Below are 55628 nucleotides of genomic sequence, written 5' to 3'. Positions count from 1 at the left end.
TCGCCGAGGCGGTCGGCGGCTCCGCGGCCTCCTCGCCGACCGAGCTGATCGGCGCCGCCAGCCACGACAAGACCGTGGCCCAGGCGTTCGCGGCGTTCGAGGTGGCCTGCTTCGACGCCCAGGGCAAGGCCACCGGCCGGCGCGTCGTGGATCTTCTCGGCGGCGCCGTCCGCGAACGCGTCGACTACAGCGCCTACCTCTTCTACAAGTGGGCCGAGCACCCCGGGGACTACGACGTCGACCCCTGGGGCGAGGCGCTGGACCCGGACGGCATCGTGAAGCAGGCGCGCCGCATGGTCGAGCGCTACGGCTTCGGCTCGCTGAAGCTCAAGGGCGGCGTCTTCCCGCCCGAGGAGGAGATCGAGGCCGTCAAGGCCCTGCGACAGGCCTTCCCCGGGCGTCCGGTGCGCATCGACCCGAACGCCAACTGGACCGTGGAGACCAGCCACCGCGTGGCCGCCGCGCTGGAGGGCGAGCTGGAGTACCTGGAGGACCCGACGCCGGGGATCCCCGGGATGGCCGAGGTCGCGGCGAAGACGTCGCTGCCGCTGGCCACCAACATGTGCGTCACCAGCTTCGCGGAGATCCCCGAGTCGATCCGGCTCGGCGCCGTGCAGGTCATCCTGTCCGACCACCACTTCTGGGGCGGCTTCCGCGCCACCCAGAACCTGGCGGCGCTGTGCCAGACCTTCGACCTCGGGCTGTCGATGCACTCGAACACCCACCTCGGCCTGAGCCTGGCCGCGATGACGCACATCGCGGCCGCCACGCCGAACCTGACCTACGCGCTGGACACGCACACGCCGTGGAAGTCCGAGGCCGAGGACGTCCTCGCCGGCGGCGGCCTGACCTTCACCGACGGCGCTGTGACGCTGCCCTCGGGCCCCGGGCTCGGCGTGGAACTGGACCGCGACGCCGTGGCGCGGCTGCACGAGCAGTACCTGACGTGCGGGATCCGGCGGCGCGATGATGTGGGATGGATGCAGCGGGTGCGGCCGGAGTGGACGGGGAAGCGGCCGCGGTTCTGACACGATCCGGCGCGGAGTTTCGGAGGAACGCAATGACTGCGGCGACATATGTGTACCCGTGGGACGTGGTGGGAGACGACGCGGCGGCCGAGACGATCGCCGGACTCGGCGTCGACCACGCGGTCGTCGCAGCGTTCTACCACGCGACCCGCGCCCTGACCCCGCGCCACGCGTGGCACCGCGTGGTCGTGGCCGAGCACAGCGCCTCGTACCTGCCGGTCGGCGACGCCTGGGAGCAGGTGCTGCCCGCGGCGCAGACCTGGGTCGACGCCGACGACGCCTTCGGGCGGACGGCCGCGGCCCTCGCGGCGGCGGGGGTGCCCACGCACGCGTGGGTCGTCGTCGACCACGTCGACGACTTCGACGCCCCGCACGTCGTGAACGCCTACGGCGACGTGTACACCTGGGCCCTGTGCCCGTCGCACGAAGCAAACCTCGAATACGCGGTCGGTCTGGCAGCCGTCATCGCGGCCCGCCCCGACATCTCCGGCGTGGAGTTCGAGGCGGCCGGCTGGTACGGCTTCGACCACCTGCACGAGCACGACAAGGTGGCGGGCATCCCGTTGTCCGACGAAGAGCTGTACCTGATGTCGCTCTGCTTCTGCGACGCCTGCCGCGACGAGTATCAGGCCTCTGGCATCCACGTCGGACAGCTCCGCGAGACCGTCATCGCGCGACTGGACGCGCGCTTCGCCGCCTCGGCCCCGCTCCCCGACCCGGCCCTGGCCGACGCCGACCTGGCCGGTGTGGTGCTAGGTACCCGCACGCGCGTCGCGAACCGCCTGCGCGGCGCGATGGTGCGCGAAGTGCGGACGCAGCGCGACCCGGACTTCCCGATCCTGTTCCACGCCAATCCCGACCCCCGCCGCTCGACCGCGTTCACCGGCCTGGACGTGGGGACGCTGCCGAAGGACACCGGGGTCGTGCTGAACTGCTGGAACGGCTCGACGGAGAGCGTGAACCGGGCCCTGGGGCACGACGCGCCGGTCAACGCGGGCCTACTCGGCGTGCGCGGCATGGGCTCCGACAGCGAAGGGCTCGCGGCGCAGGCCTCTGCGATGCGCGAGGCCGGCGCGAGCGGGATCCGCCTGTATCACGCCGGCATCGCCTCGAACGCGGACCTGGAGGCCATGCGGCGCGCGGTCGAGGCGTTTCGCGGGGCGGTGCGGTAGCCGCCTGGCGTGTCGCACGGCCGCTCGCACGACGCCCACCATCTGGCCCCGCACTCTCTGAGTCAGCGGCGGCGTGTCCTCACGCCCACCATTCCCAGGCGTGGAACAGGTCGAATAGCCCCGGGTCCCCGTCGAGTCGCAGGGAGTCCAGCGGGATGCGCTCGTACAGGAACAGGACCAGATCGCTGGCCGTGCCGTGGAGGGAGAGGGCGGCCGCGTCCGGGTCCTCGCCGGGAGCGGGCAGGCGGGTGGTCCGGGCACCGTCGCCGTCGAGCGTGTGCCGCCAGGAGCGGCCCTCGGTGGCGTGGAGGTCGAAGGCGGTGGGCTTGTGCGGCCAGGGGGTCGTCGTGAAGCAGGTGATGAACAGGTTCTCCTCGACTCCGTCGAGGGCCACCTCGGTCGGCAGCGGCTGCGGGGCGCCCACGGCGACCTGGGCGTCGTACGTGTGCACCGCGATCTCCTGGACCTGGTGCCGGGCGACGGAAGCGCAGGTGTCCGTCAGCTGGGTGGTGCCCCACCCGGTCCAGCGACTGTCGTCCGGGTCGGCCGCCCGCAGCGCGTCCAGCAACTCCTGCGTCGTCGCCTCCAGCCAGGCCAGCAGCTCCTCGCGCTCCCGGGGGGCCGGCACGCCGCGCTCGGCGACGGCCTCGGCCGGGGCGGCGTCGGCGGGTCCCGCCGCGATGGTGGCGGCCCGGAAACGACGCCCCTGGCCCAGGTGCTGCGCCAGCTCGAACAGCGTCCACTCGGGGCAGGTCGGCACCTGCACGTCGAGGCTGGGCGCCGAGGCGATCACGGCGCGGAAGGCGGTCGCACGCTCGTCGATCAGCCGCAGCAGATCGGGATACTCCAGAGTCTTATGCACAGCGGCAGTTCTATCATCTTGATCCACTTGCCCGGCAGGGGTTTTCCCAGCCGGTACGGCAGCCGACTCCGGCCCGGCCGGCCCAGGCGAGCCCACGCGGACCCGTTCACCAGACACGGCCCAGCGCCTACTCCGCCGGCAGCCCCACCAGCTTCAAGCTCAGCCGATACAACTCACCCCGCGCCCGCCTGTCATAAGCCTGCGCCAAAGCCTTCGCCTCCCGCTGCCGGTCGTAGAACCGCCCGCTGACCCCCGCCAGCTTCGGATCCGTCACCAACCGCGCCGTCGCCTCGACTCCGGTCTCCAGGCTGTCGATGCTGTGTCCGGCCTCCAGCAGGACCATCTTCGTCGGCATGTACGTCGCCGGGTGCAAGCTGTTGAACGTCACCTCCGACGCCGGCACCCGCTCGGCCATCTCCACCGCCGACGAGATCTGCGCCAGCTTGCTCTGGCAGTAGGCGCGGATGCCGCTGTAGCCGCGTTCCAGCATCACGTCGTCGAACTCGATGTCCTGCTGCCCGAGCGAGGCGACGTTCACCACCCGCGCCGGCGCCGAGGCGCGCAGCAGCGGCAGCAGTTCCTGGGTCAGCAGGAAGCCGGCCAGGTAGTTCACCGCGAAGCGCAGCTCGTAGCCGTCCTTGCTCTCGCGCCGGTCGCGGCCGTCGGGCTCCCCGCCGCCGATTCCGGCGTTGCTCACCAGGACGTCGAGGCGGTCGGTGGCGGCGCGCACCGCGGCGGCGAGGTCGCGTACCTGCGCCAGGTCCGCCAGGTCGGCGCGGAACGTCGCGGGGCGCGCGCCCCCGTGCTCGTCGCGGATCGCGTCCGCGGTCGCGTCGAGGCGGGCCTGGTCGCGGCCGTGCAGCAGCACGGTGTCGCCGCCGGCCGCCAGGCGGTGCGCCAGCGCGCGGCCGAGGCCGTCGGTGGCGCCGGTGATGAGGACTATGCGGGCATGAGTCATGGCACGGACTCCTAAACGGACGTCAATGAGGTGTGCGGGACCCAGTTTACCCCTTGTCGAGACGGCCCGTCTCGTTTAATGCCCGCCACCGCCGGTCCCAGGCGCGCCCCAGCGCCGGGTAGACGATCAGGTGCCGGAAGGGCTTGATGAACGCCATGTACGCGGCCCCGAATCGGCCGTTCGGCTTCACCAGCACCGCGAGCTGTCCGCGCCACCCGCCCCGGCCGTCGGGGACCCAGCCGATGTGCAGGACCCCGTGCATCGTGCCGTTGGCGATCTCCATCGCGCGCTCGTTGTCGCGCTCGTAGAGGAACGTGAACTCAGAGCCCTTACTCGGCAGCGGCGGCGGAGCGTCCCGGAGCTCCGCCGGCAGCCGGTCCCGCAGCGACGGCACCCGGGTCCCGAGCCCGCCGGCGCGCCGGTCCAGGCGCAGCACCGCGCCGATCTTGAACCGCAGCCAGAACAGCAGCCGCGTCGGCAGCGACGCCTCGTGCTCCAGCCCGGCGTCGAACACCGCCAGCAGCTTGGGGAAGTCGTCCGGGCCGCCGCCGGCGGCCGGCAGCTCCCAGACGTCCTCCAGCCGGAAGTCGTCCGTGATCTCGTGGACCAGCCACGGCTGAGCGGTGTACGCCGCCTCGGGGATTCGTCGCATTGCAGCCCCTCTCCGGCGAACCGGCCGAGCCTGAACCCGAATCAGGCCGGAGCCGTCTCAGCCCGGCGGCCTCAGAGCCCCTGCCACACCGGCTTCGACGCGTAGGTCGCCTTGTAGTAGTCCACCAGCTTCAGCTGCTGCGCGGCAGCCTCGTCCACGACCACGGTAGCGTGCGGGTGCAGCTGCAGCGCCGAGGCCGGCACCATGCTCGACACCGGGCCCTCGACGGTCGCGGCGACCGCCTCGGCCTTGCCCGCGCCGGTGGCCAGCAGCACCAGGTGCCGGGCCTGCAGGATGGTGCCGATGCCCTGGGTGATGACGTGCCGGGGCACCTCGTCCAGGCCGTTGAAGAACCGGGCGTTGTCCACCCGGGTGCGCTCCGTCAGGGTCTTGATGCGGGTGCGCGAGGCGAGCGAGGAGACCGGCTCGTTGAAGCCGATGTGGCCGTCGGTGCCGATGCCTAGCAGCTGCAGGTCCACGCCGCCGGCGTCGGCGAGCTGCTGCTCGTACGCGGCGCAGGCGGCCGGCAGGTCCTCAGCGCTGCCGTCCGGGCCCAGGAACGCCGCGTCGCCGATGCCCAGCGGCGCCAGCACCTCGCGCTTGAGCACTTCGCGGTAGGACTCCGGGTGCCCGGCGGGCAGGCCCACGTACTCGTCGAGCTGGCACACCTTCAGGCGGCTGACGTCCACCTGCCCGGCGGCGGTCTTCGCGGCCAGCGCCTGGTACACCGGCAGCGGCGTGGAGCCGGTGGCGACGCCGAACAGCGCGTCGGGCTTGCGGGCGATCAGGTGCGCGACGGCCGAGGCGACGAGTTCGCCTTGAGCTGCGGCGTCCGCGACGATGACGACTTCCATGGCGACCCCTCGGCGATGGCTGGCATTGGGCGGTATCCGGTACGGCTGATGCATTGGTATAGACCAACTTACCGGAGCGGCGCGAGCGGTGCGCGGCCGGGATGTGACCAGCGTGCCAACCGCGTTCGACCGGCCGGTGCCGACGAATGCCGACGAAAGCCCCCTTTCGGCTGTCCGCCACCCCTGTTACGGTCGCGGCCATGGCAAACCGTTCCCACCTGTTCGCAGCGAACACGCTGCCCACCGAAGACGGACGCCCCGACCCGGTGGTGGGCATCTCCGAGCACAACTGGAGCATCCCGCTGGCCCACCTGCTGCTGGTCAGCTTCGACACCCGCGTGGTCCCCTCGATGATCTGGGGCCGGCGCACCGGGGTGGCCGGGGACTACGACCGCGGGGCGGCGCTGTTAATGGAGCTGCTGCGGGTGGTGGGGGAAGAGGTCGCGGAGGAGCAGGACTTCGAGTCGGTGGTCGCCACGACCAAGGCGCAGCTGGACAAGCAGCGCGCGAAGTACTTCCTGCTGGAGGCCGGCGAGATCCTGGACATGGACGACGAGCCGGCGGAGGCGGCCATCGACCGGCTGGTCGTGGAGCACATCCCCTCCCTCGCCGCCCAGGCCGAGGCCGCGATCGCCGGCGAGAACGCCGAGTGGCTGGCGGTCGCGCGGGGGCGGTGGCGGGAGCACTTCTACTCGTTCTACAACGACACGCTGTTCTACTCGTTCGAGTCGGAGTAGTCCTTCTTCCCCTTCCGATATCCGTGGTATCAGCCCTCGAAGTCCGCGCGGTTCTCGACGACCCACTCCCGCAGTGACCGTGCCGGATGCCCGGTGATCCGCTCGACGGTGTTGGTGATCGGCGCCGGACGGCCGACCGCGGCTGCCGCGCTGTCGAGGAGCGAGTCCAGGATTTCGGCGGCCAGCCAGGGTTCGCGGCGCGCGAGTGCGTCTTCGCGGGTGATTTCGCGGACCGGAATCGTGCGGCCCATGACGGCGCCGACGGTCGCGACGGCGTCGTCGAGTCGTATCGATTCCGGCCCGGTCAGGATCTGCATGCGTCCTCGGTGGGTGTCGTTCAGCAACAGGTCGACGGCTACTTCCGCGACGTCGTCCGGGTGAATGGGGACGCACTGCGCCGCCGGATACGGGAGCTCCACCGCTTCCCCGGCGCGGATGGCCGCTCCCCAGTCCCGCCGGGCATTCGTGGCGAGCCAGCCGGGGTAGAGGATCGTGTGATCGAGCCCTGACTCGTCCAGAGTCCGCTCGGCCGCGCGGTGGATCCGTCCGATCGGCCCACGGAACTCGACGGCTTCGTAGGACGCCGGCGAGGACAGGAAGACCACGTGACGTACGCCTGCCTCCCGCGCCGCGCTCAGAAACGCCGCCGCGCTGCCCCGGGTCGCGTAGAGGAAGACGGTGTCGACCCCCTTCACCGCGTCGTCGAAGCCGTCGGCGTCCGTCAGGTCGAGGTCGTCGCGCGCCGCTGCGCGAACCTGCTGCCCGGCGGCGTGCAGCCGGGCCACGATGCGACTGGCGATGTTCCCGCGCGCGCCGGTGACGAGGACGGTCATGGCTGGACTCCCCTGGATACGATGGGCAAATGCCCTGTACAACAAAACATCTTTGCTCTCAAAGATAAAAGGAGAACCGCTGCCGTGTCCACCGCCCCGAAGCCACCCGAGGCCCCCGAGACCTCCGAATTAGGCCTCGAAGAAGCCGTCCGCGACCTCCTCCTCCTGATGCCACGCCTGGTCGCCCGCGCCAAACGCATCCCCCCGCCCCCGGAACTCGCCGACCTCACCCTCGGCCCCCGCCACCTGTCGCTCCTGGTGTTCCTCCTCCTGGACGGCCCCATGACGGTCAACGACCTGGCGGCGCGCCTCCAACTGGCGCCGACGACCGCCAGCCTCCTGATCGCCGACCTCAGCCGCAAAGCCGTCCTGCGCCGCACCGAGGACGACACCGACCGCCGCCGCCGCATCATCAGCATCACCCCCGAAGCCCGCCCCGCCATCGAAACCTGGCTCGCCCCCGGCGCCGAAGCCTGGCGCCGCGCCCTGGCACCCCTGACCCCCGCCGAACGCCGCACCGTCGTCGACACCCTGCTGGCCTACGAGGCCGCCGTCGGCGAACTGCGGGACGCGTGACCGCTTGGCGCGCCCGCATCGGCGACCTGCTGCGCCACTGGCCGCTCCCCACGCCGCGAATCGGCGCCGACCTCACCGACCTCGGCGACCGAGCCCTGGTGTGGCGCATCGACACCCCGGCGGGTGCCCACGTCGCGAAGCTGACCTTCGACGGCCCCGAGCACGTCGAGCCCGGGCTGCGCATCGCAGCGTTCTTGGACGCTGCTGGCATCCCCCGGCGCTACTCGACGCCCTGGCCGAGAAGCCCCTTCCGGTCGGCACGCTCTATGGCGACCCGTCTCCGGAGATCCTCGTCACTTCGGTCGGCCCCGATGCCCATGACGCTCCCGCGCTCATCGACTGGGGCACCCCCAGCCGCGGCCCGCTGCTCTTCGACGTCGCCACCTGGCACCTGTTCGTCACGGACGCCTGCCCTCCCGCTGACCGCGACACCGTAGGCGAGCGCTTCCTTACCGCCTACCGCCGCCGCGCATCACTCACTGATGCCGACCTCGCGCTGTGGCCGCTCGTCGTCGATCTCCACCATGCGATCCAAGCCACCTGGCATCCGACCCCACCTCCGTGACCGCAAAACGAAATCGGGCCGCCCGGCGCCCTTGCCGACCCGACCCGATCCGCACGTCACAGCGAAGCCCCGCCGCCTCACCGCACCTCACGCACCGCGCTTCTCCTCGTCCGGATACCTTCACATCACAGTCAGAACGCCATCGTTATGCCGTAACCGTCATACATGCCATCCCGCATCAAGCCGCTTCGGCCGGTATCCGCTCCAGCCATCGGGCGTGCTGCAGCGTCGAGATCAGCGCGATTGTCGACTCCGCACCCTGATTCGGGTTCCGCCAGTCCAGTCCCAGGCCGTCGAAGCAGCCTCCGGTCGCATCGTCGATCATCGGGATCCCGCTGTCGTTCACGCCGAGGAACCAGTCGACCGACATCCGGACGCCGGTCAGCCACTTGCGGTCGCGCGTGGCGGTGTACGCCCGCGCGCACGCGTCGGCGTACGCCGCGGCCTCGATCGGCTGCTGGTGGTACGCCGGGCGCGGGTCGCCCAGGGACCAGCCGCCGGCCGGGGTCGGTGAGAGGTGTCCGTCGCGGGTCGACAGGGTGAGCAGCCACTCCAGCAGGCCCAGGCCGTCGCGCAGCAGGGTTTCGTCGCCGGTGTGCTGGCCCGCGGCGATGAGCGCCTCGGGCAGCGCCGGGTCTCCGTACTCCAGGCGCGGCTCGGGCCAGGGCCACGCGGGGTCCGGTGCCGGGCGGCCGATGGTGACGGCCGCGTCGGCGAGGACGCTCAGTGCCGCCGGGTGGCCCGGGTGGGCCTCGGCGACTTCGGCCGCGCCGAGGGCGGCGTAGGCCATCGCGTGGTTCAGGCGGCTCTGCGGCCCCAGGCCCGCGCGCAGTTTCGCGCCGTCGTCGAAGCGTTCCAGTGCCACCGCGCGGATCCACGGCGTGGGCCCGCGGTTGGCCGCCGTCCCGAGCGCCCACACCCCGCGCCCCCACCACTCGCCGGTCTCCGGCTCGTCGTGCCACACCCGGTCCAGGCCCATCCGGTTGTGGAAGCCGCGTTCGCGGTCCTGCGCGTGCAGCAGGAACGCCAGGTAGATCTCCGCGAGCCGGACCAGTTGGTCCGACGGATCGGGCTCGCGGCAGATCACGATCAGCCCCCGCGTCACGTCGTCCACGCAGTAGCCGTGCCAGCGCTTGGGGATCGGCCCCCGCGCGTGCTCGAACAGCCCGGTGTCGTCGCTCATCCGCACCAGATGGGCGAACGACGGCTCCGGGACCCCGCCGGTCAGCAGCCGTTGCAGCTCCTGCAGCTCCTGGTCGGACGGCCGGGTGTCGAGATGGTCGTCGATCGTCATCGGATCAGGCTCCTTCCTGCCGAATCGGTCTTTCTACCGAATCAGTGGCCTTACCCGATTTGCTCGGTCTTATGCTTCTCACCCCACGGGGTGAGAAGCCGCCCCCGCGATCTCCTCCCGCGGGATCTCGTGCCGGCCGGCGGCCGGAATTTAGCGTGGGCTCGTGCTCGAAGCCATCTCGCTGACGAAGTGCTACGGCCGCACCAAAGCCGTCGACCATCTGACCTTCTCCGTCCGCCCCGGAACCGTGACCGGCTTCCTCGGCCCGAACGGTGCCGGCAAGTCCACCACCATGCGCATGCTCATCGGCCTGGACGCCCCGACCGCGGGCCGTGCCACCGTCGACGGCCGCTCCTACGCCGACCACCCCGCGCCCCTGCACGAAGTCGGCGCGATGCTGGAGGCCCGCGCGATCCACCCGGGACGTTCGGCCCGCAACCACCTCCGCACCCTGGCCGCCACGCACGGCATCCCCGCCGCACGCGTCGACGAAGTGATCGACCTCGTCGGCCTGCCCTCGGCGGCGAACCGCCGAGCCGGCGGCTTCTCCCTCGGCATGGCCCAGCGCCTCGGCATCGCCGCCGCTCTCCTCGGCGACCCGGCCACGCTGATCCTCGACGAGCCGGTGAACGGCCTCGACCCCGAGGGCGTGCTGTGGATCAGGACCCTGCTGAAGGGGCTGGCCGCCGAGGGCCGCACCGTGTTCGTCTCCAGCCACCTGATGTCCGAGATGGCCCTCACCGCCGACCACCTCGTCGTCATCGGCCGGGGACGGCTGATCGCGGACTGCTCGGTCGCCGAGTTCATCAGGCGCTCGGCCAAGAACACGGTCCTGGTCCGCACCCCCGACGCCGCACGGCTGAGGGACCGCCTGGCCGGCGCCGGCGCCGACGTCACCGTCACCGTCACCATCGCCGACGACGAAAACAGAGATCTGATTGTCTCCGGCCTCACCAGCGAGCGGATCGGCCGCATCGCCGCCGAGCTCCAGATCACCCTGTATCAGCTCACTGACCACGTCGCGTCGTTGGAGGAAGCGTTCATGGAACAGACCAAGGACGCCACCGAATACCAGGCCGTCTCATGACCGTCGCGACCCCGTTCCGTGGCCGGATCACCCAAAGGCGAGTGCTGCACTCGGAATGGCTCAAAATCAGCACCATCCGCTCCACCTACATCACCGGCGCCCTGACCGTCGTCGTGATGATCGCCCTCGGGATCGTCACCTGCTGGGGCCAGTCCAATCACTACGCCTCGATGTCCCCAGACCTGAAAGCGCGCTGGGATCCGGCCGGCTGGAGCCAGATCGGCTTCACCTTCTCCCAGCTCTCGATCGGCGTCCTCGGCGTGCTGACGGTCACCGGCGAGTACTCGTCCGGGATGATCCGCGCCACGCTCGGCGCCGTGCCCAAACGCTGGCCGGTGCTGGAAGCGAAGGCGGTGGTCTTCGGCGTCGCGGCCCTCGTACTCAGCGTCGTCGCGAGCCTCGGCGCGTTCTACGCCGGGCAGGCGATGCTCGCCGGGAGGCACATCGGGACCACGTTGTCGTCGCCAGGCGTGGCGCGCGAGATCTTCGGCACCGCGCTCTACGTGACGCTCGCCGGCTTGTTCGGCCTGGCCCTCGGCGCCCTGGTGCGCTCGACACCCGGCGGGATCTCGTGCCTGACGGGCATCCTCACGATCCTGCCGCTCAGCGCCCGCGGCCTTCCCGACGACTGGTACAACGCCATCGCGCCGTACCTGCCGAGCAACGCCGGGACCGACATCACCCGGCTCTACCACACGCCGCATACGCTGTATCCGTGGCCTGGAACGGGATTGTTCGCGCTGTACGTCGCCGGCACGTTCGCCGTGGCCGCCGTGCTGCTTAAGAGGCGCGACGCGTGAAAGCGCCCCAAGACCGCCGTCGCACCGGCGCCATCACCGTGGCGCTGGTCGCGGCGGCGGCTCTGCTGCCGATCTTCATCACGCCGACGGTGTTCTCCGGCAATCCGTACCTGATCGTGTTCCAGATCGGGCTGGTGCTGCCGTTGCTGTGGTGGCGCCGCTCGCCGGTCGCCGTGTTCGCGGCCGTGTACGCGATGGTCTTCGTGCAGTACCTCGTGACGCCGCTGAACGTGCCGGGCGATGCGGCGCTGCTGGTCGCGCTGTATCTGGTGGCCGTGAACCGCGATCTGCGGACCGTGTCGGCCGCCGGCGGCATCGCGTCCGTCCTGGTCCTGCTCGACGGCCTCCGGGCCATCCCGCACCACGCCTCGGGCTGGGCCGTCGTCGAGGCCGCGGTCGGGATGGCCGGACTGGTGGTCGCGGCCGCGGCGATCGGCGCCTACGTGCGAAGCCGCCGCGCCTACCTGGAGGCCGTCGCCGACCGCGCCGCACGCTCCGAACGCGAGCGGATCGCGCGGGAGATGCACGACGTCGTCACGCACAGCCTGTCGGTGATGGTCACGCTGGCCGACGGCGCCAAGGCCGCGGCCGGCCCCGGCAAGGCCGCCGACGCCATGGGGATGGTGGCCACGACCGGACGGCAGGCCCTCGTCGACATGCGGCGCTTCCTGGAGGTCCTGCGCGACGACGAGCCCGACGCGGCGCGCCATCCGCAGCCCGGGATCGCGCAGCTCGAAGAGCTCGTCGGCACGGTCCGCGCGGCGGGCCTGCCGGTCCGGTTGGCGTTCGACGGCGACGCGGCGGGGCTTCCGACGGCGGTTCAGCTGACGGTCTACCGGGTGGTCCAGGAGTCGCTGACCAACACCCTGAAGCACGCCGGCGGCGGTGACGCACATGTGCGGGTGAGCGCGGGGGAGGACTACGTCGACGTAGAGGTCTGCGACGCCGGCGGCTTGAGCGCGAGCACGCCGGTGAACGGCGGGCGTGGCGTGGAGGGGATGCGGGAGCGGGTCGCGGCGTACGGCGGCCGGTTCGACGCGGGTCCGTGGGCCGGGGGAGGCTGGCGCGTCCGGGCTCGGCTACCGCTTGGTAATGAGGCGATGGCGTTCGTCGCGCGGGAGGCGTGGACATGAGCGACCAGCGCGCCGACCAGCGCACCGATCCCTCCGCGGGCAGCGCCCGAATCAGTGTCCTGCTGGTCGACGATCAGCCGCTGACCCGCGTCGGCTTCGGCCTGCTCCTCGGTGCCGAACCCGACCTGGACGTGGTCGGCGAGGCCGCCGACGGCCTCGAAGCCGTGCGCACGGCCCGCCGCCTGCGACCGCGCGTGGTTCTGATGGACGTGCGGATGCCCGTCATGGACGGCGTCGAGGCGACCGCCGCGATCGTCGCAGCCGCGCCGGAGTCTCGCGTGCTCATCCTCACCACGTTCGACCTCGACGAGTACGCCTTCGACGGCCTGCGCGCCGGAGCGTCCGGTTTCCTGCTCAAGAACGCGCTGCCCGCCGAACTGCTCGGCGCGATCCGCACGGTCGCCGCCGGGGACGCGGTCGTCGCACCGCGCGTCACGCGACGGCTGCTGGAGACGGTCGCGCACCGCCTGCCGAGTTCGACCACCGCCGGCACCGACGCCCGCCTCGACCGGCTCACGCCCCGCGAGCGCGACATCCTGATCGAGGTCGCGCTCGGAAAGTCGAACACTGAGATCGCCGCCGATCTCTTCCTCTCCGAGAACACGGTGAAGAGCCACTTCAAGCACGTCCTGGCCAAGCTCGGCCTGCGTGATCGAGTCCAGGCGGTGATCTTCGCCTACGAGGCCGGGCTCGTCTGAGCCTCCACCTGCCGCTGCCAGATACTGATGAACACGAACGCCAGCACCAGATGCGGCAGCTCCGCGACGGCTCCGAACTGGCTGTCGTGGAAGTTGAAGACCTCGGTGACGATCAGGTCCAGCAGGATCGCGGCCTTGGCGAGCCGGTAGGCCGTCAACCGTCGGCCCCTGATCCGCATGACCACGGCCGCGATGGTCAGCACCGCCGACGCGCCCCGAGTGAACGCGCTGGCCGTGATCGCCCCGGCGTCGGTGCTGTGCGGCTCGCCGCCCGCGGCCTGCGCGATGAAGATGATCGCGACGATGACCCGCGACAGGATCAGCAGCACGAAGACCACGGTCTCGGTCCACCGCAGGCCCGCGATCCACTCCGTCCAGCCGCGCACCCGCTCGACGGCCCGCGTGAGGCGCCCCGGATCCCGGTGCTGCGCCTGCGCCAGCAGCCGCAGGACGGCGTCACGGTCCTGGTCGGCGCAGCCGTCGAGCAGGCGCGTGGCGTGGTCCCGCTCGTCCGGAGTCAGGCCGCTGACCAAGCCGTTCGCCGCGATCTGGGCCGCGCCGGCCAGCCGTTCGGATGCGCCGGACGCGCCCGCAGCGCCCGAGGCATCGCCGGCCCCCGAAGCGGCCGTGTCCCGCCCCAGCAGCGCGGCCAGCACCAGCAACGCGGCGAAGACCAGGTAGATGATCGCGGCGGCGGGCCGGTAGAAGTAGTCGTTGGTGGTGGTCAGGTACTTGCCGACCTCGTCGACGAACAGCCCGATCCCCACCCCGCCGAGCAGCGCGGTCCACACCCGGGCCCGGTCGCCGGCCCACACCAGCGCGACGGTCAGGGCGGCGATCATCAGCAGCCCGCCCCACACCACGTGCCCGATGTGGATCCCGCCGCCCCCGATGCGCGGATACCCCGTCGCCGCCAGGTACGCGCGCGTGATCAGCACGGTCGCGATCCCGGCCAGCGTCATCATCCGCAGCCGCCACACCCCGTCCGCGAGTCGGAGGCGGCGGCGCGCCCGGCGCGGCCGGGCGGCGGTGGCGGTCGTGGTCATCGGTCGAGGCTATCGAAGCCGGCAACGCGAAAGCGGCCCCGCCGCGAAGCGGGGCCGCCTTCTTCAGCGCCGTTCGATCCGAAGGTCACTGGTCAGTGCCGGCTGTCGACCGGCACGTCCTCAGCTTCCCGCGGTGAAGGCCGCCAGCCCGTTCGGCGTGCCCAGACCGGTGGGGCCGTCGTAGCCGGGGCCCGCGGTGCAGAAGTAGCTCGGCGAGCAGCTGCCGTTGCTACCGGTGGTCACGTCGTTCAGGTTCGAGGTGTGGGCGTACGGGTACGACGCCGGGACGTCGTTCGCGCCCGGGGTGCCGGCCAGCGCGTAGACCGAGGCGATGATCGGCGAGGCCGCCGAGGTGCCGCCGTACACGGCCCAGCCGTTGCCGCCGTAGGTCTGGTAGACGGCGACGCCGGTGGCCGGGTCGGCGACCGCGGCGACGTCGGCCACCATGCGGTTGCTGCAGCCGGTGTCGGTCTGCCAGGTCGGCTTGGTCTCGTCCTGCGAGCAGCCCGAGCCCGCGCCCTCGCTGCTGCTGGTCTCCCACACCGACTCCGACCAGCCGCGGCTGGAGGAGTCCTTGGTCAGCGAGGTGCCGCCGACCGCGGTGACGTACGGGGAGGAGGCCGGGTACTCGGTGCCGGCGGCGTACGCGCCGTCACCGGAGGAAGCCGTGATGGCCACGCCGGGGTGGTTGAAGTAGCTCGAGTCGGACTGCGCCTCGGTGCCGTCCTCGTTGCCGCCGTAGCTGTTCGAGACGTACTTCGCGCCCTGGCTCACGGCCTGGTTCACCGCGGTGCCCAGGTCCGACATGCTCGCCGAGTTGGCCTCGACCAGCAGGATGTGGCAGCCCGGGCAGGTCGCCGAGACCATGTCCAGGTCCAGCGAGATCTCACCGGCCCAGCCGGTGTCGGCGGTGGGGTAGTTGGTGCTGCCGTCCTGCGCGATCTTGGAGAAGCAGCCGTTGGCGGTGCTGCACTCCGGCAGGCCGTAGGTGGAGCGGTAGGTCGCCAGGTCCGACTCGGCGTTCGGGTCGTCCTGGGCGTCGACGATCGCGACGGTCTGGCCCGACCCGCCGTTGGCCGGCAGGTTGTAGGCGCTGACCAGGTCGCTGGGGCCGTAGCCGGACGGCGTGTCGTTCGCCGCCATGGTGTGCGCCTTCTTGTCGGTGCGCTTCAGGGCGAAGCACGTGGCGTACCCGGGGGCGACGGCCTGGCTGCAGCTGTGGACCGTGGTCGGTCCCGAGGCCGCGGAGGTGGACGCCGAGGAGGACGCCGGAGCCGCCTGGGCGACAGCGGCGCCCATGGTTATCAGGCCGGCGACGCCCAGCAGGGCGGCGGCGGCACGCGGCACGGCGCGGCCCCGCTTCGTCCGAGAGAGGTGGAACACTCTTGCTCCTTATCGTGGGGGGAGAGAGGTGGCGGTGCGGATCAAGGCAGCGCTGAGCCGGATCTCGGCTCGCAATGCCTTGATCAGTGCTAGTACTATCGCCGACAGTAGCGATGCGTATAAAGGGCGACAGCGGCAAAGCTTTAGTAAAGGCTCGTATAGGGAAAACCCTTGCGGAACCCTGGATATCCGCAGATGGGGTCGCCTTTCGCCACGTCATGACAGGAACGGTGTGAACCTGCCGAACGTGTAAGGCCTCTGTTTTGTCCTACGCGGATTAGTAGTAGCGGGCCCGAGCGCATAACCGACGCCACCGGATACCCGACTGATGTCCCTACAAACGCCTCTATCGCGAAGTCGGGGAAAACGGCGTCTCGACCGCCGCCGCCACCGACAACGCGTCCCCGTCCTTGTCCGGCGGGCACCCGTGGATCACGGTCGCGACCGACACCAGGGCGAGCACCAACGGGATGATGATCAGCAGCGCGGATCCCAGCGCGCCCATGGCCAGACCGCGCCGGCCGAGCTTGCGGTGCGGGCTCAGCCGGGTCACCCGCGACGAGGCCGCCGGGCGCCGGTCGATCCCGACGCCGAGCGCGAAGCCCGGGGCGGTGCCGCCGCTGAGCACGGCGAGCGCGGAGACCAGCGCCGCGGTCCCGCTGCGCCGCACCGCGGCGTCGTCGGCGATGAACTCCACCAGCCGCCGCGTCTCCTGCTCCACCAGCGCCAGCAGCCGGATCCGGGGCGCGGTGCGGTGGATCGCGTGCGCGAACGCGACGGCGAAGTGGTGCCGGCCGGTCAGGTGCGCGCGCTCGTGCGCCAGCACCGCGCCGAGCTGGGACGGCGAGAGCCGGGTCAGCGCGCTGCTGGTGATCACGATCGTGCCGGGCCGCCCGGGCAGGCAGTAGCACCCCGGCTCGTCGTGCTCCAGCACCAGGACCCCGAGCTCGTCGTCGGCCCTGGCCAGGATCCGGAGAATCGCGATGTGCCTGCGCCGGGTCCGCCACGCGGAGAAGAACGTGGCGGTCATACAGAATCCGATCCGCAGCAGCAGGGCCGCCGCCGCGACCAGGCCGAACCAGCCCAGGAACGGCCCGACCGGCGAGTCGTCGTTGATCGGCAGCTGGTCCGCGCAGCGGTCGATCTGCGGGTCCACCCGCGAGAGCGTGTCGACCAGCGTCAGTCCGAGCGCCAGGCCCGCCGTCGCCGCCGCCGTCAGGAACGAGCAGGTCATCACCTGCAGCATCACCACCGACAGCCGCGGCAGCCGTTCCGAGGGCCAGGCCCGGGTCAGCAGGCGCGGGCCCAGCAGCGCCAGGAGCAGAGCGTAGGAACCCAGGATGAGTGCGGCGATCACGGAGTGACTTCCGCCGACGCCCAACCCCCGAGCCGTCTCATCCCCGAGTGCGTTCCTCTCCCCGGTCGCCCGGTGTGTGCGGCCACCGCTGACGAGAACTCGCGCGGCGCCGTCTGGGTGGAGAGTAGCGAACAGATCAGTGGGAGTGAACCATGCGTCCACCACCAGCGCGGATGCGCGCGCGGTGCCGAGGAGTGCCGACAGGGGTACGGAACGGATACGGCAAGGGGTACGGCTCAGCAGCTGGCGCGGTCGCGGGTCCAGACCAGCGCCCGGTTCCGCGCCTCCTGGTGCACGCGCTCCACCCGCAGCACGATGATCGAGTGGTCGCCGGCCGGATAGTCGTGCTGCGCGAAGCACTCCAGCCAGATCGGCGACCCCTCCAGGAAGATCGCGCCGTTCTCGTTCTGGTGCCACGCGATGTCGGCCAGCCGGCCGGCGCTGTCGCGCGAGGCGAGCTGCCGGGTTTTCGACGCGTGGCTCTCGCCGAGGACCGACACCCCCAGGTGCGCGGCCCGGGCCAGCACCGGCCAGGTCGAGGACGTGCGCTGGATCGCGACCGAGACCAGCGGCGGCTCGTGCGAGACCCCGACCGTGAACGAGGACACGACCATGGTGACCGGCGCGCCGTCCACGACGGCCCCGATCGCCGCCACCGTCGAGGGGATGTCGCCGAAGACGGCGCGGATGTCCTCGGCGTCGTCGATGAAGTCGATGAAGTCGTTCATGGCCGGATCCCTTTCGAAAGCTCAGGCCGACGGCTCGGCGGCCAGATGGTCGACGTGCCCCGCGCCGTGCCCCTCCACGGTCACCGCGGACTCCAGCGGCGAGGAGATCTGTGTCTTGCTGCGCGAGGCCCAGTCCCGGATCCCGGCGAGCACCATGAAGAAGAAGATGCCGTAGACGATCCCGGAGAAGTACAGGTGCGAGTGCACGGCCAGCGGCACGCCGACCAGGTCCACGGCCAGCCACGCGAACCAGAACTCGACGTAGCGCCGGGCCTGCGTGTACATCGCGATGACCGTCCCGGTGAAGATCCACGCGTCGCACAGCACCATCCACCACGGCGCGCCGGGGTAGAACGACCAGTTCATCGCCTTCAGGAAGGCGCCGAGCACCCCGGTCCCGACGACCATCGCCGCGATCAGCACCAGCCGCGTCTGCCACTCGGCCCAGCCGACCACGACCGTGCCCTCGTTCGCCTTGTTCCGGCGCCAGGTCGCCCAGCCCCACGTCGCCGCGACGATGATGATGATCTGCCGCCCGGCGTTCCCGGTGAGGTGCACGTTCAGGCTGGCGACCAGCAGGCAGATCGAGCCGAGGATCTGCACCGGCCAGGAGATGACCAGCCGGCGCAGCGCCAGGACCACGGTGAGCAGCGCGAAGATGTTGCCGATGAAGTCCGACCAGTAGACGGGGAGCCCGAAGAAGCTGAATTGGTGGTTGAGCCAATCGAACGCGTGCATGCGAATCTCCAGTGTCCGTGAGGGTAGGTACAGATCCCCGTTCCTATTGCGTTCCTTACGGCCGGTACGCGCGCATTTCGGTGGCAGCGCGGGCCCGGTGTTCTTCAGTCAACGTCGCCACGGTGGTCGCAACGTCCGTGCCGGCCGCGGCCACCAAAGCCGCGGTGGTCGGGAACCGCACCGTGTCGCGAATGCGGGAGGTCAACCAGACCACCACGCGTTCGCCATAGAGCTGGCCACAGAAGTCGTGGCAGTAGACCTCGATATGTACTTCTGTCCCGTCGGTGAACGTCGGGTTGGTGCCGACGCTCACCGTCACCGGGTGGAGCGAGTCGTCGCTCAGCCGAGCCATCAGGCCCGCGTAGATAGCGGGTTCCGGTACCGATTCCGGTGAATCGGGCGCCACGTTCGCGGTCGGGAACCCCAGCAGCCGTCCCCGCCCGGCACCGTGGACCACGGTGCCGACCACCTTGCCCAGCCACTCCCCGGCGCCGTGGACGGTCATGTCAGCTCACTGGGTCCCGTGCCGGTGCGCGGCCGCGGGGTGGTTCGCGGGCAGCGTCGGCTGCGCGGAACCGGTGAGCCTCTCGCGCAGCGACTCCCCGTCGCGGTATTCCGTCGCGACGACGCCGCGCCGACGCAGGATCGGCAGCACCGACTCGATGAAGTCGGTCGTCGAGGCCAGCTGCACGGTCGGGGACAGCAGGAACCCGTCCAGGTCCGCGCCGTCGGCCAACGTACAGATCCGGTCGGCGATCTCCTCGGCGGTGCCGACGATCGGCTTCGCGCCGACGCCGTGCGTGTGCCAGTCGCGCAGCACGTCCCCGACGGTCTTGTCGGCGAAGCGTGCCAGCTGCGTCTGGGAGATCTCGGTGCTCAGCTCCGCCATCGGGGTGTCGTGCGAGTACGAGGACAGGTCGATCCCGGTGAACATCGCGTAGCTGGCGACGGTGACCTCGGGCCGCTGCGCGTCCAGGATCCGCTGGTAGCGCCGCTCGGCGTCGGCCGTCGTGGCCCCGACCACACAGGCCAGCGCCGACATGACCTTCACGTCGTCGGCGGCCCGGCCGGCGTTCACCGCCTCGGCGCGGATCGCCGAGGTGTGCCCGGCCAGCTGCTCGACCGAGCCGTCGCCGATGAAGACGCACTCGCCGTGCCGGCCGGCCACGCGGCGGCCCGCCGGTGAGGCGCCGGCCTGGAACAGCACCGGCGTGCCCTGCGGCGAGTAGGCGGTGTTGCCATAGCCCTCGGAGCGGAAGTACTTGCCGGCGTGCTTGACCAGGTGCACGCGCTCGGGGTCGGCGAACCGGCCGTGCTTGTCCTTTTCCAGCGCGCCCGGCTCCCACGCGCCTTCCCAGTACTTGTAGACGACGTCCAGGAACTCCTCGGCCATCGCGTAGCGCTCGTCGTGCGCGACCATGTCCATGCCGAAGGCCTTGACCGCGGTGTCCGCCGTCCCGGTGGTCACGATGTTCCAGCCCAGCCGGCCCTGCGAGAGCTGGTCCAGGGTGGCCATCCGGCGCGCGAACGAGTACGGCGGCTCTACCAGCACCGAGCCGGTGATGACCAGCCCGAGGTCGGTGGTCGCGGACAGCAGCGCGGCCGCGACGATCGCCGGGTCCAGCCGCGGCAGGTCCAGGCTCTCCTCGGTGGCGATCGCCGGCCGGGTGCCGCGCACCTCCGACCAGCCCCACGCGTCGGCCAGGAACAGGAAGTCGAACTTCGCGTCCTCGCACAGCGCCGCGACCCGCTTCCAGTAGCCGAGGGTGTCGAACAGGTGCCGTTCGCTGTCCTCGTGCCGCCAGGTGGCGGTGCCTCCGGCGTTGGTCTGGGCGTTCTCGAACAGTCCGAGTTTGAGGGTCTTCATCGGATCTTCTCCTGCTGCTGTGCGAATAGGTCGACCTCGGCGGCGGTGGGCATCGCGCTCTGCGCGCCCACGCCGGTGACGGACAGGGCTGCGGCCAGGACGGCGCGTTCCGCCGCCGCGCGCAGGGGCAGGCCGCGGACGAGCGAGTCGGCCAGGGCGCCGCAGAAGGTGTCCCCGGCGCCGACGGTGTCCACGGCGGTCACGCGGGGAGCGGGGATATAGGCGGTTCCCTCCTGATCATGAACGATCGCACCATCGGCTCCCAATGTCACGACCAGTGCCGAAACCGGCAGCGGGTGGTCCGCCAGCAGTTTCGCGACCTCGCCGGACGTCGCCGGGACCGGCACGCCGAGCAGCGCGCACAGCTCGCCGAGGTTCGGGACGAGCACGTCGACGCGCTTGAGGACGTCGTCGTCGAAGGCGTGCGCCGGCGCCGGGTTCAGGATCACGGTCGCGCCCTGCGCCGCGGCCCGGATGACGGCCGCGCCGGTGACCTCCGGCGGGATCTCCCCTTGCGCCATCAGCACGTCGCCGGGGGCGGCCAGCACCTCGGGGAGGTCGGCGACGGTCAGCTCCCGGTTGGCGCCGCCGTCCAGGACGATGGTGTTCTCCCCGGCCGCGTCGACGGTGATCAGCGCCAGGCCGGTGCGGGTGCGCTCGGCGGTCGCGATCAGGGCGGTGTCGACGCCGTTCCGGGCCAGCGAGGCCAGGATGTCCGGCGCGTCGCCGCCGACCTTGGCCACCAACCGCACCGCGCTCCCCAGCCGGGCCGCGGCGACGGCCTGGTTCGCGCCCTTGCCGCCGATGCCCTCGCGGGAACCCACCGCGTGCACGGTCTCCCCGGGCCGCGGCAGGGCCCGCACCTGCAGGACCACATCGCGGTTCACGGAGCCGACCACTGTGACCGACGTCATCCTCACCTCCCGGGAGATCGATTTCCCATACCCTGCATGATGTTCGCCACACCGTCAAGTACCATCGACCCGGAACCTCGGCGCGGCACCCCGGACCGGGGATGCGGCACCTCGGACCGACAGACCCGGCAGCTCGGACGGGAGAAGAGGACGTGGCGGTGACGGCTCGCCTGGTCGATGTCGCCCAACTCGCGGGGGTCTCCCGCGCGACCGCGTCCCGGGTCATCGCCGGAACGCCGCGCAACGTCGCCCCCGAACTCGTGGAGCGGGTCGAGCGCGCGGCACGGGAGCTGGGCTACCGGACCAACCAGTCGGCGCGGGCGCTGCGCACCGGGACGACCGGGACGCTCGGCGTGGTCGTGCCCTCGCTGGCGAACCCCTACTTCGTGCAGCTCATCGAGGCTCTGTCACGGCGCGTGCGGGCCGACGGCGGGGTGCTCGTGGTCTCCGACGCGGCGAACACCCCGGAGATCGAGGCGCGCGAGATCGACACCCTGGTCAACGGCAAGGTCGACGGCCTGATCGTGGTGCCGGTGACCACCGCGGAATCCGGCGCGGCGATCAACGCGGCGGCGCGGATAAGGCCGATCGTGCAGTTCGACCGCTGGGCCGCCGACGCCGGAACGGTCGCCGTCACCATGGACAACCACGCCGCCATCAGCATGCTGATCGACCACCTCCAGGGCCTGGGCCGCGAGCGCATCGCCCTGGTCGCGGCCGAGCAGAGCTCGTCCTCCGGAGCCGAGCGCGCCCAGGCCTTCGCCGACCGGCTCGGCGAGTCCGGCCGCACCATCGCGCTGCCCTCGATCACCACCGACGCCGGCCGCAAAGCCGGCCGCCGCGTCCTCAAGCTCCGCGGCGGAGCCGACGCGCTGGACGCGGTGGTCTGCGCCGCCGACGTGCTGGCGATCGGCCTGGTGACCACGCTCAACCGCGCGGGCGTCGCAGTACCCGGAGAAGTGGCCGTGACAGCGTTCGACGACACCACGATCCTGGAGGTCCTCGACCCGCCGCTGACGTCGATCCGCCACCCGCTGGACGCGATGGCGGACCGCGCCGTCGCGCTGCTGCACGGCGACGCCGAGGAGCGTGCGGAGCGGGTTGAGCGGTTCGCGCCGGAGCTTGTGGTGCGGGCTTCGAGCGGGTCGGGGCGTTAGGGCTTCTGGCCTGCTGTCGGCAGGCGGCGTTGTCGGGTTTGCGAGCGAGTTCCGGTTGCGCGGCTATGGCCGGCCGGCGCCGGGCCGTCGCCGACCCGGCGCCGCAATTCGCTCAGCCGCACAGTTCCGCGTCGACCAGCCCGATGACAGCCCCCTGCGTAGCGTCGTTCCCGTCCCCGGTGTCCGACACCACCACCGCGCGCCGCGCGTCTGCGGTGACACCGTCCCAGGTCTGGTACCCGAACACGCCGCCGGGGTGGCCGTAGTACCCGCCGCCGCAGGACAGCGGGATCCAGCCCAGCCCGAGGCCGTAGCGCACCCCCGGACCGAGCGCCGGCGCGGGCACTGTGCTCTCCATCTCCGCCAGCCGCGCCGGGCTCAGCAGGCGGCCGGCGACCAGCGCCGTGTAGAACCTCGTGAGGTCGCCGGCGGTGCTGATCATCGAACCCGACGCGTCGGCGGCGCTCGGGTTGAACGCCGTCACGTCCAGCAGTGTCGTGCCGCCGAAGGCCGAGTAGCCGTCCGCGTGCGGGCCGAGGACGAACGGGAACGTGCCCGGCGTCGTCGTGTGGCGCAGGTCCAGCGGCCGGATGATGCGCGCGTTCACCTCGTCGGCCCACGAGTGCCCCGTCACCCGCGCGACGATCATCCCGGCCAGCACATAATCAGTGTCCGAATACGCGAACGCCGCGCCCGGGGCCGACACCGGCGCGTGCCGCATCGCCATCGCCACCAGCTCGTCGGGGCTGTACGTTCGGAACCTGTCCCGCTGGAACGCCGCGGCGTCGGTCATCTCGGCCAGGTCCAGCGTGTAGTCGTAGACGCCGCTGGTGTGGTTGAGCAGCTGACGGATCGTGATCTTGCTGCCGTCGTTGCCGTTCCCCGCGACCACGCCCGGCAGCCACCGCGCGACCGTGTCGTCCAGCGACAGCCGCCCTTCGTCGACGAGCTGGAGCACCACCGTGGCGACGAACGTCTTGGTGGCGCTGCCGATCCGGAACGCGCCGTCCGTCGCCACCGGCCGGCCGGTGCCGAGCGAGGCGGTGCCGGCGCTCGCGGCCTCCTGCCCGAGCGGTGTGGTGACCTGCGCCAGAACGCCCACCGCGCCGGCGGCGGCGACTGCGTCAGTCTGCTGTTGCAGCGGTGAGCCGGACGACTGGGCAGCGGCTGTGGCGGCGGCTGGCACAGCGGCCGTCAGGCCGAGTCCCAAGCTCGAAACGAGCACCAGCGTAGGCAGTGTCTTGACATGTAGGCCATGAAACACTTCTAGGATCCTCCCCGTGCATGGATCGTGACATGTCAATGATCTGCTGTCACATGCCCATCTGACCAGTGCAGCAAGAAGTGCAGCGCCTTCTCGGATTCCGACCCCGGCTCCGCGGTGAAAGCGATCAGCTTCTGGTCCGGATGCGTGTCCACCGAGAACTGCTGCACATCCAGTTCCATCGTCCCGGCGATCGGATGGTGGTACATCTTCACCAGCTGGCTCGGCCCGCGCACCTGATGCGTGGCCCACCATGTCCGGAAGTCCTGATCACGCACACTCAGCTCCCCGACCAGCGCGTTCAGCGCCGGATCGTCGGGCCGTCTCCCCGCCTCCATCCGCAGCGTCGCCACGCACTCCTTCGCCGCACGCTCCCAATCCCCGTACAGCGCCCGGAACGCCTCGTCGAGGAACGTCAGCCGGATCAGATTCCGCTGCCCCGGCGGCATCGCGCTGAAGTCGGCCAGCAGCCCCGCCCCGCCGCGGTTCCACGCCAGCACGTCGAACCGGTGGTTGACCACGATCGCCGGCACGTCCGTCATCGTGTCCAGCAGCCGCCGCAACCGCGGAGCCGGCTCGGACTGGCTCGGCCGCCGGGTCGGGGCGCTCTGCGTGACGTCGGCCACCGTGAACAGGTACTCGCGCTCGTCCGGCGCCAGCTTCAGCGCGTCGGCGAGCGCGTCGAGCACCGTGCGCGACACCCGCGTCGTGCGCCCCTGCTCCAGTCGCACGATGTAGTCGACGCTCACGTGCGCCAACATCGCCAGTTCCTCACGCCGCAGCCCCGGCACCCGGCGCAGGCGGCCGTCGTCGGGCATACCGGCCTCGACCGGGTCGACGGCGGCCCGCCGTGAGCGCAGGAAGTCGCCGAGCCCGGTGTCGCTGTGAGCGTGTTGTGCTGAGGCCATGCCCCTAGTCTCCATGCGTTTCGGCCAGCGTGCCTGGTACTGGCTTGCATAGGCGAGACCGTCCCTGGTTGCCCGCTTCCGATACGGCGAAAGTCGGTGATGCGGCCGACGGACTCCGAAAGCCACCGGGGTGACCGAACGGGAGCCCCGCACTCACCAAGACGGGAGCGGTACCCATGAGGACCGACGTCACGTTCACCAGCAACGGCCTGAAGATCGCGGGCCACCTCTACCTCCCGGACGGCACCGCCGCCGACGCCGACGGGAACGCCACCCCGGCCCCCGCCGTGGTCGTCGGCCACCCCGGCAGCGGCGTGAAGGAGCAGGCCGCCGGCCTGTACGCCAGCCGCCTCGCCGATGCCGGCTTCGTCGCCCTCGCCTTCGACGCCGCCTACCAGGGCGAGAGCGAAGGCGAACCGCGCGGCCTGGAGGACCCGGCACAGCGGGTCGAGGACCTGAAGTCCGCCGTGTCGTTCCTCACCACGCGCCCGGAAGCGGACTCGGACCGGATCGGCCTGCTCGGCATCTGCGCCTCCGGCGGCTACAGCCTCGCCGCCGCCGCGACCGACCACCGCATCCGCGCCGTGGCCACGGTCAGCGGCGTCGACATCGCCCGGCAGTTCAAGGTCGGCGCGGACGGGACCCAGGACCCGGCGATCTTCCAGGGCATGCTCGACGCCGTGGCGGCGGCCCGTACCGCGGAGGCGCGCGGCGAAGGCGTCCAGAGCTTCGGCCTCTTCCCGGCCACTGCCGAGGAAGCCCGCCTCGGCGGCCAGCACGTCTTCGAGGGCTGGGAGTACTACGCCACCCCGCGTGCCGGACACGAGCGCTCGGCCAAGACGCTGACCTGGTCCAGCGTCGACCGCATCGCCACCTTCGACGCGTTCGCGGCCGTCAGCCTGATCGCCCCGCGGCCGCTGCTGCTGATCGTCGGCCGGAACGCCGTGACGTCCTGGATGGGCGTCCAGGCCTTCCAGAACGCCGGCGGCCCGAAGGAAGTGCACTGGATCGACGGCGCGTCGCACGTCGACCTGTACGACAAGGACGAGTACGTCGCCCCGGCGATCGCCAAACTCGCCGAGTTCTACACGGCGAACCTCGCCGCCTGAGGCCGGTACCGACATGGCCCGGCCAGACTCTCCCACTGGCTACCGTAGAAGAAGACTGACGCGCCTCACACGACGCCGCGCAGCACGGCTTCCACCGCGTCGACCAAGGGATCGCCGACCGTCCGGGAGTGCCGCACCAGGCCGAGCGTGACGTCCGGCAGCACCGGAAGCAGCGCCGCGTCGTCGACCGTCGTCATCCCGGCCTCGATGTTCGCCGGCAACAGCGCCGCCGCTCCGAGCCCGGCCCGCACGGCCGCGTGCACGCCGGCCAGGCCTGTGCTCTCGAACGCCACGCGCCACGGACGTCCGGCGTCGTCCAGCGCGGCCAGTACCGGCGCCCGCCACCCGCACGGCTGCGAGAACAGCACGAGCGGCAACGGATCGGCGCGCACGTCGAGCCCCGCCCCGACCGCCCACGTGAGCGGCAGCCGCACCGACCAGCGCGGCGGCTCGGGCAGGTAGTCCGGATCGCACAACGCGATGTGGATCCGGCCCTGATCGAACGCCTCACGCATCGCCGGGCCCGGCGCGCTGAACACCTCCAGCGTCGCCTCGGGATGCAGCCGGCCGAAGTCGGCGAGGGCCTGGGGGAGGCGGCTCGCGGCCAGGTCCTCGATCAGCCCGACGCCGCAGTGTCCGGCGAGCGAGGTGCGGGTGGCGTGCAGCGCCTGCGCCGACAACGCGAGGATGCGCTCGGCGTAGGGCAGCAGCGATTCCCCGGCCGGGGTCAGGCTGACGCCGGTCGCCGCGCGGTGCAGCAACGGCTGCCCGGTCCGCCGCTCCAGCCTGCGCAGCTGCTGGCTGAGCGCCGGCTGCGTCTGGCCGAGGACCTGCGCGGCACGGCTGATGCTGCCGGCGCGGACCGCGGTGACGAACGCCCGAAGCAAGCCGGTCTCCAAGTCCTGGACCATAACAGCTACTTATACCAGGGGGTCGAAGTTCGCCAGTTCCTTTGAACCCTGCTGCCGCGTAGCGTCGCGATCATGCAGTACTTCCACGTCGACGTCTTCTCGTCGCAGCCCTACTCGGGCAACAGTCTCGCGGTGTTCCCGGACGCCGCTGATACTGCCGTTGCCGCGGATACCGGCGATGTCACCGACGATCTCACTGCCGAGCAGATGGCGCGGATCACCCGCGAGCTGCGGCACTTCGAATCGATCTTCCTGTTCCCCGACGGCGACGGAGACGACGCTCACCGCCGCCATGCTCGCGTCTTCGACCTCTTCGATGAACTCGACTTCGCCGGCCATCCGGTCCTCGGCGCGGCCTGTGTCCTGCACGAGCGCCATGGCGACGACTCCCCGCAGACCTGGACTTTCCGCCTCGCAGCGCGCACCGTGCAGGTCACCACGCGCCGACACGGACCGGGTCGCTTCTCAGCCGTGCTGGACCAAGGCCGAGCCGAGTTCTACAACGAGGTAGCAGGAACCGCCGCCGCTGCCTGGTTCGGGCTCGACGACAAGGACCTCGATCCCGAACTCCCACCACAAGTCGTGTCGACCGGCCTGCGCTACCTGATCCTTCCGGTGCGCGCCGGTGCGTTGGAACGTGCCCGAATCGCCATACCAGACCTCGAAAACCGCCTCGACGCCCTCGGCGCGCAGTTCGCCTACCTCCTCGACGTGGCCGCCATGGAGGGCAGGCACTGGAACAACGACGGACTCCTCGAAGACGTCGCCACCGGAAGCGCCGCCGGCTGCGTCGCTGCATACCTCCGCTGCCACGACCGCCTCGGCGACGGCGAAACAGCGACGCTCCACCAAGGCCGCTACCTCGGCCGTCCCAGCACGATCACCATCCGGGCCCACGGCACCGGCGTGGACGTCTCCTCCGTCGAGGTGGGCGGCGACGTCGTGGTCGTCGGCACCGGCACGCTCGATCGGATCCCGGCATGAGTACCGAACCGCTGGCAGGGCTGCAATTCTTCGACGCCGACGCGATCCGCGCGGCCGTCGGCTTCGAGGACCTGGTCGAACCGGTCGCGCGCGCCTTCGCCGACTACAGCCGGGGGCTCGGGGAGTCGCCGGTCTCCATGTTCGCCCCGGCCGGCAAGGAGGGCGATGTGCACGTCAAGTCGGCGTGGCTTCCCGATTCGCCGATCTTCGTCGTCAAGGTCGGGAGTTGGTTCGCCGAACGCGCTCGCCGTGAAGCGACCGGCGCGAGCGGCGTGATCATGGTCTTCGACGCCCGAACCGGCGATCCCGTGGCCTTACTCCGCGACGACCACCACCTGTCCGACGTGCGAACCGCAGCTGCCGGAGCCTTGGCTACCCGACTGCTGGCCCGCGAGTACAGTCATTCTGTCGGAGTGCTCGGCACCGGAATGCAGGCGTTCCTCCAGGTGCTGGCCGCAGCCGGCGAGCGTCCTGTCACCGACGTCCGGATCTGGGGACGTCGAACCGATCCCGCGAACCGCCTCGCGGCCGCACTCCGAGAACGCTTGGCAGGCGTGAACATCTCCGTGGTGCCCACGCCGCGCGACGCCTGCGTCGACACCGACATCCTGATCACCGCCACCGGCAGCACGCAGCCGCTGGTCGAGGCCGACTGGCTGGCGCCCGGCACGCATATCACCGCGATGGGCGCCGACGACGCGGGCAAAGTCGAACTCGCTCCCGCGTGCCTGGCTCGTGCCGACGTCGTCGCCGTGGACAGCCGCGAACTGACCGCTCTCTACGGCGACCTCGCCTACGCGCACGCCGCCGGAGTGCGGCCGAAGACCGCGCCGGTCGAGCTCGGCGAGCTCGTCGACAGCCGAACGCCAGGTCGCGCCACCGCCGGCCAGATCACCGTGGCGAAGCTGATCGGCCTGGGCGTGCAGGACCTCGCCGCGGCGAACGTTACGCTGGACCGCCTGAGGCGATGACACCGAGATCGCCGAGAGCGCCGGGAGACTCCGAGCGATGAGCGAACAGAGCGAGCGGACTCACAACTGGGCCGGCAACGTCGTGTTCAGTCCCGCGCGGACCCGTCATCCGGCCTCGCTCGACGAGCTCCAGCGGATCGTGGCCGGCGCGCGCTCGGTGCGGGTGCTCGGCACCGGGCACTCGTTCAACCGGATCGCCGACACCGACGGGGACCTGGTCGTGCTCGACCGCCTGGAGCCGCAGGTGCAGATCGACGCGGACGCCGGCACGGCGACCGTCTCGGCCGGCCTGCGGCTCGCGGACCTGGCGTCGCGGCTGCACGCCGCCGGCTACGCGCTGACCGCGCTGCCGTCCCTGCCGCACATCTCGCTCGCCGGGGCCTGCGCGACCGGGACCCACGGGTCCGGCGACGGGAATCAGGGCCTTGCGGCACTCGTGCGCGGGATGCGGTTCGTGACGCCGGGCGGCGACGTCGTGGAGCTCAAACGCGGCGAGTCGCCGGACTTCGACGGCGCGGTGGTCGGGCTCGGCGCGGTCGGGGCGGTGACGCAGCTGACGGTCGCCGTGGTGCCCACGTTCGACGTCGCGCAGTTCGTGCACGAAGGCGTGGCGCTGTCGGAGCTGATCGGCCGCTTCGAGGAGGTCTTCTCGGCCGGCTACAGCGTCAGCGCTTTCACCGACTGGCGCGGCGACGTCGCCGTCTGGGTGAAGCTGCGCGCGGAAGAGGCGCGCACGTCGCGGCCCGCCGCCGACTGGCTCGGCGGCCGCCCCGCCACGCACGCCGCGCACCCGATCCCCGGCATGTCCGCCGAGAACTGCACCGAGCAGCTCGGCGTACCAGGACCCTGGCACGAGCGGCTGCCGCACTTCCGCCCCGGCTTCACCCCGAGCAGCGGCGAAGAGCTGCAATCAGAGTTCTTCGTCCCCCGGCGGCACGCCGCCGATGCGCTGAGCGCGGTCCGCGAACTCGGCCCCCTCATCGCCCCGGTGGTGCAGATCTCCGAGGTGCGCACCGTCGCCGCCGACGACCTCTGGCTCAGCCCGGCCTACCACCGCGACAGCGTCACGATCCACTTCACCTGGATCGCCGACCGCGCCGCCGTGGAACCGGCCCTCGCCGCGGTGGAGCGCGCCCTGCTGCCGCTCGGCGCGCGGCCGCACTGGGGGAAGGTGTTCCTGAGCGGACCGAAGGCGGCGCTCGCCACCTACGAGAAGGCCGACGACTTCCGCGCACTGCTGGAGCGGCGCGATCCCGAGGGCAAGTTCCGCAACGCGTTCGTGCGGAACCTGTTCCCGGCCGGCTGATCGCGGCCGTCGCCGCGCCCTCCGGTGGCGCCCCGACCCCAAGGTGCCCACGATAGAAGTGGCAGTCCCCAAGGGGGCCTAGTCCTGGGAGGCGATCATGGCCACTGCCAAGGACATCATGCATCCCGGCGCCCAGTGGATCTACCGCGAGGAGACGCTGGACCGCGCCGCGCAGCTCATGCGGCAGCTCGACGTCGGCGCGCTGCCGGTCAGCGACCAGAACGAGCGGCTGTGCGGCATCATCACCGACCGCGACATCGTGGTGAAGTGCGTGGCGCTCGGCCACGACCCGGCGCAGGTCCGCTGCGCCGAGCTCTGCGAGGGCACGCCACGCTGGGTCGACGCCGGTGCCGACGTCGGCGAGGTGCTGCACGAGATGGAGAGCCGCCGCATCCGGCGCATGCCGGTGGTGGAGAACAAACGGCTGGTCGGCATGATCAGCGAGGCGGACCTGGCCGCGCACCTCAGCGAGCAGCAGCTCGCCGAGTTCGTGGAACGGATCTGCGCGGCGTAGTCCACCGAAACGCCGCAGTGCGGTGCGGTCAGCGGTGTGTCCCCGCGTTGCCCTCGGGGACACACCTTGGCACTCGACAGACCCGGGTCGTGCCTCGGCCGCGCTTCAGCCGTGCCTCAGCCCTTGCCCAGCCCGAACCGCTCCGCGAACGCCACCAACTCGGCGCACTGCTCGTCCGGCTCCCCGGTCGGCGCGGCGACCGAGATGCGGGTGACGCCCTCCGCCGCCAGCCGCTCGGCTGTCTCCGGAGACATTTCCAACGACCCCATGTGCGTGTACGCGATGGCCCCGGGATCGCGACCGGCCTTCTCCGCCGTCGAGAGTACCAGCTCCCACAACGCCTTCCGCTCATCGGGCATGAGCCCACCGCCCGGAAGCCAGCCGTCCCCGCGCAGTCCGGCACGCCGGGCCGCGGCCTCGCTCGACCCGCCGACGTGGATCGGCAGCCCGGACTCCGCCAACGGCTTTGGGTGGCTGTAGACGTGGTCCAGGTCGTAGAACTCGCCGTGGAACTGAGCCCCGGCCTCGTCCCGCGCCCACAACGCCCGCATCACGTCGATCGCCTCGTCTGCACGCCGCCCGCGCGTCCTGTAGTCGACCCCCACCGCCGCCGCCTCGCCGGGCAGCACCCCGACGCCGATCCCCAGCAACCGCATCCGGCCGCCGGACAGCACGTCGATGGTCGCCAGGCGCTTGGCCAGCGTCACGGGGTGGTGGTACGGCAGCAACAGCACCCCGGTGCCGAGCAACAACCGCTCGGTGTGTGCGGCGACGAACGTCAGCATGTCCAACGGATCCGGGAACGGCAGATCCGTCGGCAGCTCCCACTCGCCGATCTTGGCCTCCGGATAGAGCGCCACATGTTCGGGCACGTATATGGCTTCGAACCCGGACTCCTCGGCCTGACGGGCAACCGTCACCAGCCGTTCCGGATCGGCGCCGAAGAAGGGCGTGGCGTATCTGAGCGCGAAAGTCGGCATCTCGTTGGTCACACCGTCACCCTAAGCGCGGCGTCATTCGGCCGGGGGAGTCAGCCCGAGTGACCGGACCAGATCACAGATCTCGCTGCGATAGACCTTGCCGGGATCAGGGGTCTGATAACGCAGGTGGCCGTAGATCTCCAGCGAGACCAAGCCGTGCAGCCGCCCCCATACCCGCAACGCGAGCGCGACGGCGTCCGGCGGCAGCTCAGGGAACTGATCCCGGACCGTGGCGACCAGCGTCGGATCGAAATCAGACCACTGGTACGCCGCGTCCGCCTGCAGCCCCTCCGCGCTCGGCCACGCCCCGGCGACCAGCCCGGTCAGCCCCAGGCAGGCCCGGCGCTCGGCCTCGACCGCGGCCCCTTCCGCCGGCGCCTGGTAGCCGGGCACCGGGTCGCCGTAGACGAGCCGGAAGCCCGCCGGGTTGGTCAGCGCCCACTGCCGGAACGCCTCGGCCCAGGCCAGGATCCGGCCCGCCGCGTCCGCGGCCGGCCGGGCGTCGCGCGCGGCCTCGGCACCGTCCACGAACGCCGTGTACAGGTCCGCGATCAGCGTCGTGACCAGCTCGTCGCGGGTGGCGTAGTAGCCGTAGATCGCGTTGGCGGTCATGCCCATCTCGCGCGCGATGGCGCGCAGCGTGACGGCGTCGGGTCCGCCGGCGGCCATCAGGTCCAGCGCGATCGTCTTGATCTCCTGCGCGGTCTGGGCCCGGAGGCGGGCCCGCCGGCTCTGTGTCGGGGCATCCACTGGGGCTTCCACGGCTGACACTCTACAGCGTTGCGTTAGTGCTTGCCGTGATGTAACTATACGGCGTGTAGTAAACATACGCCGCTCAGAAAGGTGGGGATCGTGCGGCTCAGACTGGCACTGCTGGTGTCGACGCAGTTCGTCGTCGCCCTGGACTACAACATCGTTTACGTCGCGCTGCCCGACATCGGCACCGGACTCGGCTTCGGCGCGCAGTCGCTGCAGTGGGTCGTCAGCTCCTACGCGGTGGCCTTCGGCGGCCTGCTCATGCTCGGCGGCCGGCTCGTCGACCGCATCGGCCGGCGCGACATGTTCGTCGTCGGCCTGGCCCTGTTCGCGGCCGCGTGCCTGGCCGGCGGCCTGGCGACCGGCCCGGCGACGCTGCTGGCCGCGCGCGCCGTGCAGGGCGTCGGCGCCGCGATGCTCACGCCGGCGACGCTGTCCCTGGTCACCACCGGCTTCGCCGAAGGCCCGGAGCGCACGCGGGCGCTGTCGCTGTGGTCCGCCGCGGGCAGCGCGGGCTTGGCGGCGGGCGCGCTGCTCGGCGGCGTGCTCACGCAGGTCGGGGGCTGGCGCTGGGTGATGCTGGTGATGGTTCCGCCGGCGCTGGTCATCATGGTGGCCGCACCGCGCCTGCTCGCGAGGGACCGTGTCGATAGAAGGACCCTGACGGGCTTCGACCTGCCCGGCGCGCTAGTCGCCACCGTCGGCTCGATGCTGCTGGTGTTCGGGCTGGCCAGTGGGCCGCAGGCCGGGTGGGGTTCGGTGCGCGGCGCGGGGTCGATCGGGGTCGGTGTCGCGTTGCTCGGTGCGTTCGCGGTCATCGAGACAGGGGCACGCGATCCGCTCGTGCCGCCGCGGTTGTTGCGCACCAGGAGCCTGGCCGTGGCCATGGCGGCGATCCTGATATTCCAGAGCGCCTTGGGGGGCGCCTACTACGCCTTCACCACGTACCTGCAGGTCGGCCACGGCTACAGCGCGCTGGCGACCGGCCTGGCGTTCCTGCCGGTGACCGTCCTGTCGGTGGTCGCGGGCATGAGGTTCGGCCCGGCGCTGATCGGCCGGTGGGGAGCGCGCACGAGCTTGTTCGTCAGCATGCTGATCAACGGTGCGGGGATCGTGCTGCTGGCCGCCGGCATGGCGCCGGACGCCTCGTTCTGGACGCTGGTCCCAGGCATCGCGGTGTGGGGCGTCGGGGGCGGCATGACGTTCACGGCGATGTTCGTGACCGCGACGAGCGGGGTGCGGGCCGGGGAACAAGGCGTCGCCTCGGCGATGGCCACCACTGCCCAACAACTCGGCGGGGCCGCGGGGCTCGCGGTACTGGTCGCGATCGCCACCGCCGGGCTGCACAGCGTGGGAGGCCACGTGCCTCCGACGGAAGTCATCAACGGTCTGCGACAGGCCGGTTTCGCGGCGGGCGGCACGGCGATGCTCGGCGCGTTCCTGGCCTTCGCGCTCAAAGAACAGAGGAGATCACAGAATGAGCCAGACGATCGAGGACCTGATCCGGACGTACTTCGAGGCGTGGAGCGAGCGGGACGCGCGGCGGCGTGAGGCCGTCCTGGAACGCGTCTTCAGCCCGGACGCCGAGATCATCGACCCCGACTGGACGGCCACCGGGCACGCGGAGATCGTCAGCGCGGTCGGGGAGGCGCGGGAGAAGCTTGGCGAGCTCGACCTTTCGCTGGCCAAGGTGATCAGCGTCCACCACGATGTGGCGCTGTTCTCCTGGGAACTGACGCAGCCTGGCTCGCTGACCGTCCCCGTGGCCACCGGTTACGGAACAGTGATCGCGGCCGACGGTCACATACGCCGGGCGTACAACTTCTTCGGCTGATTTCGCTGCGTGACTTGCGGCATTCGGGCCACCGCGCACAACGGCGTCCCGAATGCCACAATCATCTGTCATGGACTCGATCGACGCGGCCGAGTTGGCCCTGAGCCTGCCCGAAGTCGACCCCACCCACCCGAGCCCGGCGCGCATCTACGACTTCTGGCTGGGCGGCTCGCAGAACTTCGAAGCCGACCGCGAAGCCGGCCGCCGCGCCGCCAGCTCGATGCCGTCCCTGCCGGCCTCCGCGCAGGCGAACCGCGTCTTCCTGCGCCACGTCGTGCAGAACCTGATCGCCGAACGCGGCATCACGCAGTTCCTCGACCTCGGCTCCGGCGTCCCCACCGTCGGCAACGTCCACGAAGTGGCGCAGGCCGTCGACCCGGACGCGACCGTCGTCTACATCGACATCGACCCGGTCGCCATCGCCCACGCCCGAGCCCTGCTCGCCGACAACCCCACCGCGCACGCCGCCCTGGCCGACCTCCGCGAACCCGACGTCGTCCTCGACCACCCCCTGGTCCGCGACACCATCGACTGGACGAAGCCGGTAGCGATCCTGCTGTTCTCCGTCCTGCACTTCATCCCCGACACCGAACCCACCACCGCCCGCCCCGACCAGATCGTCCACGCCTTCATGCACCCCTGCGCCCCCGGCAGCTACCTGACCATCTCCCACGGCGCCCCCGACGCCGCCGCCCCCCAGGGGCAGAAGGACGCAGCCCGCGACTACGCCAAGCGCACCGGCGTCCCCGTCGTCCCCCGCACCGCGAAGCAGATCACCCCCTGGCTGACCGGCCTGGAGATCCAGCCCCCGGGCGTCGCGGACATCCGCGTCTGGCTGCCGGAACTGGACGACACGCACAAGCCGATCGTGCCGTTCATCGGGGTGCTGGCTCGGAAGCCTTAGGCCTGCTGGCGGTGGTTGGCTGGCTGGTATCGCAAGTAAGGGCACTGCCGAAGTCGGACGTCAGGCATCGTCGCCTTGCGGTCCCATCGCTTCCGCCTCCCGCAGGTGGCTCTGCGCGCGATCGGTCATGCTCAGGCTCGCGTAGAGCTCAGAGAGGGTACGGTGCGCCCGGGCCTGCTCGGGCAAGGCGGCCGCTTCCTCGGCGATTTTCAGGGCCGCCTTGTACGCATCGACAGCGCGTCGGACATCGCCGCCGGCGGAGTGCGTGCTGCCTTCCGCCAGCCGGACCTGGAACAGCCGCAGCTGATCGTGCGTCTGCGCCGCGAGTTCGGCCGCGTTCCGCAACTCCTCGAACGCCGAATCGGGATGCCCGAGGCTGGTGTGCACCGTGGCCAGCAGGATGTGGCTCTCGATCTCGTTGCGATGGTCGCCGAGCTGCCGGAACTTCTGCAACGCGGCCTGCATGGAAGCCAGAGCCCGCTGGTGGTTCCCGGCGCGTTCGTAGACGGCAGCGATGTTGACGTCGAGCGAGGCGGTGTTGAGCGGGTCGCCCAGCGTCCCGGACAGGGTGCGGGCTTCCTGGAAGCAGGCCAGGGCTTGGCCGTTCTCATCGGCCCTTCGGTACATCTCGCCCAAATTGATGAGGACGTCGCAGATGACCGGCAGGTCGTTCTGTCGGCGCGCGATCTCCAAAGCGTGGCGGCCCCGCGCGATCGCCTCGTCCTGGTGCCCCTGCTGGAACGTGTTGACAGCCCACTGATCCTCGGCCACGGCCACCCGGCTGAGGTCGCCGAGGCTCCCGTACAAGGCAGCCGCCGTCCGGAAGGCGTCGATCGCCTGGCCGCGGTGTCCGGTGGCGTCGTGCGCACGCCCGATCTGGACGTGCGCGTCCGCCTGGCCGTAGCGGTCGTCGTCGGCCTTCCAGACGGCCAGTGCGGCGTGACCGCTCTGCAACGCGTCCTCATAACGGCAGGCCCGGAAGGAAAGCCCCGCGTGATCGGTCAGCAGGCGTGCCTTGACGGTGTCCGGTCGGTCGTCCGGAGAGTCGGTGTCCGGGGCGGCGAGCAGATTCTCGATGAGCTGCAGAGCCTGAGGCCAGTTCCCGCGCCGGTCCAGGTGCTGAGCCAGCACGTGGGGGAGCAGTCCGAGGTGTCTGCCGCGGCCGAGCCGCACCGACCAGGTGATGACCGCGGACAGGTTGGCGTCCTCGCTGTCGAGCCACCGCCGGGCCTGCTCGGGCGTGTCGAGATCCACACCTGCCACCGGCGCTGAGGCCACGGGATACCGGAGTTCACGGCGGCGCGGCTGCAGGGCGTGGTCCGCGCGCGCGGCGGCGGTTTGGTAGAAGGCGACGGCGCGGTCGACGCCCCGCTGGTTGTCAAGGTTCTGCTGTTCGTCGGCCTGCGCTAGGACATACTGTCTGAGCAGGTCGTGCAGCATGAATCGGTGAGCGCTGGTGTGCTCCAGGAGTCGGTGGTCCACCAAATTGTCGAGCCTGATGTCGGTGTCGGCCAGCGCCGCGCCGGACATGGCCGCGGCGGCGGGCAGGCCGATGTCCGGGCCGGGGTGGGCCGCGAGGTAGCGGAGCAGATCGCGCAGAGGGCTGCTCAGCGTTTGGTAGGACATGGCGAACGCGGTGTGGATCGGGCCGGTCAGCGGGTCATCGGCGAACGACTGCGAGGTCGTGGACAGCCGGTCGGCCAGGTCCCCGACGGTCCACAGCGGTCGGCTCCGCAGGTGCCCGGCGGCCACGGTGATGGCCAGCGCGAGTCCGCCGCAGCATCGGGTGAACCGGACGAGATCGTCGTCGTGGGGCAGGGTCCGGTCGGTGATGTGCGCCAGGAGTGCCGTCGCGGCGCTGTCGGGCAGCAGACCGAGGGTGAACTGGTGGCCGTGGGGCAGCCCGGTCAGGTGGCGGCGTGAGGTGATCAGGACGATCGTGCCCGCCGGGGGCGGAAGCAACAACTCGATCTGGGCCGCGTCCGAGACGTCGTCGAGCAGGAGCAGCAGACGGCGCCCGGCGGTGCGTTTTCGCCAGAGCGCTTGGAGCGCCACGAGCGAGTCGGCACGTCCCAGCTCGCGCCACGGTGTGCCGATCGCGTCGAGCAGTTGCGTCAGAGCCTGCTGCGGATCCAGGGGCGGCAGGTGTGGATCATGCGAGTGCATGTTGACCTGCAACGCACCGTCCGGGCATCGGGAGCGAAGCAGGTGCGCCGCCTGGAGCGCGACGGTCGTCTTGCCGACGCCGGCCAGCCCCTCGATGGCGACGACCGAACCGTGCTTGCCGGAACGCAGGTCCGCGGTGACGGCCGCGAGGAGTGTCGCAAGCTCTTCCTCGCGTCCTGCCACATACGGCGGATCCGGATTCAGCGTGTCCACGGTCTCCGGCGTGCTGCGGCGTTCGGGCACGGGGGTCTGGTGTTTGACGGGGCCGTTGAGCAGGCGTTGGTGAAGCGTGCGGAGTTCGGGGCGCGGGTCCGTTCCCGCCTCTTCACGAAGCCGGTCTCTGGTGTCGTGGAAGAGGGCCAGGGCGTCGTCGGTCCGTCCGGCACCGTCCAGGGCGATCATCAGGAGCTCGATGACGCGTTGGTCGATGCGGCTCCCGGAGGCCAGTTCGGTCAACTCCGCGACGGCCTCGTCGGCATCGCCGCCGGTCTGCAGATCCAGCTCCAGGCGTCTGAGCACCACCGTGCGCCGCTTGTCGGTGAGGATGCGCCGGATGGTCTCCACCCACATCCCACCCAAACCGGCGAACGGCTCGCCGCGCCACAGCTCCTCGGCCTGGCGCAACAAGGAGCGGGCCGAGCGCGGGTCGGCCCCGACGCGGGCCTGGGCCCGGGAGACCAGGAGGTCGAAGTGGTGCACGTCGACGTCGTCGGCCGGCACGTCGATGCGATAGCCGGCCTGGTTGCTGGCGATGACCTCGGTCAGCAGGCCGGTCTCGCGCAGCCGGCGGCGAAGTCGTGAAATATGGGCCTGTAATGTGGAACGGAACTGCTGGGGAGGATGCTCGTCCCAAAGTCGGTCGGCGAGCATCTGCGCGGACACGGCACGGCCGCGCTCCATCAGCAGGATCGCCAGCACGCCCTGTTCCTTGGGATTGCCCGCGGCCTGAAAACGTTCATCGTTTCGAAAACCAACGGGGCCGAGCACGGTGTACTGCATGGGTGCTCCCCTCACGCACTGCAGGACGTTGCTCAGTACCCATGGTTGCACCGGCCGTTATCAGGCTCTAGAGCTAATTAACGCCAAAAGGTGGCGAATCAGAAACCGGCGCCGCCAGGTCGAGGACGAGGCCACCAGAGGCCAACCCACTGTCAGGGTGCTTCCTCGTCGGGCCGCAGCCGTGGCGCATCGACTACATTCGTGGCCTGATTCAGTTCGACGGAGTACTCCAGCCGGCCGGCCCACGCGATGAGCGCGACGGGCTGCGGGAACTTCTCGGAGTCCTCCCACCGCTGGATCGAAGACCGGCTGACCCCGAGGAGCAAGGCCAGATCGCCTTGCGAAAGCCTGCGTTCTTTGCGTCTGAAGCACAGCGGCCGGGTCAGCCGTCGCATTTCGTGGAGTTCGAAGGATTCCCCGTTCTCCAGTATCACCGGCGAGAATTCCGAACTTATGAGCGGATCAACGATCGCCAGGCGGAAGCTGAGCGCATATGCCCAACTAATAAGATGTTTCAAGCTCGGCGAGTCGTAGCCCTTTTCCCAGTCGCGGAGGGTGCGGCTGGCGACGCCGAGCCACTCGCTGAGCGTCTGCTGCGCGAGCCCGGCGGTGTGCCTGGTGGTCAGTAGCTGTGATTGGATCTCGGTCAGTCGCTTTCGCGCGCCTGAACCGCCCCGCAGCTCCATACAACACCTCGCATGTCTCGGATGCCGGACATGCCCCTCGACCGATGGAGGACCGAGGGCTCTGTGCCCAGCCCGGGGTGACCGCAAACCAGAGCACTGAGTTGGTGCCCTACTTTCCACAGCTTGACACAGGTACCTGCCGCATCGTGCCGGTACGTCCTGATCGATACCGCCTCGGGCACCTGATCTGCGGCTTTGTATAAGCAAGCTTCTTTACCTGTTCTGTGCTGGGTCACGGCTTCAAACAGATTCGAACTTTGCCTTGGTGCACCCCCGATGAATCAATAGGATTGCTCCAAGCTCGGTGGCGGGGAACCGATGTGGCGGCCCGAATCATGCGTTGACAAGGAGAAATCCCCTCGTGAGCAACCTGTTCCACATCTGCGTCTTCATCAGCCATATGTGCGCCTTTTACGGAGGCTGATCTCCCAGACACCCGCACACCGAACCGGCCTGTCCCGTACTCTCGGGCAGGCCGGTTCAGCGCTGCTGGATCACTGCTTCCAGCGCCAACACACGGTGTATCCAAGATCGGGGAACTCCGAGGGGCGCCACCACGACGCGCCGTCGTGGCCGCAGAAGGCCGGGTCGTCGTAGGCGCTGGTGCGTCCGGATACGATCACGTTGGAGTTCGGGCAGGAGTCGACGTTGGTGAAGGTGTTGCCGTTCTTCACCAGGCACTCGTTCTGTTGGGCGTTGCCCAGGGCGTCGGGGTAGTTCATCTGTAGACAGAGCAATACGGACAGGCCCGAGTCGGAGTTGGGGTAGCTGTAGCTCTCGTTGCTTTGCGGCCAGGCGGGGCAGCGGCTCTTGTCGGTGGTCTGGGGGTAGCGGGCCACGACCTTGAAGTTGCCGGTCTGGCAGGCCTCTGCGTTCCAGGAGTTGCCGGGGCCGTTCAGGCCGTAGACGCACTGGCCGGGTGTGGCCCAGTAGGCGGTGCCGTTCGACTGGTAGCTCAGGCAGATGACGCGGTTGTCGGTTGGGGAGGAGACGGTTTGCGAGACTTGGCCGACTCCGTTGCAGGCGCTCATGTTCGTTGTGTTGTCGAAGGCGCCGACGATCTTGAAGGAGCCCGGGACGCAGGCGGCTGAGGACAGCTTCGCGCTCGATGCGGTGGACGGGTTGGCGTCGTAGACGCAGTCGCCGATCTGCAGGGTCTTGACGAGGTCCGGCGGGGGAGGCGGTGGCTGCGGGGTGTAGGCGCCGGTGGTGCCTGAACCCGTGACGCCGCCGCTGTCGGACGACGTCGTCGTCACCGGTGGCGGGACGTAGCCTGTGGTTCCGCCGACGACGCTCGTGCCGCCGCCGGTGGTGCCGCCGCCTGTCGTGCCGCCGGTCACGCTCGAACCGTCGGCCCCGGTGCCGCCGGTGGCGTCGGATCCGCCTGAAGCGTCGCCGCCGGATGTGGTCGAGGTGTACGCGCCGCCCGAGCCGGAGCCTCCGTTCGTGACGGCGGCACTCGAGTTGTGGTTGGCGTTCAGTGCGATCGCGAGGACGACTACCGCTGCGGTCACCAGCCCGCCGAACCGGGCGATCAGCTTTCCGGCCGGCTTGGGAGCCTTGTAGACCGGTGGCGTGCCAGGCGTGCCAGGTGTGCCCGGCGTTGGCGCCCCGGCCCTGGACCCGGCCCCCGATCCTGCAGCCCCCGCCCCGGAACCTGCCGCCGCTCCAGACCCCGCTCCAGCCCCCGCTCCCGACCCCGCGGCCGTCGGCGGCGCCGGCGTCGGCACCGGCGTCGGCGCGACAGCCGGAGCCGTCCGCGCCGCGGCCCGCAACTCCCCGATCCACTTCCCCGCCGTCGCAGGACGCTGACCCGCGTCCGCGGCCAGGCTCGACCGCGCCAGGTCCCCGAGACCGCCGCTCAGCGCCGTCAGCCGCGCCGTATCGGTCGTGGCCTGGTGCCCGGCCGCGACGCGGACGGCCACCAGCCCGAACTTGTACACGTCCGTCGCGCCGGTCGCCTTCTCCTCGCCCGCCGGCGCCTGCCAGTCGGGCGTTTCGACCTGTGGCAGGGTGCTGACACCGTGCAGGCGCATGGCGTCGCAGTCGATGAGGAAGAAGCCCGCCTGCTTTCCCGTGCAGAACAACAGGTTCCGCGGCGACATGTCGCCGACCGCGATGCCCATCCGGTGCAGCCTGTCCAGTGTCGTGGCCAGGTCGGCCAGCAGTTCGAGGCGGTCGCGCGGGCTGATGGTCAGCCCGATCCCGGCGATGTACGCCTCGTCGTTGAGCAGGAACTCCAGGTTCGTCAGCACCGTCTTCGGCGACGTCGTCCCCGCCAGGCTCCGCATGCTGAACCGGAACCGGTCCGGCACCGCGCGCATCAGGAACCCGCGGACCTGCCCCGCCTGCTCGACCACGGCGACCGGCCACGCGGTCTTGTCGCACAGCCAGCGCGCGTCGTCGGCGTCCAGGCCGCCGAGCAGATCCACCATGCCGCGCAGTGCGTCGGCGTCGAGCAGGGCCAGCGTGGCGGTGTTGTACTCCTTGTAGACGACCTCCCAGCCGCCGTTCGCCGCCTCGTTGATCTTCCGGTTCGCGACCGGGTAGACCGTGCCCTGGCCGCCGCGTCCGAGTTGGCCGCCGAGTTGGAGGTCGGAGTGCTCCACGGTGCGGGTGCCCGAGGTCACGGCGCGCCTCCCGGCGAGCGCGGCCAGACCGCGACCAGGGTCCGGTCGTCGTCGAAGGTTTCGCGCGAGAAGTCCAGGACGTGCGCCAGCCGCAGCGGCGTCGGTGGTACCGCGAGGTGCCGCGCGAACAGTGCGCCGACCAGGCCGTCCCCGTCGCCGAGCGGGTCCCCGAAGCCGTCGGTGCCGATGAGCAGCACCTCGCTGGGGGTCAGGTGCTCGGTGGTCTGCTCGACCGGGTCGGGGACGTGCGGCAGCGGCCGCACCGCGTTGGACACCAGGTCGGTGTCGGAACCCGTCTTCGTCCCCAACAGCGCGTGGTAGGAGCCCGTCGCGCGGTCCAGCAGCCAGGCGCCCGAGTCCCCGATCCGGAAGACCCGCACCCGCGGCCCGGTCGGCTCCTGCAGCACGATCCCGGCGACCAGCGTCGTGGCGTACCAGTCCGCGGCCACCGCAGAGCTCTGCGGATCGTTGCTGCCCAGCCGCCACGCGGAGAGCTGCCGCAGCCGCTCGGCGGCGTGGTGCGCGACGCTGTCGAGGTCCAGGGTCCCGCCCTGCGTGCCGCGCGCGTCCTGCGACAGCAGGTGCAGCATCCGCTCCATCGCGGCCCGGCACGCCTCCAGTGCGCCGAGCTGCGAGTCGGTCGCGCCCGAAACCCCGTCGGCGACCGCGAACACCACGGCGCCGGCCTCCTCGTGCACGGCGACCCGCGCCGCGTCCTGGCGCGGCTTGCGCGAGTAGCGGTGGCTGGCCCCGCGTACGGAGGCGGAGCGGACCGTGAAATCAGGGGTCGACCATCCGTCGCACTCGGTGTCCGGGAAGTCGAACGCGAACTGCTCCGGCGGTCGCGGCTCGAATTCGGGCCCTGCGATGTCGACCGTGATCCGGGGCCACGGCGCGGTGTCGTCCGGTACGGCCGTGCCCGCCGGCCTGGACATCATGGCGTGACCTCGTCCAGCACGATGGAGAACCCCTCGGGCTTGGTGACCACCAGCTGCGGGTGGTCCGAGTTCAGCGCCTGGCTGGACGCGATCAGGCTCGCGGTCAGCGCGTGGAAGAACTCTGAGATCGCCTTGCCGAGGTCGGCGCCGCGCTCGGCGATGAACCCGAACTCCGGTCGGGACGCCACCTCGGCGATGGTCCTGCGCTCGGCCGTCCCCATGCCGCAGGCGATGATGTTCGGCGCGGCCGGCATCTTCTGCCGGTCGGTGAGCTTGGCCAGCGACCGCTTCCAGCCGAAGTCGGTGGGCTGGCCGTCGCTGAGGAAGAACACCACCGGACGGTGCACCTTGTAGCCCTCGTCGCGCAGGAAGCGCACGTCGGTGGGGATGCGTCCGGCCAGGTCGGAGAACGCCGCGCCGTAGTTGGTGCTGCCGCGCACGCTCACCCGCGGCAGGTTCGTCTCGACCCGCATGTCGGCCACCGCCAGGTGCACCCGGACGTCGTCCGAGAACCCCAGCACCGCCAGCCGGAGCTTCGCCGCCAGCATCGGCGCGGCCCGCAGCTCCTCACACAGCGAGACCAGTCCGGCGGACAGGTCGTCCACGTAGGGACCCATCGACGCCGACTCGTCGACCAGCACGTAGGCCGGCAGCAGCACACCTCTTGCCTCGGACATCCGATCGCCTCCCATTCGCGATTTCCAGCGCTGCGCAGCAGGCTAGGCAAGCGCGCAGAGGACCGGTCCTGAGTGCGGGGCCCTAGCGTGGCGGCCATCAGAGTTCGTATGCGCTGCCGACTGGGAGGTGCGATGGACGGCTCACGCCCGAGGACGGGACCCGGGGCCCCGCGCCCGGATCTGCCGATCTGGGAACGGACGCCGCGCGCCGTGCCGCCGCAGTTGGGGGCGCCGCCGCCGATCGGGGCCGAGGGCAAGCCGAAGCGGCTGACGGCGATCGGGCTCGCGGCGGCGAATCAGGGCTCGACGGTGCGGCCTGCGGCGGTGCGGCCGGTGACGGCAGCGCCCCGGACGCCTTGGGGCGCCAGGCCGGTCGCCCCGGCGAACGGTCACGGCGCGGGCACTGCGGCCGTGGGCGCGCAGGGTGCCGGTGATCGAGCCGGTGTCGGGCTGTCGGCGGGGCCGGTCGGATCGCCGCGGGCCATTGCCATTGGCCGGCCGCTCGTCCGGCGGCGCCTGGTCGCCGTGGGTGTCGGTGCGGTGGTCGTGGTGCTGGCATTCGCAGCGACTGCGATGGCACTGCGGCCGGGAACACAAGTCCGTGCGCAGGCCCCGACCGCTTTGCCCGACAAGCCGTCGGTGTCGCGCCCGCCGCAGACGCCGAGTGCGCCGAGCGTGAGCACCGGCACCATCCAGCCCTCGCAGAACACTGATCAGACCCCGGTCACCCAAGCACTCGCGAACCTGTCCACCCAACCCCTGCTCCACTACACCGGCCTCGCGCCCGACGGCCGCTCCTCCTGGCAGCTGACGGTCACGTCCGGCGGCGAGGCGCAGGGCGTCATCGAGCTCGGCGGCGGGGAGCTCAGCGTCCTGGAGGTCGGCGGCCGGACCTACTTCAAGGCCGCCGACCCGGCGTCGGTCCGCCTGCTGGGGACGCTGCCATCGGGCACGCCGGCGGCCTCGGTGCGGGGGAGGTGGGTCACCGGCGACAGCGCCCTGGAGGCGCTGCTGCCGTCCGGTCTGGCTTCAGCGGGGAACCTGGCGGCCTCGCTGCAGTCCGCGCTGACGTCTCAGGACACTGCCTTCCCGCCGTCGACTACACAGAGCGCACAGAGCACGCCGGGTGCACAGGACGGACAGAGTGCACAGACCGATCCGGCGACGCCCGTGACCACCTCCGCAGGCGTGCTCTACATCTCGACCACGCAGCCCTACCGCGTGCTCCGTCTGGTCCCACCGAGCGCGCAGCTCGGGCAGCTCACGGAGATCGACTCCGCGTCGCAGACCTCTGTTACACCCTTCTTCACCAGTCTGATCGACCAGACCAGGACGCTCACCGACGCGCTCGACCTCGGCGTCGTCTTCCAATACGGCGAAGATCCGAAACTGTACTGCTCGGACAGTACATGCACCGTATCCGTCAACAGCGTCGTGGCTTCGGCGCCGACCGATGCGGTCGTCGTCGACGTGACGGCCAGGGTCACCGTCGGCCGACAACCGGCCGGCCAGTGCGAGATGACCGCCGAGCTTCCGGTCGGTCGCCCGAAGAACCTCTCGTGTCAGGACCCGGATGCGGCGGCGGTGGTCCAGTCGCTCGGGGGCGGCGGCGACCTGGGCTTCAGCGTGGGCCTTCAGTTCCAGGCCCGGGCCGAGACCCAGGCCGACGTCGACGCCCTGGTCGCGGCCGAGGCGAACGAGCAGAGCTGACCGGACGCCTACTTCTGGACCGGCGTGGTGCCGCTCATCGCGAACTGCGGCGAGCACGCCTGTCCGCTCTTCTGGTCCGCGTGCCAGACACAGATCTGCATCGAGTAGCCCTGGTCGGGCAGAAAGTTCGTCTTCTCAGCGTATTGAGAGGCGCTGAAGGTGTAGGCCAACCCGTCGCTGCGGATGATCTCGGCGACGCAGGACTGGGTCCACGAGGTGTTCAGCACTCCCGCGAGGTTGCCGGAGCCGTCGGAGTCCAGCCACGCCGAGCACGCCGCGTCACCGAACGCCACGTCAACGTCCGCCTCGGAATTCGGAACGCGCGCTGGGTCGTCGGCGCTGTTGATGCCCGGAATCGACGACGCGGTGGGCGTCGGCCCGGACTTCGGCGGCGGCGCGGAACTCGGCGTGCTGCCCGGCCCGGTGGTGCTGCCGACCGGCCGCCCCGGCGAGCTGGCGCCGCCCTTCGGCGACGAGCCCGGCGTGGAGCCGACCGCCGAGGTGGGCTGCGGACCCGGCCCGCCGGCCGCGTTCGACGAGGGCCCGCTCGGCTGCGTACCCGCGCCGGACGTGGTCGCTCCCGGAGTCGTCGGCCGGCCGGAGCCCGTGGCCGTGCCGGTGCCGCCGGTGCCGCCGGTACGCCCCGCGGACGGCGACAGCTCCCCGGCCACCGGCACGATGCCCGCCCCGGACGCCGCCGAAATCGGGTGCGACCCGGATTTCTGGTGCGAGGACAGCACCGCGAGCACTCCGGCCACCAGCGCGCACAGCGTCGCGATCGCCGCCAGCGGCACGAGATAACGCCGACGCGTCGCCGTCGCCGCCTTCTTCGTATCGGCCAGCGACCGCGTCGGACCGGCCTCCGGCTCGGCGGTGTCAATGTCCTGATCCGGCGGGACCACCGTGTCGATCACGCTCACCGGCGTCGCGGCGAAGTCCCGCCGCCGGGCTATCCGCTCCATCGCCTCCGACGGCCAGGACGTGCTCGTGGCGTCCGCGTGCTCCCGGGCAGCGGCGACCAGGTCGGCGGCCGTCGGCCGGGCCTGGGGGTCGGCGGCGAAACAGGGTTCGATGACGGCCGCCAGATCGGCGTCCAGCGCCCGGATCGGCCCGATGTCCAGGACCAGGCCGGGCAGCCGGGCCGAGGCCGCGTAGGTCAGCGTGGCGGCCAGCGAGTACACGTCGGCCGGCGCCGAGACCTCCCGGTCCCCGGATTCCTGCTCCGGGGCCGTGAACCCGCGCGTCCCGGAGCTCGCGCCGCTGCGCGTCAGCCGGGACTGGTCGTCGGCCAGCGCGATGCCGAAGTCGATGAGCTTCACGCCGTCGCGCACCAGCATGATGTTGGCCGGCTTCAGATCGCGGTGCACGATCCCGGCGTCGTGCACGACCTGGAGATGCGCGGCGGTCTCGGCCAGCAGCAGCCACAGTTCCCCGGCGGTCAGCGGGCCGAAGGAGCGGATCGCGTCGTCCACGGTGAGGCCCGGCACGTACTCGGTGGCGAACCACGGCTCCGGCGCGGTGTTGTCGCTGGCGAGCAGCGACGGCGCGACGCCGAAGGGCACCCGGTGCAGGATCGCGACCTCGCGGTTGAACCGCTCGCCGGAGACCAGGCGGGGCTTGACGCGCTTGACGGCGACGTACCGTCCGTCGCGGGTGCCGAGGTACACCTCACCCATGCCACCGGTGCCGAGCAGGCCGATGATGGTGAACTGGCCTATCTCGCGGGGGTCGCCCGGCCCGAGCGGTTCGGCGACTTCCTCATCCATCGGCGCGCCGTCCGCTGGGTGCACTCACGGTCGGTAGGTTATCGAGCACTCCGTGGCCGTGCAATTTGCTTTGATCATTAAGGACCGGTCCTCTGCGCACCCTCATACACTGACGGACAGCTGAACGGAGGCACCCTGACCATGCCGAACGCCCACTTCCCCCCGCGCATGCTGCCGCCCGGCAGCCCGTCCGAGAGCGTCCCGTCGGCGCCGCCCGGCACGATCTTCGTGCTCGGCCCCGAAGGCGGCTACGCGGTGCCGGCGCGCAGGTACACGCTGCTGTTCGGGCGCGACCGGGAGGACGTGCACGTCCCGGTCGGCGTCGACGACCCGACGGTCAGCCGCCGGCACGGCGTGTTCACCTGCACCGGCCCGGACGGCGGCTGGTGGCTGACGAATACCGGGCAGCTGCCGATCGAGCTGCCCAACGGCTCGCTGATGCTCAAGGGCCACCGGCGCGTCATCGAACCCGGATACACCCCGCTGGTCATCAACTCCTCGAAGCAGCGCTCCCACCTTGTTGAGGTTCGCCTGGTGGACGACGACGACCACCACCCCCGCTCCACGACGAAGGCGCCGACGGTCGACCCGGAGACGGTGTACGAGCTGTCGGCGCAGGAGCGGCTGGTCCTGACCGCGCTGGCCCGGCGCTACCTGGAGGGCCAGGAGACCTTCCCGCTCCCGCTGACCTGGGAGGACACCGCGCAGACGGCGAACGCCTCGCCGTACACCACCAAGGCCTGGAACTTCCGCACGGTCGCGAACACCGTCGAGGAGGTGCGCGAGCGCCTGCACCGCCGGGGCGTGCGCGGGCTGATGCGGGACGAGGTGGGGGAGCCGGTCGGGTCGACGCTGAGCGTGAACCTGATCCGGGAGCTGGTCAAGACGGTGACGCTGAGCGCGGAGGATTTGGAGCTGCTGGCTGACCAGACCGAGCAGGGTTGAGGAGGGCTGAGGAGGCGGGAGGGTTGAGGAGGGTCGGCACCGGACGGTCCCGACCGGGGTCAGCGCCGGACCGGCCCGTCCAGGCGCTGCGACGCCGAGGGGGCGAACGTCCCGTGCGTGCTGTGCAGCGCGTGCAACTCGTCGACCAGATCTTCGGCGTCCACACCGAGCACCAGGGCGATCTCCTCGACGACCATCCGCTCGAAGGCCCAGATGAGGCGCAGCTCGCCGCGCGAGGACGCGTACGGCGACGCGTAGAGCCGGCGCAGCAGCTCCACGAACTCGTCGTCCACGCTCGACACCAGCGCGGCCTCGTACTCCGCGAAGCGCTCCGTCCAGGCGCGCACGTCGTCGGCCGGCTCGGTGTCGCGCAGCCGCTCCAGCCACCGCTCGGCCTGCTCCCAGGACACCGGCATCCGCAGCAGCGCGTCGGCCTCGCCGAGCGGGATGCTCATCGTCGTGGCGTCGTTGTGCACCACGACGTAGTCGAGTCCGTCCCGCACCGTCCGCCCCTGGACGCGCACGACGCCGGATTCCGGACCCAACGCCATCGCGATGAGAGCACTGCCCTCGGCGAGGTCCAGGGCGACGTCGGTCATGGGCGGTCCTTTCGCGGTTGAGGATGCTCGACTCTAGGTGGCGGATCATGGCGGTGGCGCCGGTATTAGTACCCGCATTGCCATCGGTATGCGTACTCCGAAATCAGGCTGCTGTCGCAGCGGCGGCCTTGCGGCGTGTCGATCAAGACATTGGCAAGGCATGACGAGAGCATGGACGCATGCCATCCCATCGCATTCTCAAGGCCGCCGCAGCGGCCGCGGCCGTTTTCGTGAGTCTCCTCGGCGGACCGATCGCGCCGACGGCCTCCGCCTCTGCCGCTGTGCCCGCCTCGGCCGCGGCCAAGGGCTCCGGGTTCGTCGTCTCGCAGGCGCAGTTCGACAAGATGTTCCCAGGTCGGAACTCCTTCTATACCTACCAAGGGCTGACCGCCGCGCTCTCGGCGTACCCGGGCTTTGCGAACACCGGCGGCGAGAGCGTCAAGAAGCGGGAAGCCGCCGCGTTCCTGGCCAACGTCAGCCACGAGACCGGCGGCCTGAAGTACGTCGTGGAGCAGAACACCGCCAACTACCCGCACTACTGTGACCACGGCCAGCCTTACGGCTGCCCCGCGGGCCAGTCGGGCTACTACGGCCGCGGTCCGACACAGCTGAGCTGGAACTACAACTACAAGGCGGCGGGCGACGCCCTGCACATCGACCTGCTCCACGACCCCTACAAGGTCGAGAAGGATCCCACCGTGGCCTGGAAGACCGGCCTGTGGTTCTGGAACTCGCAGCCCGGGGCCGGGGCGCGGACCTCGCACGACTCCATGGTCCAGGGCAAGGGCTTCGGCGAGACCATCCGGAGCTTCAACGGCGAGCTCGAGTGCACCGGTAAGAACCCTGACGAGCGCAACGACCGCGTCAGTCTCTACAGGAAGTACGTCGCCATGCTCGGCACCGACGTCGGCCCGGGCAACATCTCCTGCTGAGGTCCGGCTGACTTCCGACAGATACAGATACAGATACGGATCCAGGCCCCGGCTCCAAATTCCGAGCGGGGGCCGCCGTCTCTGGGGGATCATGGAACGGTCTCCAGGGAGGATCACCGCATGACCATCGAGATCAAGTCCATCTCCGACGCCGGGTTCCCCGCGTGGTCCGACGCGGTCAGCGTCGGCTTCTTCCACTTCGACCAGCGCGGCAGCGACGGCGTGCGCCGGACCTTGTGGGAGCAGGAGCTCGGCCAGGGGCGGGTGCTCGGTGCGTTCGACGGCGAGCTGGTGGTCGGTACGCATGGCACGTTCCACACCGAGCTGACGGTGCCCGGCGGCGCGCCGCTCGGCGTGGGTGCCGTCACCGCGGTCACCGTGCAGCAGACGCACCGCCGCCGCGGCATCCTCAAAGAGCTGATGACGCGCGGCCTGCGGCAGTCGGCGGAGCGCGGCGAGGCCGCCTCGATCCTGATCCCCTCGGAGTGGCCGATCTACGGCCGGTTCGGCTACGGCCGCGCGACCGAGGAGGTCAGGACCCGCATCGACGCTCGCACGGCCGGCCTGCTGGCGCCGCTGCCCGGCACCGTGGAGTTGGTGAGCGCCGAGTGCTGGTGCGAGGAGATGCCCTCCGTCTACGACCGGATACGCGCGACGACTCCCGGCGCGATCGAGCGGTCGCCACAGTGGTGGCGCTACAGCGCCGGACTGCTCCAGGCGGAGGGCCAGCCTGTCGACAAGAGCACGTTGTTCGCGGTCTGCCGCGACGACGACGGCGTCGCCCGCGGCTACGCGAGCTACTCGGCCGAACGCGCGCCCGAGAACGTCGGCTTCACGAAGAACATGACACTCAACGCCTCGGTCCTGGCCGAGACCCCCGCGATCTGGGCCCGCCTGATGCAGTTCCTCTGGGAGCAGGACTGGATCGTCCGCGTCGAGGTGGACCTCCAGCCGAGCGATGACACCTGGCGCCTGTTCATGACCGACCCGCGCGCCGCCTGGCAGGCGGATCGCTACGACACGCTGTGGCTGCGCATCCTGGACGCCGAGGCGGCGCTGTCGGCGCGCACCTACGGCCATGAGGCCAGGCTCGTGCTGGCCGTCCACGACAAGGACGGCTACGCCGACGGCGTCTACGCCCTCGAAGCGGGCCCGGACGGCGCGACGGTGAGGCGCACGACGGAGAGCCCGGACCTGTCACTCCCGGTGCAGAGCCTCGGATCGCTGCTGTTGGGCGGCTACGCGCCGTCGTTGTTGGCGGCGGCGAACCTGGTGGCGGAGGAGACGCCGGGAGCGTTGGGGGTCGCCGACCGGATGTTCAAGACGGCCGGGCAGCCCTTCGCGCCGACGTGGTTCTGATGCGATTGGTCAGCTGGCGAATCGTGCGGCGGCTAGTCAGCCTCCAGCGCCTTTAACAGAGCCTTGATAGCCCCGGTGGCCGCCTCCCACTGCTCATCGCTCAGCTCCGGAAACCTGTCCGCCCTGTCGAGCCGTCCCACCACATCCGCCAGCAGCACGTCCGTTCCGCTGACCTTCAGCCCGGTGCGCGCCTCCCACGGTGCGTCCGGCGGCCCCGGCACCTGGCCGTACTCCACGTTCCGGCCGATCGCGTCCGACCGCAGTGCCCTGCGAACGTCGGCGGTCACCTGCGCCGGCTCGGCGTCGAGCCGCGCCGCCAGCAGCAGCCTGACCAGGTCCTGGTCGGTGCCGGAGGCGCGGACCGCGCCGTCGGTGTGGAAGCGGCAGCGCATGAGGCCGGACCGCCCGACCGGGACGCCGGTGAAGTCCGCGGGGCCGTGGAACGTGGCGCGGCCCTGCTGGCCGCCGGAGGTCAGGGCGAACATGATCTCGGTGCCGTAGGTGGGCTTCTCGCCGCCGAAGGTCGCGCCCGCGAAGGTCGTGGTCCCGTAGAACTGCGCGCCGGCGAAGTCGCCGCCGGCCAGGCGGCAGCCGCCGGCGTCGAAGTCGATCAGGGTGGCGCCGGAGAGCTGGAGGTGGATGTCCTCCCAGAGCGGACGGCCGGTGCCGGGGCGCGTGCGGTCGGTGAGCAGGCGTTGGGCGGTGCGGCGGGCGCGCAGCTCGGCGAACTGTGCGGGGGTGAGGTCGAAGACGTCGATCGTCACGTCGAACGCCAGCGGCGTGCGCAGGTACGCGCACACCGCGTCGGCTATCCGTTCCCTGAGATCCGCGTCGGCGTCGCCGAGCTCGCCGAGGATGTGCAGGCCAGCGAGCCGGACGTCGGGGTCGGGGTCGGCGAGGTGGCGGTGGTACGGCCGCAGCGACTCGTCGAGCACGACCAGCGCCGCGCCGTCGTCTTCGAGATCTGATGCCGTCGCCCAGCCGAGCGGCCAGTCCTGCCCTTCCGGCCACTCCTGTCCGCGTGCCCTGGCGTCCGCGGTGAGCCGGGCGCCGGTGAGGTCGACCGCGGGCTGGATCAGGTTCACGCGTCCGCCGAACTCGCAGCGCTGGAACGACACCGTGCTGCCGAAGCGCGCCTTCCAGAACCACGCCTCCATCGCGAACGTCGCGTCGGCGAACGACACGCCGTGGTTGAACCGCGTCCCGTCGCCGCCCTCCTCCCAGGACTGGTACTCGTCGACCAGCCTGGCCATCGGCCACCGCGGATCGTCCTCGTTGAGCTCGCCCCATGCCGGCGGCCGGCGGCTCTCGACCTCCTCCCAGGCCTCGTCGTCCTCGTTCAGCATCTCCTCGCCCCGGCCGAACCAGGCGATGCTCTGGAAGCGCACGCGCGAGAAGTCGGCGTCGGCCCGGAACCTGGTCCGCCCGAAGTCGGCCTCGCGATTGAACCGCGCGCCGGCGAAGGACGCGTCGCCTTCGAAGACCGACCGCTGGAACAGCGCCGTGTCGGCGAAGCGGGTCCGGGCGAAGATTGAGGTGCCGCGGAAGTGGGTGTCGGTGAAGCTGACGTCGCCGAGTCGGCAGCCGCCGAAGTCGACGTCCGGCAGGACCGCGGTGTCCAGCTCCAGGTCGAGGCAGTGTTCGCAGCCGGCCTCGCAGGCGGAGCCGGACGCCTCGGTATCAGGATGCTGGTGCGCCAGCACCGCCAGCAGCGCGACGGCCTGCTGCCCGGCCGCCGCCGGCCCCGCCGGCTCGCGCAGGTAGCGGCACACGGCGTCGGCGACGGGCTGCCGCTGCTCGGGATGCTCCCGGGCGAGGGCTTCGAGCTCCTGAAGGGCGGCGCGATGCGCGGCCACGTCCCCGTCGGCCAGTAGGCGAGTTGTCAGCCGGGCGTCCATGAACGCACGTTACGGATGGACGGCCGACGGCGGGGACAGTAGAAATACCGCCATCTCGGCTACGTGGTCGATGCTCGCGCGCGGACGAAGCCGGCGCGGACGGCGAGCGGTCCGGGCTCGACCATGATCAGCTCGTAGCCGAGGGAGCGGTAGACCTTCGCGTGCAGTTCCTCGAACCGCGCCGCGTCCTCCGGCGTGATGCGCCGGGCCGGGGTCGGCGTGAGGAAACCCTGGCCGACGACGAAGAACACGCCGCGTTCGTAGACGTGCTCGGCGCGGACGCGGTCGAGCTCGGCGGCCAGCACGGGGCCGACGGGGTGGCCGAGGAACTGGGCCAGCGCGTACGTGCAGACCGGGGAGCGGTCGAAGAAGACCGGCCCGTCGCCGCGGATGCAGTCGGCGGTGAGCTGGCGCCGGCGTTGCAGCGCGGCGATCGTCTCGGGGAAATCAGGCTGCTGCCACGGTTCGTCGACGCCCTGAGCCTGCGCCAACGCGATGACGTCGGTCGCGGCCTCCTCGACGACGCCGACCATGCCACCCACGCCACCCACGCTGCCCGCGCCGAGGGCTTCGGGCCCGTCGAGCTCAAGCTGCCGCAGGATCGCGGTCTTGCCCGACCCGGGCGCTCCGGTCAGGACGAAGCGGTTCACCGATCTCCTCAATCTCAGGTCTGATCTCAGGTCTCTGCGACGACCGGTGCCAGCGCCGCCGACAGCTCGCTGTACGTCACCGGCATCAGCGCCCGCCACGCCAGCGCGCCGTTGCGGTCGATGATGAGCGTGGAGGGCACCGAGCCCAGCGAGACGATGCCGGCGAGCTTGCTGAGCAGCGCCGAGTCGTCGCCGTCGACCAGGTTCGGGTAGGTGATCTGCTGCTGCTTGACGAAGGCCTGGCCCTGGCCGTCGTTGTCCCGGGCGTCGATGCCCACGAACTGCACGCCCTGGGATTTGAAGGCCTCGTAGGTGCGCTCCAGGTACGGGGCCTCGGCCTGGCAGCTGTCGCACCAGGAGGCCCAGATGTTCATGACGACGACCTTGCCCTTGTACGCGCTCAGGTCGAGCTTGGCGCCGTCGAGGGTGGTGCCGGAGAGCACGGGGAGGGGCTTGCGGTCCTTGGGGGCGAAGGCGCCGGTGGTGCCGAGGCCATCCGTGTTCTTGGAGCCCGAGCTGCCGCACGCGGCGAGCCCGAAGGTCAGCGCGATGGCCGCGATCACGGCGAGCGACCTGCGGGTTCGGCGGGTTCCGAGGTTCGGGCGCAACATGTGAAAAGTTTCTCATGCTCCGCACGGGCGTTCGGGGCCGGGTCGTACCCCGGCCCCGAACACGCCGCCACGCCGCCACGCCGCCACGCCGCCACGCCGCCACGCCGCCACGCCGCCACGCCGCCACGCCGCCACGCCGCCACGCCGCGGACCGGACCGGCTCCCGATCAGCGCGGCCCTCCGCCGACCGCTCCCGATCAGCGCAGCCCGATCGCCCACTCATAAACGGTGTCCGCGTCGCCGGCGGTGGCCGGGTCCCGAAGGAAGATCTGCCGTGGCCGCGAGTCCGCGTGCTCGTCGTGGTCGGCGAGCCAGCGCCGGAGCGATTCGAAGCCGAGGGTGGTCATCATGTTCGCCTTCGGCACGCTGATGAAGGCTTCGCGGCCGGCTTCCTCCGTGCTCGGCGTCATGTCGGGGTACCGGCTGGTGATCTCCTCGACGGCGGCGGCTTCGACCGGGCAGCAGAACTCGACGAGTCCGTCGCTGTCGTTGCTGATGTCGTTGTGGTAGCGCAGGAACGGCAGGCCCGCCTGGCCTTGCGGGCGCGGGATCGTGGGGCCGCCGAACAGGGCGAACAGGGGAGTGGCGAAGGCTCCGATCTGGTCGGCGGTGAGGGTTTCGGTGGTGCTGAGCAGGGTTCGGGCGGGGACGGTGCGGACGGACACCTCGTACATGGTCGTTTCCTTTCCGGTCAGCTGGTTGACGAGGAAGACGACCAGTTCCTGCTTGGCGTGGAAGCCCTGCCGCTGCTTGTCCCAGTACGCGACGAGCGCTTCGGCCAGCGCTTCCGGCGGCAGCTCGACGACCTGCCTGATGCGCGCCAGCGGCATGTCCAGCTGCCGCAGCTGCGCCACCCGCTGTGCCCGCCCGGCCTGGTCCGGCGAGTACCAGCGGTAGCCGGTGTCCGGGTCGATGTGCACCGGGCACAGGACTCGCAACTCGTCGTAGAGGCGCAGGGCCTTGGGCGACAGGCGGGTCAGGCGTGCGAACGCGCCGATCGTGAGAAGCTCCATGGTCGTCTCCCTCGTTCCGGGCGGTCCACCCGGTGATTCGACCATGAGGCTGTCCCCAAGGTGAAGGTCAAGCCGGCGGCTACCGCGCGATGCGGTAGTCGGTCAGCAGGAACCCGGCCGGCGTCGCCACGCTCTGGATCAGCTCCAGGCGGATCTCCGGCAGCCCGTCCAGCAGCCGGCGCCCCCGTCCCGCGATCACCGGCACGACCGCGAACCGCATCTCGTCGATCACCCCCGCCGTGAGCAGCGCCTGCGCGACCGAGATGCTGCCGTGGACCCCGATGTCGCCGCCGACAGAGTTCTTGAGGTCCTGCACGAACGGCACCAACTCCCCGTCGATCGCGGAGGCGTTGTCCCACTGGGCCGCCAGCGGTGTGGAGGTGGCGACGTACTTGGGGACCTTGTTGATGAACGTGGCGAACGGCTCGATGTCGCTGCCCGGCCAGAACCCGACCCACTCGTCATAGGTGCCACGGCCGAAGATGACGGCGTCCTGCGTGGCGATGATCTCGGTACCGCGGCCGTCGACCACGTCGTCCCACCCGGTCAGGAACGTGTCCGCGGCCTCGGCCACGCCGTCGGCGGACAGGAACTGGGTCAGAACCACCTTGCGCATCGGATTCTCCTCTGGTCGAGCACGTTGTCGTCCACTCAGACGGCTCGACCCGCCGAAACTCATCGGTGCCGCGGCGGGACGCCGACCGACGTCCCGCCGCGGCCAGGAGACCGAACCGCCTGGCTCAGCCGCCCAGGCTGAACACCTGCGCCGACGTGTTGTCGCAGTCGTAGATCTGCAGCAGATCCCCTGCCTTCTCACTGTTGTTCGGATCGTCCAGGCACCGCCCCGACTGCGGGTTCAGCAGCGACCCGTTCGCCTGCGTCACCCAGGTCTGCGAACCGCTCCCGTTGCAGTCGTACAGCTGCACCGCCGTCCCGTTCGCCGTCCCGCCGTAGTTCACGTCGAGGCACTTCCCGAACACGCGGATCGTCTGGTCGCCCGGCGTGGACCACCGCTGCGCGTCCGTCTGGTTGCACGTCCACAGCTGCACGCTGGTCGCGTACGACGGATCGGCGCCCGCCACGTCCACGCACAGTCCGCCAGGCCCGTTCACCGGCCCCGGCGGCAGCTTCCACACCTGCGCTGCGCCCGCGTTGCAGTCCTGCAGTTG

53 protein-coding genes (2 of these 53 running past the window's edge) are annotated in these 55628 nt (G+C 70.9%); 21 read left to right on the top strand and 32 right to left on the bottom strand.

What is annotated here, in order from left to right:
- Positions 1–1028, top strand: the 3' portion of a protein-coding gene (locus ABH920_RS38125) for a glucarate dehydratase family protein (protein WP_370354150.1). 247 nt of this gene lie to the left of the window's left edge; only the last 1028 of its 1275 coding nucleotides appear in the window; the start codon falls outside the window, past its left edge; the stop codon is at positions 1026–1028.
- Between the two features lie 32 nt (positions 1029–1060).
- Complete coding sequence (locus tag ABH920_RS38120) at positions 1061–2200, top strand: hypothetical protein (protein WP_370354149.1); 1140 nt, start codon at positions 1061–1063, stop codon at positions 2198–2200.
- Positions 2201–2279: 79 nt separating this feature from the next.
- Here ABH920_RS38120 and ABH920_RS38115 read toward each other — a convergent pair whose 3' ends face one another.
- The 4 genes from ABH920_RS38115 to nagB all read right to left on the bottom strand — a co-directional run bounded on the left by ABH920_RS38115 (position 2280) and on the right by nagB (position 5526).
- Positions 2280–3062, bottom strand: coding sequence for a maleylpyruvate isomerase family mycothiol-dependent enzyme (locus tag ABH920_RS38115; protein ID WP_370354148.1), 783 nt, complete (start codon positions 3060–3062; stop codon positions 2280–2282).
- A 127-nt stretch (positions 3063–3189) separates the two neighbouring features.
- Positions 3190–4020 carry an SDR family NAD(P)-dependent oxidoreductase gene (locus tag ABH920_RS38110; RefSeq protein WP_370354147.1) on the bottom strand — a complete coding sequence of 277 codons (831 nt, stop codon included), beginning with the start codon at positions 4018–4020 and terminating at the stop codon, positions 3190–3192.
- Between the two features lie 46 nt (positions 4021–4066).
- Positions 4067–4672 (bottom strand): DUF2867 domain-containing protein, encoded by a 606-nt coding sequence (locus ABH920_RS38105; protein WP_370354146.1) that lies wholly within the window; start codon positions 4670–4672, stop codon positions 4067–4069.
- Positions 4673–4743: 71 nt separating this feature from the next.
- Complete coding sequence (gene nagB / locus ABH920_RS38100; protein WP_370354145.1) at positions 4744–5526, bottom strand: glucosamine-6-phosphate deaminase; 783 nt, start codon at positions 5524–5526, stop codon at positions 4744–4746.
- Between the two features lie 200 nt (positions 5527–5726).
- Here nagB and ABH920_RS38095 point away from each other — a divergent pair, with 200 nt between their 5' ends.
- Positions 5727–6263 carry a hypothetical protein gene (locus ABH920_RS38095; RefSeq protein WP_370354144.1) on the top strand — a complete coding sequence of 179 codons (537 nt, stop codon included), beginning with the start codon at positions 5727–5729 and terminating at the stop codon, positions 6261–6263.
- A gap of 29 nt (positions 6264–6292) precedes the next feature.
- Here the strand turns inward: ABH920_RS38095 and ABH920_RS38090 are convergent, their stop codons facing one another.
- Positions 6293–7096 (bottom strand): NAD(P)H-binding protein, encoded by an 804-nt coding sequence (locus ABH920_RS38090; RefSeq protein WP_370354143.1) that lies wholly within the window; start codon positions 7094–7096, stop codon positions 6293–6295.
- 168 nt (positions 7097–7264) lie between these two features.
- Here ABH920_RS38090 and ABH920_RS38085 point away from each other — a divergent pair, with 168 nt between their 5' ends.
- Positions 7265–7672 carry a MarR family winged helix-turn-helix transcriptional regulator gene (locus ABH920_RS38085; RefSeq protein WP_370354174.1) on the top strand — a complete coding sequence of 136 codons (408 nt, stop codon included), beginning with the start codon at positions 7265–7267 and terminating at the stop codon, positions 7670–7672.
- 743 nt (positions 7673–8415) lie between these two features.
- Here ABH920_RS38085 and ABH920_RS38080 read toward each other — a convergent pair.
- Entirely contained in the window at positions 8416–9531 is a 1116-nt protein-coding gene (locus tag ABH920_RS38080) for a glycosyltransferase (protein ID WP_370354142.1), read from the bottom strand.
- Positions 9532–9694: 163 nt separating this feature from the next.
- Between ABH920_RS38080 and ABH920_RS38075 the strand changes: the two genes are divergently transcribed.
- The 4 genes from ABH920_RS38075 to ABH920_RS38060 are packed head-to-tail and all read left to right on the top strand — an operon-like array spanning position 9695 to position 13249.
- A complete protein-coding gene (locus ABH920_RS38075; RefSeq protein ID WP_370354141.1) occupies positions 9695–10618 on the top strand; it encodes an ABC transporter ATP-binding protein in 924 nt (307 codons plus the stop codon).
- Positions 10615–11418: an ABC transporter permease gene (locus ABH920_RS38070; RefSeq protein WP_370354140.1), complete on the top strand. Its 804-nt coding sequence runs from the start codon at positions 10615–10617 to the stop codon at positions 11416–11418. Before ABH920_RS38075 ends, ABH920_RS38070 begins: the two co-directional genes overlap by 4 nt.
- Entirely contained in the window at positions 11415–12551 is a 1137-nt protein-coding gene (locus ABH920_RS38065; protein WP_370354139.1) for a sensor histidine kinase, read from the top strand. The genes ABH920_RS38070 and ABH920_RS38065 overlap by 4 nt, the downstream gene beginning before the upstream one ends.
- Complete coding sequence (locus ABH920_RS38060; RefSeq protein WP_370354138.1) at positions 12548–13249, top strand: response regulator; 702 nt, start codon at positions 12548–12550, stop codon at positions 13247–13249. The genes ABH920_RS38065 and ABH920_RS38060 overlap by 4 nt, the downstream gene beginning before the upstream one ends.
- Here the strand turns inward: ABH920_RS38060 and ABH920_RS38055 are convergent.
- The 8 genes from ABH920_RS38055 to ABH920_RS38020 form a co-directional block, all read right to left on the bottom strand.
- The gene (locus ABH920_RS38055) at positions 13228–14295 is read right to left on the bottom strand and encodes a hypothetical protein (RefSeq protein WP_370354137.1); all 1068 of its coding nucleotides are present in this window, start codon (positions 14293–14295) and stop codon (positions 13228–13230) included. The two genes, ABH920_RS38060 and ABH920_RS38055, sit on opposite strands and share 22 nt — an antisense overlap.
- Positions 14296–14415: 120 nt before the next feature.
- On the bottom strand, positions 14416–15678 hold the full coding sequence (locus ABH920_RS38050) for a peptidase S8 (protein WP_370354136.1): 1263 nt from the start codon (positions 15676–15678) through the stop codon (positions 14416–14418).
- 346 nt (positions 15679–16024) lie between these two features.
- Positions 16025–17035, bottom strand: a complete 1011-nt coding sequence (locus ABH920_RS38045) for a M56 family metallopeptidase (protein WP_370354135.1) — start codon at positions 17033–17035, stop codon at positions 16025–16027.
- A 236-nt stretch (positions 17036–17271) separates the two neighbouring features.
- The gene (locus ABH920_RS38040; protein ID WP_370354134.1) at positions 17272–17763 is read right to left on the bottom strand and encodes a flavin reductase family protein; all 492 of its coding nucleotides are present in this window, start codon (positions 17761–17763) and stop codon (positions 17272–17274) included.
- 21 nt (positions 17764–17784) lie between these two features.
- Positions 17785–18501, bottom strand: a complete 717-nt coding sequence (locus ABH920_RS38035; RefSeq protein WP_370354133.1) for a nicotinamide riboside transporter PnuC — start codon at positions 18499–18501, stop codon at positions 17785–17787.
- 55 nt (positions 18502–18556) lie between these two features.
- The gene (locus tag ABH920_RS38030) at positions 18557–19006 is read right to left on the bottom strand and encodes a riboflavin kinase (RefSeq protein ID WP_370354132.1); all 450 of its coding nucleotides are present in this window, start codon (positions 19004–19006) and stop codon (positions 18557–18559) included.
- Between the two features lie 6 nt (positions 19007–19012).
- Positions 19013–20368 (bottom strand): NtaA/DmoA family FMN-dependent monooxygenase, encoded by a 1356-nt coding sequence (locus ABH920_RS38025; protein WP_370354131.1) that lies wholly within the window; start codon positions 20366–20368, stop codon positions 19013–19015.
- The gene (locus tag ABH920_RS38020) at positions 20365–21282 is read right to left on the bottom strand and encodes a ribokinase (protein WP_370354130.1); all 918 of its coding nucleotides are present in this window, start codon (positions 21280–21282) and stop codon (positions 20365–20367) included. The genes ABH920_RS38025 and ABH920_RS38020 overlap by 4 nt, the downstream gene beginning before the upstream one ends.
- Before the next feature lie 152 nt (positions 21283–21434).
- Between ABH920_RS38020 and ABH920_RS38015 the strand changes: the two genes are divergently transcribed.
- Positions 21435–22439 carry a LacI family DNA-binding transcriptional regulator gene (locus tag ABH920_RS38015; protein WP_370354129.1) on the top strand — a complete coding sequence of 335 codons (1005 nt, stop codon included), beginning with the start codon at positions 21435–21437 and terminating at the stop codon, positions 22437–22439.
- Between the two features lie 112 nt (positions 22440–22551).
- Here ABH920_RS38015 and ABH920_RS38010 read toward each other — a convergent pair whose 3' ends face one another.
- Together ABH920_RS38010 and ABH920_RS38005 are read right to left on the bottom strand one after the other, a co-directional pair.
- On the bottom strand, positions 22552–23664 hold the full coding sequence (locus ABH920_RS38010) for a serine hydrolase domain-containing protein (protein ID WP_370354128.1): 1113 nt from the start codon (positions 23662–23664) through the stop codon (positions 22552–22554).
- Positions 23665–23738: 74 nt separating this feature from the next.
- Entirely contained in the window at positions 23739–24611 is an 873-nt protein-coding gene (locus ABH920_RS38005; RefSeq protein ID WP_370354127.1) for a helix-turn-helix transcriptional regulator, read from the bottom strand.
- Between the two features lie 176 nt (positions 24612–24787).
- Here ABH920_RS38005 and ABH920_RS38000 point away from each other — a divergent pair, with 176 nt between their 5' ends.
- Positions 24788–25720: an alpha/beta hydrolase gene (locus tag ABH920_RS38000; RefSeq protein WP_370354126.1), complete on the top strand. Its 933-nt coding sequence runs from the start codon at positions 24788–24790 to the stop codon at positions 25718–25720.
- Positions 25721–25785: 65 nt separating this feature from the next.
- On the opposite strand, the gene ABH920_RS37995 is transcribed toward ABH920_RS38000, so the two are convergent.
- Positions 25786–26631: a LysR family transcriptional regulator gene (locus tag ABH920_RS37995; protein ID WP_370354125.1), complete on the bottom strand. Its 846-nt coding sequence runs from the start codon at positions 26629–26631 to the stop codon at positions 25786–25788.
- Between the two features lie 72 nt (positions 26632–26703).
- Here ABH920_RS37995 and ABH920_RS37990 point away from each other — a divergent pair, with 72 nt between their 5' ends.
- The 4 genes from ABH920_RS37990 (at position 26704) to ABH920_RS37975 (ending at position 30406) form a co-directional block, all read left to right on the top strand.
- The gene (locus tag ABH920_RS37990) at positions 26704–27615 is read left to right on the top strand and encodes a PhzF family phenazine biosynthesis protein (RefSeq protein WP_370354124.1); all 912 of its coding nucleotides are present in this window, start codon (positions 26704–26706) and stop codon (positions 27613–27615) included.
- A complete protein-coding gene (locus ABH920_RS37985; protein WP_370354123.1) occupies positions 27612–28586 on the top strand; it encodes an ornithine cyclodeaminase family protein in 975 nt (324 codons plus the stop codon). The genes ABH920_RS37990 and ABH920_RS37985 overlap by 4 nt, the downstream gene beginning before the upstream one ends.
- Positions 28587–28623: 37 nt before the next feature.
- Positions 28624–29892, top strand: coding sequence for an FAD-binding protein (locus ABH920_RS37980; protein ID WP_370354122.1), 1269 nt, complete (start codon positions 28624–28626; stop codon positions 29890–29892).
- Between the two features lie 97 nt (positions 29893–29989).
- Positions 29990–30406 (top strand): CBS domain-containing protein, encoded by a 417-nt coding sequence (locus ABH920_RS37975; protein WP_370354121.1) that lies wholly within the window; start codon positions 29990–29992, stop codon positions 30404–30406.
- Between the two features lie 116 nt (positions 30407–30522).
- Here ABH920_RS37975 and ABH920_RS37970 read toward each other — a convergent pair whose 3' ends face one another.
- Together ABH920_RS37970 and ABH920_RS37965 are read right to left on the bottom strand one after the other, a co-directional pair.
- Entirely contained in the window at positions 30523–31386 is an 864-nt protein-coding gene (locus tag ABH920_RS37970; RefSeq protein WP_370354173.1) for a TIGR03619 family F420-dependent LLM class oxidoreductase, read from the bottom strand.
- 33 nt (positions 31387–31419) lie between these two features.
- On the bottom strand, positions 31420–32148 hold the full coding sequence (locus ABH920_RS37965; RefSeq protein WP_370354120.1) for a TetR/AcrR family transcriptional regulator: 729 nt from the start codon (positions 32146–32148) through the stop codon (positions 31420–31422).
- 90 nt (positions 32149–32238) lie between these two features.
- Here ABH920_RS37965 and ABH920_RS37960 point away from each other — a divergent pair, with 90 nt between their 5' ends.
- From ABH920_RS37960 to ABH920_RS37950, 3 genes are all read left to right on the top strand, one after another.
- Positions 32239–33693 (top strand): MFS transporter, encoded by a 1455-nt coding sequence (locus ABH920_RS37960; RefSeq protein ID WP_370354119.1) that lies wholly within the window; start codon positions 32239–32241, stop codon positions 33691–33693.
- On the top strand, positions 33620–33976 hold the full coding sequence (locus ABH920_RS37955; protein ID WP_370354118.1) for a nuclear transport factor 2 family protein: 357 nt from the start codon (positions 33620–33622) through the stop codon (positions 33974–33976). The genes ABH920_RS37960 and ABH920_RS37955 overlap by 74 nt, the downstream gene beginning before the upstream one ends.
- 70 nt (positions 33977–34046) lie before the next feature.
- Complete coding sequence (locus ABH920_RS37950; RefSeq protein ID WP_370354117.1) at positions 34047–34880, top strand: SAM-dependent methyltransferase; 834 nt, start codon at positions 34047–34049, stop codon at positions 34878–34880.
- A gap of 60 nt (positions 34881–34940) precedes the next feature.
- On the opposite strand, the gene ABH920_RS37945 is transcribed toward ABH920_RS37950, so the two are convergent.
- The 5 genes from ABH920_RS37945 to ABH920_RS37925 all read right to left on the bottom strand — a co-directional run bounded on the left by ABH920_RS37945 (position 34941) and on the right by ABH920_RS37925 (position 42976).
- Positions 34941–38045: a BTAD domain-containing putative transcriptional regulator gene (locus ABH920_RS37945; RefSeq protein ID WP_370354116.1), complete on the bottom strand. Its 3105-nt coding sequence runs from the start codon at positions 38043–38045 to the stop codon at positions 34941–34943.
- Positions 38046–38197: 152 nt separating this feature from the next.
- Entirely contained in the window at positions 38198–38731 is a 534-nt protein-coding gene (locus ABH920_RS37940) for a helix-turn-helix domain-containing protein (protein WP_370354115.1), read from the bottom strand.
- A gap of 494 nt (positions 38732–39225) precedes the next feature.
- On the bottom strand, positions 39226–41361 hold the full coding sequence (locus tag ABH920_RS37935) for a hypothetical protein (RefSeq protein WP_370354114.1): 2136 nt from the start codon (positions 41359–41361) through the stop codon (positions 39226–39228).
- A complete protein-coding gene (locus ABH920_RS37930) occupies positions 41358–42299 on the bottom strand; it encodes a protein phosphatase 2C domain-containing protein (protein ID WP_370354113.1) in 942 nt (313 codons plus the stop codon). The genes ABH920_RS37935 and ABH920_RS37930 overlap by 4 nt, the downstream gene beginning before the upstream one ends.
- Positions 42296–42976, bottom strand: a complete 681-nt coding sequence (locus ABH920_RS37925; RefSeq protein WP_370354112.1) for a VWA domain-containing protein — start codon at positions 42974–42976, stop codon at positions 42296–42298. Before ABH920_RS37925 ends, ABH920_RS37930 begins: the two co-directional genes overlap by 4 nt.
- Positions 42977–43108: 132 nt before the next feature.
- Here ABH920_RS37925 and ABH920_RS37920 point away from each other — a divergent pair, with 132 nt between their 5' ends.
- Entirely contained in the window at positions 43109–44686 is a 1578-nt protein-coding gene (locus ABH920_RS37920; protein WP_370354111.1) for a hypothetical protein, read from the top strand.
- 8 nt (positions 44687–44694) lie between these two features.
- Here the strand turns inward: ABH920_RS37920 and ABH920_RS37915 are convergent, their stop codons facing one another.
- Positions 44695–46452, bottom strand: a complete 1758-nt coding sequence (locus tag ABH920_RS37915; RefSeq protein WP_370354110.1) for a protein kinase — start codon at positions 46450–46452, stop codon at positions 44695–44697.
- A 141-nt stretch (positions 46453–46593) separates the two neighbouring features.
- On the opposite strand from ABH920_RS37915, the gene ABH920_RS37910 reads away from it, so the two are divergent.
- Positions 46594–47397, top strand: a complete 804-nt coding sequence (locus tag ABH920_RS37910; protein ID WP_370354109.1) for an FHA domain-containing protein — start codon at positions 46594–46596, stop codon at positions 47395–47397.
- A 59-nt stretch (positions 47398–47456) separates the two neighbouring features.
- On the opposite strand, the gene ABH920_RS37905 is transcribed toward ABH920_RS37910, so the two are convergent.
- A complete protein-coding gene (locus ABH920_RS37905; RefSeq protein WP_370354108.1) occupies positions 47457–47996 on the bottom strand; it encodes a hypothetical protein in 540 nt (179 codons plus the stop codon).
- A 179-nt stretch (positions 47997–48175) separates the two neighbouring features.
- On the opposite strand from ABH920_RS37905, the gene ABH920_RS37900 reads away from it, so the two are divergent.
- Together ABH920_RS37900 and ABH920_RS37895 are read left to right on the top strand one after the other, a co-directional pair.
- Positions 48176–48928 (top strand): chitinase, encoded by a 753-nt coding sequence (locus ABH920_RS37900; RefSeq protein ID WP_370354107.1) that lies wholly within the window; start codon positions 48176–48178, stop codon positions 48926–48928.
- A 120-nt stretch (positions 48929–49048) separates the two neighbouring features.
- Complete coding sequence (locus tag ABH920_RS37895) at positions 49049–50287, top strand: GNAT family N-acetyltransferase (protein WP_370354106.1); 1239 nt, start codon at positions 49049–49051, stop codon at positions 50285–50287.
- Positions 50288–50319: 32 nt separating this feature from the next.
- Here ABH920_RS37895 and ABH920_RS37890 read toward each other — a convergent pair whose 3' ends face one another.
- The 6 genes from ABH920_RS37890 to ABH920_RS37865 all read right to left on the bottom strand — a co-directional run.
- Positions 50320–52185 carry a pentapeptide repeat-containing protein gene (locus ABH920_RS37890; protein WP_370354105.1) on the bottom strand — a complete coding sequence of 622 codons (1866 nt, stop codon included), beginning with the start codon at positions 52183–52185 and terminating at the stop codon, positions 50320–50322.
- A gap of 59 nt (positions 52186–52244) precedes the next feature.
- Entirely contained in the window at positions 52245–52835 is a 591-nt protein-coding gene (locus ABH920_RS37885; RefSeq protein ID WP_370354104.1) for an AAA family ATPase, read from the bottom strand.
- 26 nt (positions 52836–52861) lie between these two features.
- Positions 52862–53446 carry a TlpA family protein disulfide reductase gene (locus ABH920_RS37880; protein ID WP_370354103.1) on the bottom strand — a complete coding sequence of 195 codons (585 nt, stop codon included), beginning with the start codon at positions 53444–53446 and terminating at the stop codon, positions 52862–52864.
- A gap of 197 nt (positions 53447–53643) precedes the next feature.
- Positions 53644–54459, bottom strand: a complete 816-nt coding sequence (locus ABH920_RS37875; protein WP_370354102.1) for a MerR family transcriptional regulator — start codon at positions 54457–54459, stop codon at positions 53644–53646.
- 79 nt (positions 54460–54538) lie between these two features.
- Complete coding sequence (locus ABH920_RS37870) at positions 54539–55075, bottom strand: dihydrofolate reductase family protein (protein WP_370354101.1); 537 nt, start codon at positions 55073–55075, stop codon at positions 54539–54541.
- 124 nt (positions 55076–55199) lie between these two features.
- Positions 55200–55628 carry the end of a ricin-type beta-trefoil lectin domain protein gene (locus ABH920_RS37865; RefSeq protein ID WP_370354099.1) on the bottom strand. 3138 nt of this gene lie beyond the right edge of the window, so 429 of the gene's 3567 nt are visible here — the last part of the coding sequence; the start codon falls outside the window, past its right edge; its stop codon occupies positions 55200–55202.

The sequence above is a fragment of the Catenulispora sp. EB89 genome (genome assembly GCF_041261445.1).
GTDB lineage: Bacteria > Actinomycetota > Actinomycetes > Streptomycetales > Catenulisporaceae > Catenulispora.
This window is presented reverse-complemented; position numbering and strand designations above follow the sequence as displayed.

What these genes read in the sequence shown, in the direction of transcription:
- ABH920_RS37875 (WP_370354102.1), bottom strand. Translation starts at nt 54,459, where the DNA reads ATGGAGCTTCTCACGATCGGCGCGTTCGCACGCCTGACCCGCCTGTCG.
- ABH920_RS38055 (WP_370354137.1), bottom strand. Translation starts at nt 14,295, where the DNA reads ATGACCACGACCGCCACCGCCGCCCGGCCGCGCCGGGCGCGCCGCCGC.
- ABH920_RS37915 (WP_370354110.1), bottom strand. Translation starts at nt 46,452, where the DNA reads ATGGATGAGGAAGTCGCCGAACCGCTCGGGCCGGGCGACCCCCGCGAG.
- ABH920_RS37985 (WP_370354123.1), top strand. Translation starts at nt 27,612, where the DNA reads ATGAGTACCGAACCGCTGGCAGGGCTGCAATTCTTCGACGCCGACGCG.
- ABH920_RS37970 (WP_370354173.1), bottom strand. Translation starts at nt 31,386, where the DNA reads ATGCCGACTTTCGCGCTCAGATACGCCACGCCCTTCTTCGGCGCCGAT.
- ABH920_RS37890 (WP_370354105.1), bottom strand. Translation starts at nt 52,185, where the DNA reads ATGGACGCCCGGCTGACAACTCGCCTACTGGCCGACGGGGACGTGGCC.
- ABH920_RS38095 (WP_370354144.1), top strand. Translation starts at nt 5,727, where the DNA reads ATGGCAAACCGTTCCCACCTGTTCGCAGCGAACACGCTGCCCACCGAA.
- ABH920_RS38020 (WP_370354130.1), bottom strand. Translation starts at nt 21,282, where the DNA reads ATGACGTCGGTCACAGTGGTCGGCTCCGTGAACCGCGATGTGGTCCTG.
- ABH920_RS37980 (WP_370354122.1), top strand. Translation starts at nt 28,624, where the DNA reads ATGAGCGAACAGAGCGAGCGGACTCACAACTGGGCCGGCAACGTCGTG.
- ABH920_RS38030 (WP_370354132.1), bottom strand. Translation starts at nt 19,006, where the DNA reads ATGACCGTCCACGGCGCCGGGGAGTGGCTGGGCAAGGTGGTCGGCACC.
- ABH920_RS37975 (WP_370354121.1), top strand. Translation starts at nt 29,990, where the DNA reads ATGGCCACTGCCAAGGACATCATGCATCCCGGCGCCCAGTGGATCTAC.
- ABH920_RS38110 (WP_370354147.1), bottom strand. Translation starts at nt 4,020, where the DNA reads ATGACTCATGCCCGCATAGTCCTCATCACCGGCGCCACCGACGGCCTC.
- ABH920_RS38060 (WP_370354138.1), top strand. Translation starts at nt 12,548, where the DNA reads ATGAGCGACCAGCGCGCCGACCAGCGCACCGATCCCTCCGCGGGCAGC.
- ABH920_RS38120 (WP_370354149.1), top strand. Translation starts at nt 1,061, where the DNA reads ATGACTGCGGCGACATATGTGTACCCGTGGGACGTGGTGGGAGACGAC.
- ABH920_RS38085 (WP_370354174.1), top strand. Translation starts at nt 7,265, where the DNA reads ATGCCACGCCTGGTCGCCCGCGCCAAACGCATCCCCCCGCCCCCGGAA.
- ABH920_RS38070 (WP_370354140.1), top strand. Translation starts at nt 10,615, where the DNA reads ATGACCGTCGCGACCCCGTTCCGTGGCCGGATCACCCAAAGGCGAGTG.
- ABH920_RS37945 (WP_370354116.1), bottom strand. Translation starts at nt 38,045, where the DNA reads ATGCAGTACACCGTGCTCGGCCCCGTTGGTTTTCGAAACGATGAACGT.
- ABH920_RS38040 (WP_370354134.1), bottom strand. Translation starts at nt 17,763, where the DNA reads ATGAACGACTTCATCGACTTCATCGACGACGCCGAGGACATCCGCGCC.
- ABH920_RS37920 (WP_370354111.1), top strand. Translation starts at nt 43,109, where the DNA reads ATGGACGGCTCACGCCCGAGGACGGGACCCGGGGCCCCGCGCCCGGAT.
- ABH920_RS37905 (WP_370354108.1), bottom strand. Translation starts at nt 47,996, where the DNA reads ATGACCGACGTCGCCCTGGACCTCGCCGAGGGCAGTGCTCTCATCGCG.
- ABH920_RS37895 (WP_370354106.1), top strand. Translation starts at nt 49,049, where the DNA reads ATGACCATCGAGATCAAGTCCATCTCCGACGCCGGGTTCCCCGCGTGG.
- ABH920_RS38105 (WP_370354146.1), bottom strand. Translation starts at nt 4,672, where the DNA reads ATGCGACGAATCCCCGAGGCGGCGTACACCGCTCAGCCGTGGCTGGTC.
- ABH920_RS37870 (WP_370354101.1), bottom strand. Translation starts at nt 55,075, where the DNA reads ATGCGCAAGGTGGTTCTGACCCAGTTCCTGTCCGCCGACGGCGTGGCC.
- ABH920_RS38025 (WP_370354131.1), bottom strand. Translation starts at nt 20,368, where the DNA reads ATGAAGACCCTCAAACTCGGACTGTTCGAGAACGCCCAGACCAACGCC.
- ABH920_RS37955 (WP_370354118.1), top strand. Translation starts at nt 33,620, where the DNA reads ATGAGCCAGACGATCGAGGACCTGATCCGGACGTACTTCGAGGCGTGG.
- ABH920_RS37950 (WP_370354117.1), top strand. Translation starts at nt 34,047, where the DNA reads ATGGACTCGATCGACGCGGCCGAGTTGGCCCTGAGCCTGCCCGAAGTC.
- ABH920_RS37925 (WP_370354112.1), bottom strand. Translation starts at nt 42,976, where the DNA reads ATGTCCGAGGCAAGAGGTGTGCTGCTGCCGGCCTACGTGCTGGTCGAC.
- ABH920_RS37910 (WP_370354109.1), top strand. Translation starts at nt 46,594, where the DNA reads ATGCCGAACGCCCACTTCCCCCCGCGCATGCTGCCGCCCGGCAGCCCG.
- ABH920_RS37880 (WP_370354103.1), bottom strand. Translation starts at nt 53,446, where the DNA reads ATGTTGCGCCCGAACCTCGGAACCCGCCGAACCCGCAGGTCGCTCGCC.
- ABH920_RS37900 (WP_370354107.1), top strand. Translation starts at nt 48,176, where the DNA reads ATGCCATCCCATCGCATTCTCAAGGCCGCCGCAGCGGCCGCGGCCGTT.
- ABH920_RS38005 (WP_370354127.1), bottom strand. Translation starts at nt 24,611, where the DNA reads ATGGCCTCAGCACAACACGCTCACAGCGACACCGGGCTCGGCGACTTC.
- nagB (WP_370354145.1), bottom strand. Translation starts at nt 5,526, where the DNA reads ATGGAAGTCGTCATCGTCGCGGACGCCGCAGCTCAAGGCGAACTCGTC.
- ABH920_RS37940 (WP_370354115.1), bottom strand. Translation starts at nt 38,731, where the DNA reads ATGGAGCTGCGGGGCGGTTCAGGCGCGCGAAAGCGACTGACCGAGATC.
- ABH920_RS38000 (WP_370354126.1), top strand. Translation starts at nt 24,788, where the DNA reads ATGAGGACCGACGTCACGTTCACCAGCAACGGCCTGAAGATCGCGGGC.
- ABH920_RS37930 (WP_370354113.1), bottom strand. Translation starts at nt 42,299, where the DNA reads ATGATGTCCAGGCCGGCGGGCACGGCCGTACCGGACGACACCGCGCCG.
- ABH920_RS38090 (WP_370354143.1), bottom strand. Translation starts at nt 7,096, where the DNA reads ATGACCGTCCTCGTCACCGGCGCGCGCGGGAACATCGCCAGTCGCATC.
- ABH920_RS38035 (WP_370354133.1), bottom strand. Translation starts at nt 18,501, where the DNA reads ATGCACGCGTTCGATTGGCTCAACCACCAATTCAGCTTCTTCGGGCTC.
- ABH920_RS37990 (WP_370354124.1), top strand. Translation starts at nt 26,704, where the DNA reads ATGCAGTACTTCCACGTCGACGTCTTCTCGTCGCAGCCCTACTCGGGC.
- ABH920_RS38080 (WP_370354142.1), bottom strand. Translation starts at nt 9,531, where the DNA reads ATGACGATCGACGACCATCTCGACACCCGGCCGTCCGACCAGGAGCTG.
- ABH920_RS37995 (WP_370354125.1), bottom strand. Translation starts at nt 26,631, where the DNA reads ATGGTCCAGGACTTGGAGACCGGCTTGCTTCGGGCGTTCGTCACCGCG.